54 protein-coding genes and 2 tRNA genes (2 of these 56 only partly in view) are annotated in these 56277 nt (G+C 71.8%); 26 read left to right on the top strand and 30 right to left on the bottom strand.

What is annotated here, in order from left to right; all coding sequences use genetic code 11:
• The 4 genes from ACOOHC_RS17130 to ACOOHC_RS17115 form a co-directional block, all read left to right on the top strand.
• Positions 1–94: the 3' end of an ArsA-related P-loop ATPase gene (locus tag ACOOHC_RS17130; RefSeq protein ID WP_420451607.1), read on the top strand. Its footprint begins 845 nt before the window's first position; the window shows 94 of its 939 coding nt (coding positions 846–939); its start codon lies beyond the left edge, outside the window; the stop codon is at positions 92–94.
• Positions 91–1293 carry an ArsA family ATPase gene (locus tag ACOOHC_RS17125; protein WP_420451606.1) on the top strand — a complete coding sequence of 401 codons (1203 nt, stop codon included), beginning with the start codon at positions 91–93 and terminating at the stop codon, positions 1291–1293. The genes ACOOHC_RS17130 and ACOOHC_RS17125 overlap by 4 nt, the downstream gene beginning before the upstream one ends.
• A 9-nt stretch (positions 1294–1302) precedes the next feature.
• Positions 1303–1791, top strand: coding sequence for a response regulator (locus ACOOHC_RS17120; RefSeq protein WP_420451605.1), 489 nt, complete (start codon positions 1303–1305; stop codon positions 1789–1791).
• 15 nt (positions 1792–1806) lie between these two features.
• A tRNA-Pro gene (locus ACOOHC_RS17115) sits at positions 1807–1880 on the top strand.
• A 76-nt stretch (positions 1881–1956) separates the two neighbouring features.
• On the opposite strand, the gene ACOOHC_RS17110 is transcribed toward ACOOHC_RS17115, so the two are convergent.
• Positions 1957–2880 carry a hypothetical protein gene (locus ACOOHC_RS17110; protein ID WP_420451604.1) on the bottom strand — a complete coding sequence of 308 codons (924 nt, stop codon included), beginning with the start codon at positions 2878–2880 and terminating at the stop codon, positions 1957–1959.
• 106 nt (positions 2881–2986) lie between these two features.
• On the opposite strand from ACOOHC_RS17110, the gene ACOOHC_RS17105 reads away from it, so the two are divergent.
• A complete protein-coding gene (locus ACOOHC_RS17105; protein ID WP_420451603.1) occupies positions 2987–3265 on the top strand; it encodes a MazG nucleotide pyrophosphohydrolase domain-containing protein in 279 nt (92 codons plus the stop codon).
• Between the two features lie 39 nt (positions 3266–3304).
• Here the strand turns inward: ACOOHC_RS17105 and ACOOHC_RS17100 are convergent, their stop codons facing one another.
• The gene (locus ACOOHC_RS17100) at positions 3305–4366 is read right to left on the bottom strand and encodes an aspartate-semialdehyde dehydrogenase (protein ID WP_420451602.1); all 1062 of its coding nucleotides are present in this window, start codon (positions 4364–4366) and stop codon (positions 3305–3307) included.
• 127 nt (positions 4367–4493) lie between these two features.
• Here ACOOHC_RS17100 and ACOOHC_RS17095 point away from each other — a divergent pair, with 127 nt between their 5' ends.
• A complete protein-coding gene (locus tag ACOOHC_RS17095; protein ID WP_420451601.1) occupies positions 4494–5315 on the top strand; it encodes a class I SAM-dependent methyltransferase in 822 nt (273 codons plus the stop codon).
• A gap of 15 nt (positions 5316–5330) precedes the next feature.
• Here the strand turns inward: ACOOHC_RS17095 and ACOOHC_RS17090 are convergent, their stop codons facing one another.
• On the bottom strand, positions 5331–6713 hold the full coding sequence (locus ACOOHC_RS17090; RefSeq protein ID WP_420451600.1) for a hypothetical protein: 1383 nt from the start codon (positions 6711–6713) through the stop codon (positions 5331–5333).
• A 227-nt stretch (positions 6714–6940) separates the two neighbouring features.
• On the opposite strand from ACOOHC_RS17090, the gene ACOOHC_RS17085 reads away from it, so the two are divergent.
• Both ACOOHC_RS17085 and ACOOHC_RS17080 read left to right on the top strand, forming a co-directional pair.
• On the top strand, positions 6941–7807 hold the full coding sequence (locus ACOOHC_RS17085) for a phosphatase PAP2 family protein (RefSeq protein WP_420451599.1): 867 nt from the start codon (positions 6941–6943) through the stop codon (positions 7805–7807).
• Positions 7804–8658: a PPK2 family polyphosphate kinase gene (locus ACOOHC_RS17080; protein ID WP_420451598.1), complete on the top strand. Its 855-nt coding sequence runs from the start codon at positions 7804–7806 to the stop codon at positions 8656–8658. The genes ACOOHC_RS17085 and ACOOHC_RS17080 overlap by 4 nt, the downstream gene beginning before the upstream one ends.
• Before the next feature lie 18 nt (positions 8659–8676).
• Here the strand turns inward: ACOOHC_RS17080 and ACOOHC_RS17075 are convergent, their stop codons facing one another.
• The 8 genes from ACOOHC_RS17075 to ACOOHC_RS17040 form a co-directional block, all read right to left on the bottom strand.
• On the bottom strand, positions 8677–9444 hold the full coding sequence (locus ACOOHC_RS17075) for a phosphatase PAP2 family protein (RefSeq protein WP_420451597.1): 768 nt from the start codon (positions 9442–9444) through the stop codon (positions 8677–8679).
• A gap of 95 nt (positions 9445–9539) precedes the next feature.
• Complete coding sequence (locus tag ACOOHC_RS17070; protein ID WP_420451596.1) at positions 9540–10754, bottom strand: cytochrome P450; 1215 nt, start codon at positions 10752–10754, stop codon at positions 9540–9542.
• Between the two features lie 102 nt (positions 10755–10856).
• Positions 10857–11777 carry a TRM11 family SAM-dependent methyltransferase gene (locus ACOOHC_RS17065; RefSeq protein WP_420451595.1) on the bottom strand — a complete coding sequence of 307 codons (921 nt, stop codon included), beginning with the start codon at positions 11775–11777 and terminating at the stop codon, positions 10857–10859.
• Positions 11778–11839: 62 nt separating this feature from the next.
• Positions 11840–13090, bottom strand: coding sequence for an aspartate kinase (locus tag ACOOHC_RS17060; RefSeq protein WP_420451594.1), 1251 nt, complete (start codon positions 13088–13090; stop codon positions 11840–11842).
• 56 nt (positions 13091–13146) lie between these two features.
• Positions 13147–13494, bottom strand: coding sequence for an antibiotic biosynthesis monooxygenase family protein (locus tag ACOOHC_RS17055; protein ID WP_420451593.1), 348 nt, complete (start codon positions 13492–13494; stop codon positions 13147–13149).
• A 160-nt stretch (positions 13495–13654) separates the two neighbouring features.
• Complete coding sequence (locus ACOOHC_RS17050) at positions 13655–14815, bottom strand: kynureninase (RefSeq protein ID WP_420451592.1); 1161 nt, start codon at positions 14813–14815, stop codon at positions 13655–13657.
• Between the two features lie 35 nt (positions 14816–14850).
• The gene (locus ACOOHC_RS17045; protein WP_420451591.1) at positions 14851–15843 is read right to left on the bottom strand and encodes a hypothetical protein; all 993 of its coding nucleotides are present in this window, start codon (positions 15841–15843) and stop codon (positions 14851–14853) included.
• A gap of 181 nt (positions 15844–16024) precedes the next feature.
• Positions 16025–17308, bottom strand: a complete 1284-nt coding sequence (locus tag ACOOHC_RS17040; RefSeq protein WP_420451590.1) for a CaiB/BaiF CoA transferase family protein — start codon at positions 17306–17308, stop codon at positions 16025–16027.
• A 145-nt stretch (positions 17309–17453) separates the two neighbouring features.
• Between ACOOHC_RS17040 and ACOOHC_RS17035 the strand changes: the two genes are divergently transcribed.
• The 3 genes from ACOOHC_RS17035 (at position 17454) to ACOOHC_RS17025 (ending at position 20449) form a co-directional block, all read left to right on the top strand.
• Positions 17454–18398, top strand: coding sequence for an SDR family NAD(P)-dependent oxidoreductase (locus ACOOHC_RS17035; protein ID WP_420451589.1), 945 nt, complete (start codon positions 17454–17456; stop codon positions 18396–18398).
• Between the two features lie 92 nt (positions 18399–18490).
• Positions 18491–20002 (top strand): DEAD/DEAH box helicase, encoded by a 1512-nt coding sequence (locus ACOOHC_RS17030; RefSeq protein ID WP_420451588.1) that lies wholly within the window; start codon positions 18491–18493, stop codon positions 20000–20002.
• A 189-nt stretch (positions 20003–20191) separates the two neighbouring features.
• Positions 20192–20449 (top strand): WXG100 family type VII secretion target, encoded by a 258-nt coding sequence (locus tag ACOOHC_RS17025; protein ID WP_420451587.1) that lies wholly within the window; start codon positions 20192–20194, stop codon positions 20447–20449.
• Between the two features lie 70 nt (positions 20450–20519).
• Here ACOOHC_RS17025 and coaA read toward each other — a convergent pair whose 3' ends face one another.
• Complete coding sequence (gene coaA / locus ACOOHC_RS17020) at positions 20520–21476, bottom strand: type I pantothenate kinase (RefSeq protein WP_420451586.1); 957 nt, start codon at positions 21474–21476, stop codon at positions 20520–20522.
• 46 nt (positions 21477–21522) lie between these two features.
• On the opposite strand from coaA, the gene ACOOHC_RS17015 reads away from it, so the two are divergent.
• Both ACOOHC_RS17015 and ACOOHC_RS17010 read left to right on the top strand, forming a co-directional pair.
• Entirely contained in the window at positions 21523–23082 is a 1560-nt protein-coding gene (locus ACOOHC_RS17015) for an N-6 DNA methylase (RefSeq protein WP_420451585.1), read from the top strand.
• Positions 23083–23175: 93 nt separating this feature from the next.
• Positions 23176–23604 carry a c-type cytochrome gene (locus tag ACOOHC_RS17010; protein ID WP_420451584.1) on the top strand — a complete coding sequence of 143 codons (429 nt, stop codon included), beginning with the start codon at positions 23176–23178 and terminating at the stop codon, positions 23602–23604.
• Positions 23605–23677: 73 nt separating this feature from the next.
• On the opposite strand, the gene map is transcribed toward ACOOHC_RS17010, so the two are convergent.
• A complete protein-coding gene (map, locus tag ACOOHC_RS17005; protein ID WP_420451583.1) occupies positions 23678–24661 on the bottom strand; it encodes a type I methionyl aminopeptidase in 984 nt (327 codons plus the stop codon).
• A gap of 233 nt (positions 24662–24894) precedes the next feature.
• Between map and ACOOHC_RS17000 the strand changes: the two genes are divergently transcribed.
• Complete coding sequence (locus ACOOHC_RS17000; RefSeq protein ID WP_420451582.1) at positions 24895–26505, top strand: S8 family serine peptidase; 1611 nt, start codon at positions 24895–24897, stop codon at positions 26503–26505.
• A gap of 3 nt (positions 26506–26508) precedes the next feature.
• On the top strand, positions 26509–28941 hold the full coding sequence (locus tag ACOOHC_RS16995) for a putative bifunctional diguanylate cyclase/phosphodiesterase (RefSeq protein WP_420451581.1): 2433 nt from the start codon (positions 26509–26511) through the stop codon (positions 28939–28941).
• Between the two features lie 48 nt (positions 28942–28989).
• Here the strand turns inward: ACOOHC_RS16995 and ACOOHC_RS16990 are convergent, their stop codons facing one another.
• From ACOOHC_RS16990 to topA, 5 genes are all read right to left on the bottom strand, one after another.
• Positions 28990–30051 carry an ATP-binding protein gene (locus tag ACOOHC_RS16990; RefSeq protein ID WP_420451580.1) on the bottom strand — a complete coding sequence of 354 codons (1062 nt, stop codon included), beginning with the start codon at positions 30049–30051 and terminating at the stop codon, positions 28990–28992.
• Positions 30052–30150: 99 nt separating this feature from the next.
• Entirely contained in the window at positions 30151–31152 is a 1002-nt protein-coding gene (locus ACOOHC_RS16985) for a hypothetical protein (RefSeq protein WP_420451579.1), read from the bottom strand.
• Positions 31149–31961, bottom strand: coding sequence for an SGNH/GDSL hydrolase family protein (locus ACOOHC_RS16980; protein WP_420451578.1), 813 nt, complete (start codon positions 31959–31961; stop codon positions 31149–31151). Before ACOOHC_RS16980 ends, ACOOHC_RS16985 begins: the two co-directional genes overlap by 4 nt.
• Positions 31958–32563 carry a dTMP kinase gene (gene tmk, locus ACOOHC_RS16975; protein WP_420451577.1) on the bottom strand — a complete coding sequence of 202 codons (606 nt, stop codon included), beginning with the start codon at positions 32561–32563 and terminating at the stop codon, positions 31958–31960. Before tmk ends, ACOOHC_RS16980 begins: the two co-directional genes overlap by 4 nt.
• A gap of 40 nt (positions 32564–32603) precedes the next feature.
• Complete coding sequence (gene topA / locus ACOOHC_RS16970) at positions 32604–35450, bottom strand: type I DNA topoisomerase (protein ID WP_420451576.1); 2847 nt, start codon at positions 35448–35450, stop codon at positions 32604–32606.
• A 589-nt stretch (positions 35451–36039) separates the two neighbouring features.
• On the opposite strand from topA, the gene ACOOHC_RS16965 reads away from it, so the two are divergent.
• Genes ACOOHC_RS16965 through ACOOHC_RS16955 form a run of 3 tightly spaced genes read left to right on the top strand, consistent with a single transcriptional unit; the run spans position 36040 to position 39045 of the window.
• Entirely contained in the window at positions 36040–37347 is a 1308-nt protein-coding gene (locus tag ACOOHC_RS16965; protein WP_420451575.1) for a hypothetical protein, read from the top strand.
• A 44-nt stretch (positions 37348–37391) separates the two neighbouring features.
• Positions 37392–38456 carry a ribosome small subunit-dependent GTPase A gene (gene rsgA, locus ACOOHC_RS16960; protein WP_420451574.1) on the top strand — a complete coding sequence of 355 codons (1065 nt, stop codon included), beginning with the start codon at positions 37392–37394 and terminating at the stop codon, positions 38454–38456.
• Between the two features lie 58 nt (positions 38457–38514).
• Positions 38515–39045 carry a DUF427 domain-containing protein gene (locus ACOOHC_RS16955; protein ID WP_420453818.1) on the top strand — a complete coding sequence of 177 codons (531 nt, stop codon included), beginning with the start codon at positions 38515–38517 and terminating at the stop codon, positions 39043–39045.
• 16 nt (positions 39046–39061) lie between these two features.
• On the opposite strand, the gene ACOOHC_RS16950 is transcribed toward ACOOHC_RS16955, so the two are convergent.
• From ACOOHC_RS16950 to ACOOHC_RS16920, 7 genes are all read right to left on the bottom strand, one after another.
• Positions 39062–39499, bottom strand: a complete 438-nt coding sequence (locus ACOOHC_RS16950) for a DUF952 domain-containing protein (RefSeq protein WP_420451573.1) — start codon at positions 39497–39499, stop codon at positions 39062–39064.
• A gap of 2 nt (positions 39500–39501) precedes the next feature.
• A complete protein-coding gene (locus ACOOHC_RS16945) occupies positions 39502–41004 on the bottom strand; it encodes a cryptochrome/photolyase family protein (RefSeq protein WP_420451572.1) in 1503 nt (500 codons plus the stop codon).
• 53 nt (positions 41005–41057) lie between these two features.
• A complete protein-coding gene (locus ACOOHC_RS16940; RefSeq protein ID WP_420451571.1) occupies positions 41058–41483 on the bottom strand; it encodes a TadE/TadG family type IV pilus assembly protein in 426 nt (141 codons plus the stop codon).
• Between the two features lie 3 nt (positions 41484–41486).
• Positions 41487–41750, bottom strand: a complete 264-nt coding sequence (locus ACOOHC_RS16935; RefSeq protein WP_420451570.1) for a hypothetical protein — start codon at positions 41748–41750, stop codon at positions 41487–41489.
• Between the two features lie 182 nt (positions 41751–41932).
• Complete coding sequence (locus tag ACOOHC_RS16930) at positions 41933–42688, bottom strand: type II secretion system F family protein (RefSeq protein ID WP_420451569.1); 756 nt, start codon at positions 42686–42688, stop codon at positions 41933–41935.
• Entirely contained in the window at positions 42685–43506 is an 822-nt protein-coding gene (locus ACOOHC_RS16925) for a type II secretion system F family protein (RefSeq protein WP_420451568.1), read from the bottom strand. The genes ACOOHC_RS16930 and ACOOHC_RS16925 overlap by 4 nt, the downstream gene beginning before the upstream one ends.
• The gene (locus ACOOHC_RS16920; protein ID WP_420451567.1) at positions 43503–44138 is read right to left on the bottom strand and encodes an ATPase, T2SS/T4P/T4SS family; all 636 of its coding nucleotides are present in this window, start codon (positions 44136–44138) and stop codon (positions 43503–43505) included. The genes ACOOHC_RS16925 and ACOOHC_RS16920 overlap by 4 nt, the downstream gene beginning before the upstream one ends.
• A gap of 175 nt (positions 44139–44313) precedes the next feature.
• On the opposite strand from ACOOHC_RS16920, the gene ACOOHC_RS16915 reads away from it, so the two are divergent.
• The 4 genes from ACOOHC_RS16915 to ACOOHC_RS16900 all read left to right on the top strand — a co-directional run bounded on the left by ACOOHC_RS16915 (position 44314) and on the right by ACOOHC_RS16900 (position 48538).
• The gene (locus ACOOHC_RS16915; RefSeq protein ID WP_420451566.1) at positions 44314–44520 is read left to right on the top strand and encodes a hypothetical protein; all 207 of its coding nucleotides are present in this window, start codon (positions 44314–44316) and stop codon (positions 44518–44520) included.
• Complete coding sequence (locus ACOOHC_RS16910; protein WP_420451565.1) at positions 44517–45011, top strand: YozE family protein; 495 nt, start codon at positions 44517–44519, stop codon at positions 45009–45011. Before ACOOHC_RS16915 ends, ACOOHC_RS16910 begins: the two co-directional genes overlap by 4 nt.
• Positions 45012–45175: 164 nt before the next feature.
• On the top strand, positions 45176–47347 hold the full coding sequence (locus tag ACOOHC_RS16905; RefSeq protein ID WP_420451564.1) for a hypothetical protein: 2172 nt from the start codon (positions 45176–45178) through the stop codon (positions 47345–47347).
• A 342-nt stretch (positions 47348–47689) separates the two neighbouring features.
• A complete protein-coding gene (locus tag ACOOHC_RS16900) occupies positions 47690–48538 on the top strand; it encodes a recombinase family protein (protein WP_420451563.1) in 849 nt (282 codons plus the stop codon).
• A gap of 58 nt (positions 48539–48596) precedes the next feature.
• On the opposite strand, the gene ACOOHC_RS16895 is transcribed toward ACOOHC_RS16900, so the two are convergent.
• A complete protein-coding gene (locus tag ACOOHC_RS16895; RefSeq protein ID WP_420451562.1) occupies positions 48597–49442 on the bottom strand; it encodes a hypothetical protein in 846 nt (281 codons plus the stop codon).
• Between the two features lie 114 nt (positions 49443–49556).
• On the opposite strand from ACOOHC_RS16895, the gene ACOOHC_RS16890 reads away from it, so the two are divergent.
• Positions 49557–49961 carry a hypothetical protein gene (locus tag ACOOHC_RS16890; protein WP_420451561.1) on the top strand — a complete coding sequence of 135 codons (405 nt, stop codon included), beginning with the start codon at positions 49557–49559 and terminating at the stop codon, positions 49959–49961.
• Positions 49961–50569, top strand: a complete 609-nt coding sequence (locus tag ACOOHC_RS16885) for a hypothetical protein (protein ID WP_420451560.1) — start codon at positions 49961–49963, stop codon at positions 50567–50569. The genes ACOOHC_RS16890 and ACOOHC_RS16885 overlap by 1 nt, the downstream gene beginning before the upstream one ends.
• 185 nt (positions 50570–50754) lie before the next feature.
• Here ACOOHC_RS16885 and ACOOHC_RS16880 read toward each other — a convergent pair whose 3' ends face one another.
• Genes ACOOHC_RS16880 through ACOOHC_RS16865 form a run of 4 tightly spaced genes read right to left on the bottom strand, consistent with a single transcriptional unit; the run spans position 50755 to position 54474 of the window.
• A complete protein-coding gene (locus tag ACOOHC_RS16880) occupies positions 50755–51648 on the bottom strand; it encodes a hypothetical protein (RefSeq protein ID WP_420451559.1) in 894 nt (297 codons plus the stop codon).
• 55 nt (positions 51649–51703) lie between these two features.
• Entirely contained in the window at positions 51704–53218 is a 1515-nt protein-coding gene (locus tag ACOOHC_RS16875; RefSeq protein WP_420451558.1) for a recombinase family protein, read from the bottom strand.
• Positions 53219–53242: 24 nt separating this feature from the next.
• The gene (locus tag ACOOHC_RS16870; RefSeq protein ID WP_420451557.1) at positions 53243–53812 is read right to left on the bottom strand and encodes an ATPase, T2SS/T4P/T4SS family; all 570 of its coding nucleotides are present in this window, start codon (positions 53810–53812) and stop codon (positions 53243–53245) included.
• On the bottom strand, positions 53809–54474 hold the full coding sequence (locus ACOOHC_RS16865) for a hypothetical protein (protein ID WP_420451556.1): 666 nt from the start codon (positions 54472–54474) through the stop codon (positions 53809–53811). Before ACOOHC_RS16865 ends, ACOOHC_RS16870 begins: the two co-directional genes overlap by 4 nt.
• A gap of 135 nt (positions 54475–54609) precedes the next feature.
• Between ACOOHC_RS16865 and ACOOHC_RS16860 the strand changes: the two genes are divergently transcribed.
• Together ACOOHC_RS16860 and ACOOHC_RS16855 are read left to right on the top strand one after the other, a co-directional pair.
• Positions 54610–54705 (top strand) — tRNA-Sec (locus ACOOHC_RS16860).
• Between the two features lie 234 nt (positions 54706–54939).
• Positions 54940–56277: the 5' portion of a sulfatase gene (locus tag ACOOHC_RS16855; RefSeq protein ID WP_420451555.1), read on the top strand. 192 nt of this gene lie beyond the right edge of the window; only the first 1338 of its 1530 coding nucleotides appear in the window; its start codon is at positions 54940–54942; its stop codon lies off the right edge, out of view.

Below are 56277 nucleotides of genomic sequence, written 5' to 3'. Positions count from 1 at the left end.
CGCCGGTCTGGGACCCGACGACATCGACGCGCTCGCCGATCAGCTCCTCGCCGATGACGAACCCGTCGTCCCGGCGGCCGGGTCGACCCGATGACGCCACCGTCGAGCGAGACGCTGCGCGGGGTCGTGGCGTCCGCCGACGTCGTCGTGTGCTGCGGATCGGGGGGCGTCGGCAAGACGACGACCGCGGCGGTCGTCGGCCTCGAGGCCGCCCGTGCGGGCCGCCGGGTCGTGGTGGTCACGATCGACCCGGCGCGTCGGCTCGCCGATGCGCTCGGCCTCGACGACGGGCTGACGAGCGAGCCGCGCCGCATCGACCTCCGTTCCGACGCCGACGCCGACGCCGACGCCGACGCCCAGGGTGCGGCGGGCGGTCGTGGCGCCGACCGAGGTGGCGAGCTCTCGGCGATGATGCTCGACACGGCCGCGACCTTCGACGGCCTGGTCACGCGGTACGCCGAGGACCCCGACCAGGTCGACCGCATCCTGAGCAATCCCTTCTACCGCAACATGGCCTCCGCGATGAGCGGGACGCAGGAGTACATGGCGGCCGAGACGCTGCACGCGCTGCACCTCGACCACCGCTTCGACCTGGTCGTCGTCGACACCCCGCCGAGCCGCAACGCGCTCGACTTCCTCGACGCCCCCGGCGTGCTGTCGCGCTTCTTGGACCATCGGGTGTTCAAGCTGGCGATGCTCCCGACGCGCTCGAGCCTGAAGATCTTCGGCGCCGCGGCCCAGCCGATCTTCCGGGCGATCGGCAAGGTCGTGGGCTCCGACGTGCTGGCCGACTCCCTCGCGTTCTTCCAGGCGTTCGCCGGGATGGAGACCGGGTTCCGCGAGCGGGCCGACGACGTCGTGGCCCTGCTGCGCGCGGACCGGACCAAGTTCGTCATCGTCGCCACCCCGCGCCACGACACGATCACCGAGGCCGTCTGGTTCGCACGCCAGCTCCGCGACCAGGGCGTCGGGATCGACGCCTCGGTGGTGAACCGGGTGCTCCCCGACTTCGGTCGGACTCCGGACGAGCCCGGTCCCGTCGACGGCGCGGGCGGATCCGAGCTCGACCTGCTGTGGCGCAACCTCGCCGAGCTGCGTGCGACGCGCGCCGCCGAGATCGAAGCGCTCGCGCCCCTCGTCGAGCTGACCGGGCGCGCGCCGGTGGCGATGGTCCCGCTGCTGTCGGCCGACGTCCACGACCTCGGCGGCCTCGACGAGATCGCGCTCCACCTGTTCGCCGACGACGGGCTCGATGGCGGAGCGGGACCTCGACCCCCGGCGACGACGCGGTAGCGTGACCGGGTGCACATCCTGCTCGCCACCGATGCCGACTGGATCGTCGACGAGGTCACCAACGCCCTCGGCGGACCCGAGGTCACCTTCACCGTCTGCCGCGACGGGCGCGTCGTGGCCGACCAGGTCGCCGAGCGGACGCCCGATCTCGCGATCTTCGACCTGCAGATCGGCTCGATGGGCGGGATGGCCGTCACGATGACGCTGCGCCTCGACGAGTCGGCCGACGCCCTCCCCCACGTCCCGGTGCTGATGCTGATCGACCGTCGTGCCGACCTGCACCTCGCACGCCGGTGCGGAGCCGAGGGGTGGTTGATCAAGCCGCTCGACTCGCTGCGCCTGCGGCGGGCGGCGAAGGCGGTGGCCGGCGGCGGCCGCCACACCGAGGGCCTGGCGCCCGACGCCCCTGCCGTCGACCCGATGATCGACACCGGCGGGTCCGGCGCCGCGGGCGACGAGGCCACCTCGTCCGAGGAAGACGCGGTCGGCGCCGGGTAGCATCGTCAGCCGCTACGGGGTGTAGCGCAGCTTGGTAGCGCGCCACGTTCGGGACGTGGAGGCCGGGAGTTCAAATCTCCCCACCCCGACTCCATCGCTCGTCGAGACCGTCGGCGACGCGCGACGACCGCTCGCCCGGGCGTGCCCGCCGCGAGCGCTCCGACGTCAGAAGTCGATCTCGGGCAGGTCGCCGGGGACCAGGTAGTCGTGCACGGCGAACCCGGCGGTCTCCGATCCCGAGCGGATCTTGACCACGGTCCCGCCGGCCGCCCCCGGGAACGCGTCGGTGAGGGTGTGGTCGACCGTGCCGGGGTACCCGCTGTCGCTCACCCGACCGTCGATCTGCAGGCGGTCGAAGGTGATCGCGGCGTCGATCTCGACGATCGCCTGCGGATCGTCGTCGACGACCGGGAAGCCCTCGCCCACGTCGAAGCGCACCTGCACGATGAGGCACACCGGCTCGTCGGTCCCCTCCCGGGCGTTCACCTCGACGCACGCCGGATCCGACCCGGGCGCGACGATCACCAGGTCGAGCTCCACCGTGACGCCGTTCGCCTCCCAGCGCGGGCGCTCGACGTCGGCGTTGACGCGCGACGGGTCGACAGCGCTCTCCCAGACGAGTCCTCGGCGACGGTCGAAGCGATCCGCGGCCGTCGACCCCGGACCCGTCGCACCGTCACCCACCTCCTCGTCGTCGTCGCTCTCGTCGTCGTCGCTCTCGTCGTCGTCGCCGGTCGTCGCGGCCGGCGCCGAGCCCGGCGGAGGCGCGCCGAGATCGTCGAGCGACGGGGTGGTCGCCGGCTCGATCCGGATCGTGGTGGTGGTCCCGGGCCCGGCGGCGGGGGCGGAGTCGACGGCGCCGCTCGGCGAGGCGTCGGTCGCGGCGGGCGTGGATCCCGGTGCCGTGGGGCTCGGCGAGGAGGCGTCGCCCGACGTCGCCGACGGCTCGCCGACGTCCGTGGGGTCCGTCGACGTCGCGTCGTCGTCCGCGTCGAGCGGCCCGCACGCGACCAACGCGCCGGAGAGTGCCACGGCAACCACGGCGAGAGCTCTCATGACCACCGAACGTATCTTCCGGAGCGGTGCCACGGACGTGATCGCACGGTGTGGACGGCGAGGATCGGCTGCCCCGTCGTCGCGCCGCCCGATCCGGGCGGGAGCCGGTGCGGTCGGGGTGGTGCGTACCCTTCCGGCGATGGACCTCTCCGAGCTGCAGGACGTCATCGACCGGACGTACGGCGATCGTGATCGCGATCGGGGCGTCGCCCCGACCGTCGCGTGGCTGTGCGAGGAGGTGGGGGAGCTGGCGCAGGCGGTGCGCAAGGGGACCCGTGACCAGCAGCTCCACGAGTTCGGCGACGTGGTCGCCTGGGTCGCGACCCTCGCGAACCAGAAGGGGATCGACCTCAACGAGGCGGTCGCACGCTACGCGCAGGGGTGCCCGGTGTGCGGGGAGCTGCCCTGCTCGTGCTGAGCGCGGTCACGCCCCGGCGCGGAGCGCGGCGAGGGCGGGTCAGCGCCGGGGCCGGACCAGCTCCGCGATCTGCAGCGCGTTGAGCGCCGCCCCCTTGCGGAGGTTGTCGTTGCTGACGAACAGCGCGAGCCCGCGACCGTCGGCGACCCCCTCGTCGCGGCGGATCCGCCCGACGTAGCTCGGATCCCGCCCGGCCGCCTGCAACGGGGTCGGGATCTCGCTCAGCTCGACGCCGGGGGCGTCGGCGAGCAGCTCGGTGGCCCGCTCCGGGGAGATCGGACGGGCGAACTCGGCGTTGATCGACAGCGAGTGCCCCGTGAACACGGGGACCCGCACGCACGTGCCCGACACCGCGAGGTCGGCGATGTCGAGGATCTTGCGGCTCTCGGCGCGCAGCTTGCGCTCCTCGTCGGTCTCCCACGATCCGTCGTCGAGGACCGAGCCGCACATCGGGACGACGTTGAACGCGATCGTGCGTGCGAACTTCGACGGCTCCCCGAGGTCGACGGACTCGCCGTCGTGGGTCAGCGAATCGGCCTGGTCGGCCCCCTTGCGGATCTGCTCGTGCAGCTCGTCCACCCCGGCGAGACCGGATCCGGAGGTCGCCTGGTAGGTCGACGTGACCAGGCGCACCAGCCCGGCCTCGTCGTGCAGCGGCTTGAGCACCGGCATCGCCGCCATCGTCGTGCAGTTGGGGTTGGCGATGATCCCCTTCGGCGCATCGGCGACGAGGTGGCCGTTCACCTCGGCGACGACGAGGGGGACGTCGGGATCCATGCGGAACGCGGAGGAGTTGTCGATCACGATCGCGCCCGCCTCGGCGAAGCGGGGGGCGAGCGAGCGCGACGAGGTGGCCCCGGCGGAGAACAGGGCGATGTCGAGACCCGACGGATCCGCGACCTCGGCGTCCTCGACGACGATCTCGCGGCCCTCCCACCCCAGGGTCGTGCCCGCGGATCGGGCGGAGGCGAAGAAGCGCAGCTGCCTCACCGGGAAGGAGCGCTCGGCGAGCAGTCGTCGCATGACCCCACCGACCTGGCCGGTGGCGCCGACGATCCCGACGCTCAGCGCGTCGGAGGGGGTGGAGACGTCGTTCGGCATGGGCCCAAGACTAGGCGCGGCCGCCGGGGCCCCATCGGGCCGTCTCGACCGCCCCCCGGACGGTCCCGGGGGGGCGTCGGGGCGCCCGTGTTGGGAACGCGCTCGGGCGAGCTGGCATGATCGAACGGTGCGCCACCGCAGCCAGTTCGTCCCGTGGAAGACGGCCGGTCGCATCACCGAGCAGCAGCACAGCGCCGACGAGGTGGTCCGCGCGACCGGCTGGGTCTTCAACAACGAGACCGGATCGTCGCTGACGCTCGAGGAGTTCGTCGCGACGGGCGACGACGAGGTCCCCGCCTACATCGAGATCTTCGGGCTCGCCGACGGCGGCGACGATCTGACCCTCGTCGAGATCGGGTGCGGGATCGGTCGCATGACGTGCGCCTTCACCCGTCGCTTCGCCTCGGTGGTCGCGTGCGACCTCGACGCCGGGTTCCTGGAGCGCTGCCACGAGACCGTCGCCCGCTTCGGCAACGTCGATCGCCTCGCGACCCTGCACGTCAAGGACGGCAAGTCGCTCGACCTCCCGCCGAACTCCGCCGACGTCGCGTTCAGCTACATCACCTTCCAGCACTGCGACGTCGACGACGCCCTCGACCTGACGGCCGAGGCGGTCCGGGTGGTGCGCCCAGGGGGGAAGGTGGCGTTGAACTACCGCAGCCGCAGCTCGATCGATCCGCTGGTGCTCCCGCTCGGGCGCGTCGTGCGCCAGCTGTTCCGGATCCCCGGGCTCGGTACGTGGCTGTCGCGCCGCCGGACGGCGGCGCGGATCGGGTGGCAGGCCAACCGGCTCCAGCCCGACGAGATCATCCGTCCGCTCGCCCCGCTGCTGCGCGACATCGAGGTGTGGCGCAACCCCTCGAGCCGCACCTCCGGTCGTCGGGCGACCGTGCGCGAGTTCGTCGGGATCAACGAGAACCACTACTGGATCGTCGCCACCGCCCGTTGACCGCCGACGCGGCGCTCAGCGCTCGGCGCGTCGCGCCGGATCGGGTGGTGGAGGCTGATCGGGGACCGGTGGCGGCGGCTGCCCGGGCGCCGGGGGCCGGTCGGGTCCGGGGTCGGGAGGCGGCAGCTCACGTGGGTCGAGGGGGAGATCGGCGCGGGCGCGACCGGGGCCGCGTCGACGGATCCGGCCCAGCGCCCAGCGGCCCCCGTCCACGGAACGGCGTGCGACGGTGCCCACGGCGTCGGACAGGCCGGGGAGCACCCCGTGGACCGGATCGGCGACCTCGAGGTCGCGCTGGCGCGCGAAGGTGACGGTCGCGGCGTGGATGGCCTGCACGTGGCGCAGCAGGCGGCGACGGTGGACGACCTCGATCCCCTCGAGCCCGGTGGGTTCCATCAGCTCGTCGATCAGGGCGGCGAGGTCGTCGACGAGGTGCTGGTCCTCGACGCGGTGGAGCTCCAGGCTCGCCTCGACGTCGGCGAGGACGGCGTCGAGGTGGTCGGGTTCGGTGCGGGCCACCCGATCGATCCGCAGGCTCTGCCAACCGGCCAGGTCGTGCTCGCAGGTCGCGAGCACCCCGAGCGCGTCGGCGAGGTTCGCCTCCACCAGCCGTTCGGCCACCTCGACCCGGCTGCGCACCATCCGTCCCGGTTCGCTCGCCGCCATGCGCGCCCGGACGAACACGCGGGTCCGCTCGAGCGAACCGACGATCTCGGGGTGGAGGTGCGCCACGGCCGCCCAGTCGGTCTCACCCAGGCCGGCCCCGTCGGGACCGTCGATCATCGCGAGACGCTCGGTGATCACACGGTGACGCCCGAGCACCTCGCCGACCTGACCCGATCGCACGAGGTCGCGCAGCTCGTCGACGCGGCGCTCGACGCGGTCGACGGCGTCGGTGAGGCTGCGGATCGAGGCGCGCAGCGCGAGGCCGACCGCCGCCGTCTGGAGCTGCAGCAGGTCGGCGCCCGCAGCGATCGGCAGCCAGTCGATCGGGCCGCCCACCTCGCTCCCGGTGGCGACCACGCCGCGCAGGTACCCGTCCTCGGCCGGCAGCACCTCGCCGTCTCGCAGGAGCTCCATCGCCCTCCGGGTGAAGCGGAAGGTCGTCGGCGCGTCGTCGCCGGCATCGGCGAGGACGTCGATCCCCGATGCGGTCGCCGTCGCGAGGTGGACCGCGTCGGTCGCACGGGGAGAGCCGAGGACGGTCTCGATGCGCCGGGTCAGGCGGTCCACCGCAGCGGTCGGACCCTGGACGGCGACCACTCCGTCGGGACGGGTGACGAGCACCACCTCGTCGTGCGACGTCGACTCGTCACCGGCGCGGCGCCCGGCGCTCCCGCCGGCACCGGTGCCCGTCCCGGCATCGGGTGGGGCGCCGGGCGCCGTGGTGTCGTCCACGCTCCCGACGGTACCGGAGCGCTCCGGGTCCGTCCGCGCCGATCCGCGCGGCCCTTCTGGTCGGGGCGTCGAGCCGTCGAGGGGTGGGTGAGCGGCTCGGGTCGGACGGCGACCATGATGGGGCCCGTGACGACGACGATCGCGCCCGACCGCCGAGCTTCGCAGCCGCCTGCGGGGGGAGCGGTCGACCCCGACCCCGCGGCGCGAGCGGCGCCGGGGATCGTCACGTGATCGTCGTCGCCATCGTGCTCGTCGCGATCGCGGTGATCGCGGCGCTCGTCGGAGCCCGCGCGGCCACCTCGGGACCGGGCGGGGACGACGCCTCCCCCGAGCCGTGGGTCGTCGCCCGCTCCCCCTCGTGGGCGCGGTCGTGGGCGCGGACCCTCGACCGACGGGTCGTGGGTGGGGTCGTCGTCGCTTCGACGTTCGTCGTGATCTTCGTCGCCGCGGTGGTGGTGGGGTGGATCTTCTCGTCGATCGACGCGGCGGGGGGCATCGCCCGCTGGGACGAGTCCGCGGCACGGTGGGGAGCCGACAGCGCCACCGAGACTTCCACCACCGTGCTCGATGCGCTGACCCGGCTCGGGGGGACGCCGTACCTGCTCCCGCTGATGATCGCGATCGGGCTCCACCGTCGGGTGCGCGACGGGCACTGGCGTGCCGGGATCTACCTCGCCGTCGTCGGCCTCGGGATCACCGTGCTGAACAACGGCCTGAAGCTGCTCGTCGACCGAGAGCGCCCGTCGGTCAGCCAGCTCACCGGGTACAGCGGGACGTCGTTCCCGTCCGGGCACTCGGCGGCCGCCGCGGCGTGCTGGGCGGCGATCGCGCTCGTGCTCGCCCGGCACCGGTCGTCCGGTCGGCGACGGGCGGTCGCGGCCGCCGCCGTCGTCGTCGCGGTCACCGTCGCCGCGACGCGCGTCCTGCTCGGTGTCCACTGGGTGAGCGACGTCGTCGCCGGTGTCGTCGTGGGCTGGGCGTGGTTCGCGGTCGCGACCCTCGCGTTCGGCGGCCGCCTGCTGCGCTTCGGCGAGGTCGGCCGGAGCGGGGCGTCCTCGACGCCGACCTCGTCCACCGAGGAGTTCGCCCGATGAGCGATCGACCCGACTCCTTCCTCGACCACCACCGCATCGACTCCGAGGGCGAACCGGTGGTCATCGACGGCTACGACACCCGGGCGTCGTTCCTCGACGAGGACGAGGCGGAGGACGAGCTGACCGACGTCCACCGCCCCCGCCTGTACGACCTGCTCGACGTGATGATGGCGAACGAGGAGCACGCGGTCCTGCTCGTCCTCCAGGGCAGCGACTGCTCCGGCAAGAGCGGGACGCTGAAGCACGTCGTCCAGGCGATGAACCCGGTCGGGGTGCGGGTCTCGACGTTCGCCGAGCCGACCGAGGAGGAGCGCGCCGAGCACCACCTCGACCGCATCCGTCGTGGCCTGCCACGGCCGGGCGAGTTCGCGGTGTTCGACCGGTCGTACTACGAGGACGTGATCGTGCCCCGGGTGGAGGGCGAGCTCGACGGGGAGGAGTTCACCGACGACATGTTCGAGGAGCGCCTCGCCGAGGTCCTCGCGTTCGAGGACGAGCTCGCCGAGCGCGGCATCACCGTCGTGAAGTGCTTCTTGAACATCTCCTACGACGAGCAGCGCGAACGGTTCCTGCGCCGCATCCGGCGGCCCGACAAGCACCGGAAGTTCGAGCTCTCCGACCTCGACAGCCGAGCTCGCTGGCCCGAGTACCGCGTGGCCTACGGAGAGGTGGTGGGGCGGACGTCGACCGAGGCCCATCCCTGGCACGTCGTCCCCGTCGATCACAAGTGGCACCGCAACTGGGTGATCGCGCAGATGCTGGTCGAGGTGTTCGAGTCGTTCGACGAGGAGTACCCGCCGCTGGAGTGGGACGCCGACGAGCTGCGCGCCGCGCTGGAGCCTCCGAACTGAGGCGTGCCGAAGGCGAGCTCAGGACGCCGAGCGCAGCGACCCCGGCGGTCCGATCTGCGCTGGCGGGCCCTCGTCGTCGCCCGCCTCGATCCGGGTCGCGGCGTCGGCGGGTTCACCCAGGACGCGCACGGCGACCGCGAGCGACACCAGCCCGAGGATGACCCCACCGACGGCGTCGGACGGGAAGTGCGCGGCCTCGTAGACCCGGCTGACGGCGACGACGGTCACCACCGCGACCGTCGCGACGACGGCGAGCGTGCGCGCCCGACGGGACCGGGTGTGCCAGAAGACGATGATCGCGAACGCCCCGTAGACCGTCGCGGCCGCGATGTGGCCCGACGGGAAGCTCGTTGCCACCGGCGACGTCTCGAGCGCGGGCAGGTCGGGCCGCGGGCGCTGGGCGATCGTGGTGATCGTGATGAACGACGCCGCCTCGAACACCAGGCTGATGCCGATGAGCAGGGCCTCGCGCCAACGTCGCCATGCGACCATCGAGGCGGCGGCGACCAGCAGCGAGACGACCGCCTTGGGGACGGTGTCGGACAGCCGCCCGCCCCACTCCAGGGACCCGTTGAGGTCCTGGTCACGGTTCTCGAGCAGCCAGGTGGCGATCCGCTCGTCGAGGTCGGTGAGCCCGTTCGGCGCGAACCAGTCGTAGAGCATCCGCCCGACCAGCGAACCGACCACCACCACGGTCACGAACGCGACGGCCAGGGTGGCTCCGTCGTCACGGTCGAGGGGCCAGTCCCTCCACCACGAGGTGTCCGATCGCTCTCGCCTGTGCACCCCGTGTCCTCGGTCGTCCGTCCGCTGCCGGGAGGAGCGTAGTCCGCGGCACGGGTCCGGTCGCAGACCCGCGAGAGGCGCCCGGGCGCCGCGCCTCAGCCGAGGTCGACCTCGAGGCGGTCGAGTCCTCGCAGGTTGATCCGACCGTTCCACACCGGCTCGGCGGCGACGCCGGCCGCCGGGAACCGGCGGAGGAACGAGCCGATCGCGATCCGCGCCTCGAGCTTCGCGAGGGAGGCTCCGAGGCAGTAGTGGCTCCCGCTCCCGAACGCCACGTGCTGCCCGGCGTCGCGACGTCGCACGTCGAGCTCCTCGGCATCGGGGCCCCATCGTGCCGGGTCGTGGTTCGCGGACGCGAGCGCCGCCATCACGAACATGCCCGCGTCGATCCGGTGCCCGTCGATCTCGATGTCGCGCAGGGTGATCCGCCGGGAGAACTGCACGGGCGACACGAACCTCAGCAGCTCGTCGACGGCGTTCGCGCCGAGAGCGGGATCGTCGCGCACGAGCGCCGCCTGGTCCGGGCGAGCGAGGAGCTCGTGGATGCCGGTGCCGATCAGGTTGACCGTCGTCTCGTGGCCGGCGACGAACAGCAGCTGGACCTGGTCGCGCAGCTCCCGGGGGCTGAGGTGGTCGCCGTCCTCGTGCGCCGAGATCAGGGCCGTGAGCAGGTCGTCGGCGGGGTTCGCACGCTTCCACTCGATGACCTCGGCGAGCAGCCCGCGCAGGTTCGCGGAGGCGTCGGCGGCCGCGCGCATCTCGTCCTCGGTGATGATCGGGTCGAGCGTCTTGACGATCGCGGACGACCACGCCGCCACCTGCTCCGCGTCGGACTCGGGCATCCCCAGCATCACCGAGATCACGTCGAAGGGGAGCGGGAAGGCCAGGTCACCGACGACCTCGCCGCTCCCCCGCTCGGTCATCTCGTCGAGCGCTCCGTCGACGAGATCGACGATCGCCGGCTCGAGGGCCGCGATGGAGGAGGGGGTGAACGCCTTCGACACGAGTCGCCGCAGCCGGGTGTGATCGGGGGCGTCGCGCCCGAGCATGGAGGTCGAGCGCTCGTCACCGTAGGCCTCCCGGGCCGCCTGGTACCGCTCCTCGTCGCGCACCAGCACGTTCGCGTCGTCGACGCTGAGGCTGGGGTCGCGGAGCAGGGCGAGGACGTCGGCGTGGCGGAAGAGGAACCAGTTGGTCATCACCGAGCGGTGGACCGGGTCGTGGTCGCGCAGCTCGGCGAAGTGGGGCCACGGATCCTCCGCGTAGCCCTCTTCGAGGGGGTTGAAGACGACCGGTCGAGCATCCGCCACGAGCTCCAGTCAACCACGGATTGGAACGTCGTTCCAGCGGATCGGCGAGACGATCGTCACCATCGCCCGTCGAGGTCACGTGGCGCGCAGCGGCCGCACGTGTCACGCGCCCGCCGCCCGAGACCCGGTCACGTGCACGTGGCGGGTGAACCCGCGCCGCTTCACCACGCGGTGCACGGACGCGACGTCGTGGCCGGCGTCCGCCAACCAGTCGGAGATGTCGTGCGGCGCGACGTAGACCCCGCGGGGTGCGAGGTGCGCGCAACGCTCGAGCACGGTCCGGATCGTCGCCTCGTCCCCGTCGATCGCGTGACCGTAGGGGAGGTCGGTGACGACGGCGTCGGCGCGGTGCTCCACGGTGCGCGAGTCGCTGCGGTCGACCGTCGCGGAGTACCCGAAGTGGTCGAGGTTCTCGCGGGTCATCCCGACCATCGCCGGCTTCCAGTCGACCCCGGTCGCCTCCAGTCCGAGCGAGGCCGCTTCGAGCACGATCGACCCGGCGCCGCAGAACGGGTCGAGGACCGAGGTCGCGCCCGGCACGAGGTTCACCAGGCCACGCGCGAAGCGAGCATCCAGCGACGACGACGTCGTCCAGGGCTTCGTGTCGTGGATCCGGTAGCCGGCGTCCGTCTCCGTCGCCACCTCGGCGAGGACGACACCGCCCGCTGCGGACACCACGACGAAGCGGTGACGCGGTCGGCGCAGGTCGGGGTCGGCGTCGATGACGTCGGCGAGGGCGATCGCGACCTCGCGTGACGAGCGATCCAGCCGAGCGGACGGGTCGTGGAGGTCGACGCGGAACCCATCGGCGTCCAGGTCGAGGCCCGCCACGACCTCGACGAGCGATCCGAGGTCCCGAGCCTCGGCGAGCACGTGCAACCCGAGGCGGACGTAGGCGGCCCGCGTGACGAGGTCGACCGACGCGCACCGGGCGACGCCGTCGCCGTCGGGGAGTCCGCCGGTGAGCAGCTCGCACTCGGCTGCGATCAGCCCGTGGCGGTCGATGCGCGCGCACAGGGCCACGGAGGCCGTCGGTGCCTCACCCGGGTCACCCGGCCTCTCGCGCACGGCGCCGGGCCCGGAGCTCAGCGGCGTTCGGGCAGCGGGGCGCTGTAGTCGGCGGCGGAGTCGAGCCCGAACGCGCTGTGCAGCGATCGGGCGGCGCGCTCCATGTCCGGTGCCGGGAGGATCACCGACACCCGGATCGTCGAGGTCGAGATCATCTGGATGTTGATGTCCGCGTCCGCGAGGACGCGGAACATCTTCGCCGCGATCCCGGGAGAGGACTTCATCCCCGCACCGACCAGGCTGACCTTGGCGATGCCGTCGTCGTGGGTCACGCTCGCCGCGCCGATGTCGTCGGCGACGCGCTGGACGATCGACTCGGACTCGCGCAGATCGGCCATCGGCATCGTGAAGCTGATGTCGGTGGTGCCGTCGGTGGAGGTGTTCTGCACGATCATGTCGACGTTCACGTTCGCCTCGGCGAGCGGTTCGAACAGGGCGGCCGAGATCCCCGGACGATCGGGGACGCCGAGGACGGTGACCTTCGCCTCGCTCATGTCGGTGACGACGCCGGAGATGATCGGATCTTCCACGGAGGGCTCCTCGTTGCTGACCCACGTCCCCGGCTCCCAGGTGAAGGCGGAGCGGACGTGGAGGGGGACGTCATGGTTGCGGGCGAACTCGACGGACCGCATCGCGAGCACCCGCGATCCGGCGCCGGCCATCTCGAGCATCTCGTCGAAGTGGACGCGCCGCAGCTTGCGCGCACGCGGGACGAGGCGGGGGTCGGCGGTGAACACGCCGGTCACGTCGGTGTAGATCTCGCACGCGTCGGCGTCCATCGCGCCGGCGAGCGCGGACGCGGTCAGATCGGACGCGCCGCGACCCATCGTCGTGATCTCCTTGGCCGTGCTGACCCCCTGGAACCCGGCGATCACCGCGACCTTCCCGTCGGCGATCGAGGCCCGCACGCGGTCCCCCTTCACCTCGACGATCTTCGCCTTGCGGTGCGCGGTGTCGGTGATGATCCCGACCTGGCTGCCGGTGAAGCTGATCGCGTCGACGCCGCGCTCGTGGAGCGCCATCGTCACCAGCGCGGCCGTCTGGCGCTCGCCGGTGGTCAGCAGCATGTCCATCTCGCGCCCCGACTGGATCGACGACACCCGGTCGGCGAGGGCGATCAGGTTGTCGGTGGCCTTGCCCATCGCGGACACGACCACGATCACGTCATCGCCCCGTCGACGGGTGATCGCGATGTTGTCCGCGACCTCGCGGATGCGGTCGGGATCCGCGACCGAGGTGCCGCCGTACTTCTGAACGATCAGGCCCACGGGGATCCGATGCTACCCCCGAGCCGGGTCGCGACCGGGGACGGATCGCCGCACGCTCAGCCGTCCTTCACCACGTGCTCGACCACGTCGAACGACATCAGCTCCGCGCCCTGCGCGACCGGCTGGCGCTTCTGCTCGCCGTCGTCACCGGTGTTGCCGTCGGCTTGGCCGGTCCCGTGGCCGCGCTCGAAGTCCTGGCTGCTCCTCCAGTTCTCGAACGCCTCCTCCGACGCCCAGCGCGTGTAGACGAAGTAGCGGTCCTCGCCCTCGGTGGGGCGCAGCAGCTGGAAGTCCTCAAAGCCGTCGAACCCCTCGACCATCTTCGCCCGTCCGGCGAATCGGCTCTCGAGCTGCGGGCCCATCCCCTCGGGGATCGAGATGGCATTGATCTTGACGACGCTCATCCCCCCATCATGCCCGTCGCGCCCCTCGCCCGGGCCCCGCCCGCGTGCTTCCGGCGTCAGACCCGATGAGCACTCGCGCCCTCCCACGTACCTTCGGCGTCAGGCGCGACGAGCACTCGGTGCCCGCCTGGCGGTCGACCGGGGGCGGACCCGGGTGGGGTCAGGACGGCGAGACCAGGTCGGCGAGGTGGTGGAGGGCGTCGTGGACGTCGACGAACCGGGTGGTGAGCGGCGAGAGGCCGAGCCGCAGCACGTCGGGGTCGCGCTCGTCGACGACGACCCCGCGCTCGGCGAGCTCGAGCTGGAGTCGCTTCGACTCGGGGTGGACGATCGAGACGTGGCCCCCGCTCGTGGCGGGCCACGGACGAGTCGGGCAGGGGAGCCCGAGCCGGCCGGCGAGCTCGATCGCGTAGCCGCTCAACGACCGCGCCTTCGCCGTGATCGCGTCGATCCCGACCTCGTTCGTCAGCGAGATGCCCGAGCGCGCCGCGGTCAGCCCGAGCACCTCCGGGGTGCCGTTGAGCATCCGGCCCGCGCCGGCTCGGGGATCGAACGACCGGTCCATCGCGAACTGCCGGTCCTGCCCGAACCACCCCCAGATCGGTTGGGTGGCCGCCTCGTGGATCTCTCGGCGGACGTAGGTGAACGCCGGAGAACCCGGCCCGCCGTTGAGGAACTTGTAGGTGCACCCCGCGGCGAGCACCGCGCCGTCACCGGTGAGATCCACCGCCACGACCCCGGCGGCGTGGGACAGGTCCCACACGATCGTCGCTCCCGCCTCGGCGGCGCGCTCCTCTTCATCGGCCATGGCGACCAGCTCGGCGGTGCGGTAGTCGACGAGCGACCGGACAGCGACGTCGACGCCGTCGAGATCGTCGAGCCCCCGTCGGACCTCGACGTCGCGCCGCAGCCGCGCGATGCCGTCGACGACGTGGCGATCGGTCGGGAACTCCGTGTCGGAGACGGCGACGACTCGGCGATCGCGGTCGGGGTCGGGGTCGGGGTCGGGGTGGAGGTCGAGCGCGACGTTGACGAGTTGGAACAGGCAGACGGTGGTCGAGTCGTGGACGGCGACCTCGCCGGGCCGGGCGCCGATCACGGGTGCGAGCTCGTCTCCGACGGTGAGCGGGAGCTCGAGCCACCCGTCGTCCCACCACGCGTCGATCAGGTCGTGCGCCCATTCGTGCTCGACGACGTGGCGCAGCGCGTCCACGGTGCGACGAGGCGTCATGCCGAGCGAGTTGCCGTCGAGGTAGATGCGCTCCGGGCGGGCGACGACGAAGTCACCTCGGCGTCCGGCGAGCGGATCGACCCGATCCATCTCCTCCGCCTCGTGGCGGGTGGCGGGCCGCTCGTTCACCGCGCGAGGTCGACGAAGCTGGCGTGGCGCACGAGGCCCTCGTTGGTGAACTCGGCGATGTCGACGACCGCGCGCAGCTCGGGACGGACCCACGTCGCGGCGCGCGAGACCGCGCGCGGCGGCGGGGGGTCGAACGGGCAGGCGTCGCTGCGCAGCCCGCGCAGCCGAGCGGTCAGCGCTTCGAGCGTGGACCCGTCGAAGCCGGTCCCGACCCCGCCGGCGAAGCGGAGCCCGGGCCCGCCGGGTCCGCCGGGCGCTGCTGCGTCGAGCGCTCGGACGAGGACGGGATCGTTCGCCGCCGCCTGCACGTCGATGCCGACCAGCAGCGACCCGAAGGTGGACGACCGACGCCCCGTGCCGGTGGTGAACCCGCCGATCGTCAGCGTGGTGCGGGTCCGGTTCTTGACCTTCAGCCACGACGTCGAGCGCGTGCCCGGGCGGTAGGTGGAGTCGAGGCGCTTCGCGATCACCCCCTCCAGGCGCTGCTCGGCCGTCGCGGCGAGGAGCGCCTCGCCGCCGCCGACGTGGTGCGCCGGCACCAGCCAGCGCGGCCCTGCCTCGAGCACCCCGACGAGCAGGCGCCGTCGGTCGAGGTACACCTGGGAGGTGGTGTCGACGCCGTCGACCTGGAGGACGTCGAAGACCTGGAACACGGCGCCGGCCGTGCGCTCGCCGCTGCGCCGCTGGACGAGGTCGAAGCTCGGCCGTCCGTCGGGGCCGAACACGACCATCTCCCCGTCGAGGATGGCGGCACCGGCGTGGACGCCCTCCGGGAGCGCTGCGACGTCCGCCCAGCGTCCGGTCACGTCGTGCCCGGCGGTCGACTGGAAGCGAACCCGGCCGTCACGCACGTGGGCGATCGTGCGGTGGCCGTCCCACTTGATCTCGTAGGCCCAGCGCGCCTCGCCCCCTGGCTCGGTCGCGCCGTCGTGCGCGGGGATCGACCCCATCGTCGCCTTCATCGGCTCCACCGGGAACGAGAGCGCCATCGCCGTGCAGTCTCGCAGCCGAGCGTGCGGGCGCCGCACGGTGCGCCCGGCCCGGACCCGGGTGCGCCCGATGGTCACGTCGTCGTCGCATCGGGGCGGGTCCGCGATCCGGGCACGACGACGACGAGATGGGGGAGGTGGGGGGCCACCCGCGGACGGCGATCCGACCGACCCCGCGGCCTCAGGACGGGAGGCGGGAGGAGATGACGCCGTCCCGCTCCAGTCGGTCGAGGCGTTCGTCGTCGTAGCCGAGGTGCTCGGCGAGCACGGCTCGGTTGTCCTCCCCCCGGTACTTCGGCACGCCGGACACGGCGACACCGGGCGCGTCGCCGAAGCGCCAGGGGACGTTCGGGAGCCGGATCGTCCCGCCGCTGCGATCGTCGACCTCGACCGTGGAGCCGCGCTCGCGCGCCCACTCGGTGTCGGCGATCTCACCGGGTCGACGCACCCGGCCCACGGCGAGGCGGTGGCGCGAGAAGATCTCCTCGAAGGTCTCGGCGTCGGGGACCGTCGCGGCGAAGTCGACGATGATCCGGCGCAGCTCCGCGTAGTTCGCCAGGCGCGACGCGACGTCGCCGAAGCGCTCGTCGTCGGCGAGCTCGGGTCGACCCATCGCCGCGATGAACAGGTCGAACGTCCCGCGCTCGGCGGGGTGGCCGCTGACGATCAGCGACTCCCCGTCGGCGGTGCTCATGACGACGTAGTCGCCCGGGCGGAAGCTGCGGATCCAGTCGGGCTCGTCGGCCTCGCCCCACAGGGCGTCGTGCATGTGCTCGTTGACGTACATCATCGTCTCGGCCATCGAGATGTCGACCGTCTGCCCGCGCCCCGTCCGCTCGCGCTGGTACAGCGCGGCGAGGATCGCGGACGACGCCTCGAGCGCCGTGTAGACGTCGGCGTGGCTGTGGGGGTCCTTCGCGTACTCGCCGCCGCGCGAGTCGCCCTGCGACGCGATGATGCCCGTCTCGGCTTCGACCACCGGGGCGTAGGCGCGACGGTGGACCCACGGTCCGTCCTGGCCGTAGCCGGACACGGAGGCGTAGACGAGCCGCGGGTTCTCCTCGAGGAGGCGCTCGGGTCCGAGACCGAGCTTGCCCATCACCCCGGGTCGGTAGTTCTCGATGAGCACGTCGGCGTGCGTGGCCAGCTCGCGCACGAGCGCGGCGCCCTCCTCGGTCGCCAGATCGACGCTCAGGTTCCGCTTGCCGGTGTTCTGCTGCGCGTAGTAGCTCGCGACGCCGTGGCGCCGGGGGGTCGAGAAGCGCGTCAGGTCACCCGACGGCGGCTCGATCTTGATCACCTCGGCACCGAGGTCGTGCAGCATGCGGGTGCAGTGGGGACCCGACAGGACGCGGGTGAGGTCGAGCACGACGACGCCGTCGAGCGGTCGCGACGCGGTGCCCGCCCCGTCGTCGCGACCGGCGGGGTCGGTGTCGGTCGTCGTCGTCTCGTCGGTGGTGCTCACCGGGCTCATCGTGGTCCGCCGGGGGGTCGGGGGCGAAGCCGGGGCGCGCCGCGGACGATCGTGCGAGCGCGGTCGAGATCGCTGGGCGCGATCGCGCGGCCCCTCGACATCGATGCCGGTCGGGGCGGCGTGTCACACTCCAGCGATGGAGGACGCAGCGCTCGACGGCCAGGTGGCGCTCGTCACCGGTGGCGGGTCGGGCATCGGCCTCGGGTGCGCCCGGGCCCTCGTCGACGACGGAGCCGCGGTCGTCCTCGCCGCGCGGCGCCTCGATCGACTCGAGGACGTGGCGGCGCAGCTCCGCGCGGACCACCCGGGATCCGCGATCGTGACGGTCGGGTGCGACGTGACCGACGAGGCGAGCGTCGCGGCGGCGTGCTCGACCGCGGCGGGCCTCGGCCGGTTCTCGATCGTGGTCGCGAACGCGGGCCACGGCGCCGCCAACCCGTTCCACCGCACCACCCTCGAGGAGTGGAACGGGGTCCTCTCGGTGAACCTGACCGGCGCCTTCCTCACCATGAAGCACGCGGTGGGGCACCTCGACAACGGAGGCGGGTCGATCGTCGCGGTGTCGTCGATCGCGGGGGTCGAGACCCACCGGTACATGACGCCGTACACGGTGTCGAAGGCGGGCCTCGAGATGCTGGTGCGCCAGGTCGCCGACGAGCTCGGTCCCCACGGCGTGCGCGCCAACGCGGTCCGCCCCGGCCTCGTGCCGACCGAGGCGACGACGGGGCTGATGAGCGTCCCGGCGATCCTCGAGGACTACCTCTCGCAGATGCCCCTCGGTCGCACGGGGACGGTGCGCGACGTCGCCGAGCTGGTGCGGTTCCTCGCCGGGCCGGAGAGCTCGTGGATCACCGGGACGTGCATCGGCGTCGACGGTGGGCACCACCTCCGACGCGGGCCGAACATCGACGCGGCGATGACGATGCTCTTCGGCGACGACGTCGCCCCGCCGCACCACGATCACGGCGACCGCGACGGTGACGGCGGCGACGCGCGCACCGGTGACGAGCGCACCGGCGACCGTGACGACCGCGGCGACGAGGAGCCGTCGTCCGGATCGCCCGCGCCCTCGGTACCCTGACGCCTTCGCCGGTCGTCCGATCGGTGGGCGCTGTTCGGGATCTCTGCTCCGGCCGTCGCGCTGCACGAAGCAGAAACCGAAGGAAGCCCCCCATGACCACCCTCCTCGCCGACGCCGTCGCGCCCGACACCGGAGTCTCGTTCGCCGAGCTCGGCCTCCCCCGCCCGATCGTCGACCAGCTCGACCGATCGGGCATCGAGTCACCGTTCCCGATCCAGGCAGCCGTGATCCCCGACGCCCTCGCCGGGCGTGACATCGCCGGGCGCGCCCCGACCGGTTCCGGCAAGACGCTGGGCTTCGGCCTCCCGGTCGTGGCCGGGTTGACGTCGGCGAAGCCCCGCCGACCGGTCGCCCTCGTGCTCGCTCCGACGCGCGAGCTGGCCGAGCAGATCATGTCCGAGCTCACCCCGTTCACGAAGGCGATGAAGACGAGCGCGACGTCGATCTACGGCGGCGTCGGCTACGGCAAGCAGAAGAGCGCCCTCGATCGTGGCACCGAGCTCGTGGTCGCCTGCCCCGGCCGCCTCGAGGACCTGATGCAGATGGGAGCCATCGACCTGCGAGACGTGACCACGGTCGTCGTCGACGAGGCCGACCAGATGGCCGACATGGGGTTCCTCCCCGCCGTGCGCCGGATCGTGTCCCAGACCGCGCGGGACCGCCAGGTGCTGCTGTTCTCGGCGACCCTGGACGGGCCGGTCGCGAAGCTGGTGTCCGACTTCCAGCGTGACCCGGCCCGTCACGAGGTCGGCCCGAAGGGTCCCGACATCCACGCCGCCCACCACGTGTTCTGGGAGATGGACCGGGCCGAGCGCAACGACGTGGCGGCCGGCGTGATCGAGCGCTGCGGCGCGACGATCGTGTTCACCCGCACCCGCCACGGCGCGGACCGACTGGCCAAGCGGCTCGGCAAGCTCGGCGTGAGCGCGCAGCCGATCCACGGCGGCCGGAGCCAGAACCAGCGCGACCGGGCCCTCGACGCGTTCAAGCGGGGCACGGCCTCGGCGCTGATCGCGACCGACGTCGCCGCCCGCGGCATCCACGTCGACGGGGTCTCGGCGGTCATCCACTACGACCCGCCGGCCGACGGAGCGACCTACCACCACCGCTCCGGCCGCACCGCCCGGGCGGGGGCGTCGGGCATCGTCGTCTCGCTGGTCGAGGTCGGGTCCGGCAAGGACGTGCGCAAGCTGCAGCGCGACGTCGGCATCGACGTCGACGTGACGGCGCCCGACCTCGACGACCTCGAGGCGACGATGCTGCTCGTCGACGCCGAGGCGGGGTCCGATGCGACCGTCGGCGACGCCCCGGCGACTCGCCCGCGCTCGGCGCCGACGGACGCACCGGTCTCCGACGACGACGCCGACGCCGCCGCCTCCCCCGGCCCGGTCCCGAGCGGGCACTCGATCGGCACCGTGAAGTTCTTCAACACCTCGCGCGGCTACGGGTTCATCGTCCCCGACGGGGGCGGCGACGACCTGTTCGTGCACTTCTCGAACATCGCGTCGGAGGGGTTCAAGACCCTCGACGAAGGTGCCCAGGTCTCGTACACGGTGGGCCAGGGCAAGAAGGGCGCCGAGGCGCACCACGTCACGGTGCGCTGAGGACCGATCCGGTCGAGACCGGATCGGTCGACCGCGGATCCGCTTCCCCTCCGTCGTCGCGGTCACCCACTGGGTGGGTGGCGCTCCGATCACGACCCTCGTCGTGGCGGGGCGCGCTCGACCACACCGGTCCCACCACGACGCGCCACCACGCGTCGCCCGCACCTCACGAAGCCACGGAGGCCCACCATGACCCACGCCGCGAACCCCGACGAGCTGGCCGCGCTCGGAGTCACGCTCCAGAACCAGATCACGGTCGTGGAGGACGTGATCCGCAACGTCGACGGCCCGCTCAACTCGATCGTGTGGACGGGTCCCGCGAAGGACGCGTTCAAGGCCGAGTGGGACACCTCGTTCAAGGGTGCGCTCGGGCGGCTGAACGCGGCGTTCGAGAACGCGGGGTCGGATTGCCGGAACCGAGCCGAGGCGGTGCGCCAGGTCCTGTGACGTGGCGGGCCGAACGGCCCGCCACCCGGTGTCGGAACGCGGTGCCGGGCCGGGGGTGCTCCCCGGCGGGTCAGAGTCGGCGGAGCTGGACGCGATCGACGCGGTGGTCCTTGCGCTTGCGCAGGATCAGCGAGGCGCGCTCGCGCGTCGGTGCGATGTTCTCGCGCAGGTTGCGGCCGTTGATCTCGGCCCAGATCGAGCGGGCCGTGTCGACGGCCTGGTCGTCGGTCAGCTCGGCGTAGTTGCGGAAGAAGCTGTCGGGATCCTGGAACACCGACTCCCGCAGCGCCAGGAACCGCTCGACGTACCAGCGCTCGATGTCGGACTCCGCGGCGTCGAGGTAGATGGAGAAGTCGAAGTAGTCGCTGACGAACTCGGTGCGCGACTCGCCGGTCTGCAGCACGTTCAGACCCTCGAGGATGACGATGTCGGGCTGCTCGAGCACGACCCGCTCGTCGTCGACGATGTCGTACACGACGTGGCTGTACACCGGCGCCTCGACGCGCTCGTAGCCGCTCTTGATCTGGCGCAGGACGCGCAGCAGGTTGCGCGTGTCGTAGCTCTCGGGGAAGCCCTTGCGGTCCATGATCCCGCGCTCGGCGAGGACGGCGTTGGGGTGCAGGAACCCGTCGGTGGTCACCAGGTCGACCTTCGGGTGATCGGGCCAGCGGCCGAGCAGGGTCTGCAGGATGCGCGCCAACGTGCTCTTGCCCACGGCCACCGACCCGGCGACCCCGATCACGTAGGGGACCTTCGGCGCCGACGCCCCGAGGAAGGTGGCCGACACCTTCTGCAGGTTCTGGGTCGCGATCACGTAGAGGTTGAGCAACCGGCTCAGCGGCAGGTAGATGGCCGCGACCTCCTCGAGGTCGATCCGCTCGTTGATGCCGCGCAACTGGTCGAGCTCGGGCTCGCGCAGGGTCAGCGGCGTGGCCGCGCGCAGGTCCGCCCAGTCTTCGCGGTCGAAGGTCAGCAGGCGGGACTCGCCGGCCAGGACGTGCGGAGACGGCGGGGGGCTCTCGGGCACGCTGCGCAGCGTAGACGCCGACCGGCCGGCAATAGCCTTCCGCGTCGTGGCCGCCCCCGACACCGAGCGCAGGCGTCGGGGCGCCTGGTACACCCCGCCGTCGATCGTCGAGCGCGTCGTGGACGCCGTGGTCGACGTGGACTTCGCACGGCGGTCGCGCGGCGGCCGTGCGGTGCGCGTCCTCGATCCCGCCTGCGGGGACGGCCGGTTCCTCCTCGCGGTGCGCGCGGCGCTGCGTCGCCACGGCGTCGACGCGTCGCTGCACGGCGTCGACGTCGACGCCGCGACGGTCACCTCGCTGGCCGCCGCCACCGACATCGAGGTGGTGCGCGCCGACGCTCTCGGCTCCGAGCACCTGTCCCGCCGGGCCGGGGAGTTCGACCTGGTGATCGGCAACCCCCCGTTCCTGTCCCAGATGTCGGCCGAGACGACGCGCGCTGGCTCGAGTCGCCACGGAGGCGGGCCGTACATGAACGCCGCCGCCGAGTTCCTCGCGCTCGGCGCCGAGCTCGTCGATCCCGACGGCGGCCGCCTCGCGCTCGTCCTGCCGCAGTCGCTGCTGTGCGCCCGCGACGCCGCGGGGATCCGGCGGCGGATCGACGAGCGGGCGACGATGCTGTGGTCGACGTGGACCGGGGAGCTCGACTTCGCCGACGCCCGCGTCGTCACGTGCGCGCTCGCCTTCGAGTTCGCGGGTGCGGGCGCGGCGCCCTCGGGCGCACGCTGCGAATCCACGGCCGACCGCAGCGTCGACCCGGCCGCCGACCCGCTCCTCGCGTCGTTCGACGACGGTGCGCGCGACGAGTCCCCCGGCGGCGGTCCGGTGTCGCGGACGGGAGCGGTCCGCCGTGGCGACTGGTCGCACGTCGTGACCGAGCGCGCCGGGATCCCTCCCGTCGCGTCGGTGCTCGACCGCGTCTCGCGTCGCGGACGACTCGGCGATCGAGCCCGGCTGAACTCGAACTTCCGCGATGAGTACTACGGCATGATCCCCGCCGTCGGCGACCACCTCGACGGACCGCGCCTGGTGACGAGCGGGACGATCGACCCCGGCCGCTCGCGGTGGGGTGAGCGGCCGGTGCGGTTCGCGAAGCGGCGGTTCGCCGCGCCGCGCCTCGACCTGGAGGCGCTCGATCCCGCGATGCGGGCGTGGGCCGAGCGCCGCCTGGTGCCGAAGGTCCTCGTCGCGAACCAGACCTCGGTCATCGAGGCGGTGCTCGACGAGGAGGGGAGGTGGCTGCCGGCCGTCCCGGTGATCGCGGCGTACCCCGACGACGTCGCGACGGGGTGGGAGGTCGCGGCCGTCCTGACGTCGCCCTCCGCCTCGGTGTGGGCGTGGCACCGCCGCGCCGGCACCGGGCTGTCGTCGACGACGATCCGCCTCGGTCCGACGCTGCTCGCGGACCTCCCGTGGCCGGAGGGACCGCTCGACGACGCCGTCGACGCGCTGCGCCGAGGCGATGTCGCAGCGTGCGGTGAGGCCGTCGAGCGCGCCTACGGCGTGGCGGTGTCGCAGAGCGCCGCGGCGACGGTGTGGTGGGCGCGCCACCTCGAGCGGATCGAGAGCCGGGCCCCGAGCTCGGACGGCACCGCCCCACCCGCCTGACGACGCCGGGCACGACCTGACCGTGGACCGCCGGCGTGACCTGGGCCTCGTCGCGGGGGAGAGCGGGCTCGTCGATGCGACACTGGCACCGCCATGGACCGCCGACCGCTCTCCTCGCTCCCCGCGACCCGCCGCTCGCGCCCCGGACCCCGGCGGGCGCTGGCGGCCGGGTTGCTCGCCGTCGCCGTCACGGCGTGCGGGGGGTCGTCGAGCGGGTTGTCCGAGCAGGCCGAGCGGGGGAGGCAGACGGCGCTCGACAACGCCTGCTCCTCGTGCCACGGGGTGAGCGGTCAGGGCGGCGTCGGGCCTCCGTGGGTCGATCTCGCAGGGAGCGAGGTGCAGCTGAGCGACGGGACGACGGTCACGGCGGATCGCGACTACCTGCTGCGGTCGATCCTCGAGCCGGGGGTCGAGGAGGTCGAGGGCTACACGATCCGGATGCCCGAGAACCAGCTGACCCCCGAGCAGGCGGCCGACGTCGTCACCTACATCGAGGAGCTGTCCGCACCGACGGACGAGTGAGCCGGCCGGGCGCGGCCCCACGGCGCCGTCGTGAGCCGGGCCTCGGGCGCCGGGTCGCCGGGGGATCGACCGATCAGCGCGTCCAGGGCGCGGTCGGGCTGACCGCGCCGTCGCCTCCGGTCAGCACCTCGGCCTCGCCGTCCGTGACGAGGATCGTGTGCTCGAACTGGGCCGTGCGCTTGCCGTCGGAGGTGACCGCCGTCCAGTCGTCGTCCCAGATCCGGTAGTTGATCGAGCCCAGCGTGATCATCGGCTCGACGGTGAAGGTCATCCCCTCGCGCATCACGATCCCGTCCTGGCGACGGTCGTAGTAGTGCAGGACCTGGACGTCGGTGTGGAACTGCTCGCCGATCCCGTGTCCGACGAACGCCTTGACGACCCCGTAGCGGTGCTGCTTCGCGTGGTCCTCGATCGCCCGCCCGATGTCGGACAACGGCCGGCCGGCGCGAGCGGCCGCGATCCCGAGCCACGTGCACTCCTCGGTGACCTCGACGAGGCGCCGGCTCTCCGGGTCGACGTCGCCGACGAGGAAGGTGGCGTTGGTGTCGCCGTGCACCCCGCCGATCCACCCGGTCACGTCGATGTTGCAGATGTCGCCGTCCTGGAGCGGGCGCGAGTCGGGGATCCCGTGGCAGATCACCTCGTTGACCGAGGTGCAGCACGCCTTGGGGTACCCGTGGTAGTTGATCGTGGAGGGGTACGCGCCGAGCTCGACGAACCGCTCGTGGACGTAGACGTCGATCTCCTCGGTGGTCACTCCGGGCGCGACCAGCTCACCGGCCTCGCGCAGGACGGTGGAGGCGACACGTCCGCTGCGGCGCATCGCGTCGATGATCTCGGGGCTCTTGACCCGCCCCTCGTCCCACGGCTCGTACTCACCGGTGTCGGCGTACGGCGGGCGTGCGATGTGGCCGGGGACCGCGCGCATCGGCGTGACCTCACCGGGCAGGACGCGACCCTCCGAGCGCTTGTGGCAGCGCTTGTACTTGCGCCCGCTCCCGCACCAGCACGGATCGTTCGCCTGGGGCAGGGTCGCGGGTGCGGTGGTCGTGCTCATGGCACCCAGGATACGGACCTCGACGACGACCGCGGGGGCCGGGCCGGGTCCGGAGGGGCGGGGGCGGGCGGCCTGGCCCGGGTCACGATCGCGTGGAGCCGGGCCGGGTACCCGATCGGGCCCGCCCGGATCGTCCAGGAGCGTCAAGTGTTCCTCAAGATGACCGTCGGGAGGTCTCGCTGCGCCCGGTTGCGAACGATGTCATCGGTGCGAACGACGAAAGGACCTCCCCGATGACACGACTGCCCGCCGCCACGAACCTGATCTCCCGCCTCGGTGGCGAGTCGCGTGCTCCCGGCACCCGACTCGGCGGCCGGCGCATCGCGGCCTGCGTCCTCGCGTCGACGGTCGGGGTCGGTGCCCTGGCGATGCCGGTGGACGCGAAGAAGGCGGACCCGGCCCACGTCGAGCAGGTCGTCGTCCCCGGCGCCGCCCCCGCTCCAGCGAAGGCCGTCGCCGCCCCGAAGAAGGCGGTCGCGCCCGAGGTCGCAGCGGGTTCGATGCGCCGCGTGGTCGACCAGATCGGCGCCCGTGCGCTGTGGGACCGGGGCATCACCGGCGCCGGGGTGAACGTCGCGGTGATCGACACCGGGATCGCTCCGGTCCCGGCCCTCGCCGCCGAGGACAAGGTCATCGCGGCGATCGACTTCTCCGACGAGTCCGGCGACCCCGAGCGGGCGCTGCTCGACACCCACGGGCACGGAACCCACATGGCGGGGATCATCGCCGGCCGGGCTCCGGGCGCACGGGCGTCCGCGTCCGGCGACCACCCCGAGTGGTTCCTCGGCGTGGCCCCCGACGCCGGGCTGGTCTCGGTCAAGGTCGGCGATCGCACCGGTGCGGTCGACATCGCCCAGGTCGTCGCCGGCGTCCACTGGGTCGTCGACAACGCCGACGCGCTCGACATCGGCGTCCTCAACCTCTCCTACGACAGCGGTTCGCCGCTCGACTACCGCGTCGACCCGTTGACCCACGCGCTCGAGGAGGCGTGGGCGGCCGGGATCGTGGTCATCGTGGCCGGCGGCAACGACGGCCGTGGGACGCACGGGCTGTCCAGCCCGGCGAACGACCCGTTCGTGATCGGGGTCGTGGCCGCCGAGCAGAAGCGGAACGGGACCTTCCACGCCCCGTCGTGGGGCACCGTCGGCGACGGCGTGCGCGACCCCGACGTCGCCGCCCCCGGCGTGAGCATCGAGAGCCTGCGGGTGCCGGGCTCGGAGGTCGACCTGGGCAACCCCGCCGGCTACGTCGACGACCAGAGGTTCAAGGGGACCGGGTCGTCGCAGGCGGCCGCGGTCGTGTCGGGTGCCGCGGCGCTGCTGCGCCAGGCTCGTCCCGAGCTCGGCCCGGACCAGATCAAGGCGCTGCTGGCCACCGACGCCACGGCGATGACCCCGAAGGACCGCTCGAAGACCGGCGCCGGGATGATCGCTCTCGACCGCGTCGTCGACCTCCCCGCCCCCGACGGCGCCCAGATGTGGGAGCCGGCTGCGGGGACCGCGACCTTCGACGAGGCCCGAGTCGGCCTCGAGCCCGGCGACGCCGCCGACTCCCGTCCCGATCCCACGACCGGCGTCCGGTGGTCGGACGCCCGGTGGGACGGCGTCCGCTGGTCGGGTGTGCGCTGGTCGGACGCGGAGTGGGCCGGTGTGCGCTGGTCCGGTGTGCGCTGGTCCGGTGTGCGCTGGTCGGGTGTGCGCTGGTCGGACGCCGACTGGGCGGGAGTGCGCTGGTCGGGCGTCCGTTGGTCCGACCAGGACTGGGGCGGCGTGCGCTGGTCCGACGAGGACTGGTCCGGTGTGCGCTGGTCGGGTGTACGGTGGTCGGGTGCTCACTGGGAGTGATTTGTGACCTCTGAGGAGACAACATCGGCCGACCTCGCCGGCCACGGTGTCTCACGCGTCGGCGCCCTCACGGTCGCGCTCGTCGCCCTCACCGTCGCTCTCGTCGTCTGGTCTCCGCACCGCGGTCCTCCGCTCGACGGCTCGTGGTGGATGGCCGTGCTCGTCGGCGGTGGCTACGCCGCCACCGAGCGCTACGTCTTCCACATCGAGCAGCGCGACAACGCGATGACCTTCTCGATCTCGGAGGTCCCGACCGCCTTCGCGCTCGCCTTCCTCGGGCCGATCGCCGCGATCGCGGCCCGCGTCGTCGCAAGCCTCGCCGTCATCGGCTGGACCGAGCGTCCGACCGCGTACAAGCAGGCCTTCAACGGCGCTCTGTTCGCGGCGGAGCTGGCCGTCGCCTACGCCCTGCTCGGGTGGATCGTCGACACCCGCGATGCCGACGAGATCCGTCTCGTCATCGGGATCCTGGTCGCGACGCTGGCGACCGTCGTGGTGGGGGCCGTCGTGGTGTCCGCCGCGATCGCCTGCTTCGGCCACGGGTTCGTCGAGACGCTCGCCGAGGAGTCGCGCACCACCCTCGTCAGCGGTCCGATCGTCACGATCGTCGCCGCCCTCTCGGTCACGCCCTCGATGCTCGACGTCCGGCTGCTGCCGCTCGGCATCGCGGCGGTGGCGGCCATCTGGATGCTGCTGATGCTCTACGGTCGGCTCTCCCAACGACACCGCGACCTGCGCGCGATCCACGACTTCACCCGTTCGATCGGACGGTCGCTGCTCGTCGACGAGATCGTCACGAACGCGCTCGCCTCCACGTCGAGCGAGCTGCGCGCGATGAGCGGTTCGCTCGTCGTCGTCGACGAGACGGGCGCGGTCATCGCCGAGGCCCACCACGGGCGCCGGGTGCGGGACGGTGACGACGACGGGATGCGCGCGATGCACATCCCGATCCGCGACGTCGTGGGCGAGCTGGGCGAGTTGCGCCTCCACGATCGTCGGCCGCCGTTGGACCGCTTCGACGCCGACGACCGCCATCGGGCCGAGCTGCTCGCCGATCGGCTGGCCACCACCCTGCGCAACGCCATGCTGCACGCCGACCTCGAGCACGCCGCGCTCCACGATCCCCTCACCGGGGAGCTGAACCGCCGCGGCTTCGACGCGCGCGTCGACGCCGACCTGGCCGACGAGGGACGTGCGGCGCGCGCCGTCGTGATCCTCGACCTCGACCGGTTCAAGGAGATCAACGACACCTTCGGCCACCACGTCGGCGACGAGGTGCTCGTCGAGTTCGCGCGGCGCGTGCGCCAGCTGCTGGGACCCGACGACGTCCTCGCGCGCTTCGGCGGCGACGAGTTCGCGATCTACGTCGGACGCGAGAGCGAGCGCGACGTGCGCGTCCTCGTCGAGGGGATCGTCTCGCGATCGCACCAGGCGCTGCACATCGAGCACTACGACGTCGTCGTCGCGGTGAGCGCCGGGGTGTCGTTCGCCTCGGCGCACGACCTACGCAGCGAGCAGCTCCTGCGTCGGGCCGACATCGCGATGTACGCCGCCAAGCGAACCCACGTCGGCTACGAGACCTACCGCTGGGAGATGGACCGTCGGACCCCCGAGCGACTCGAGCTGCTCGGCGAGCTCCGCGACGCCCTCGACAGCGAGGCCCTCGAGGTGCACTTCCAGCCCAAGGTCGACATCGCCAGCGGGATGGTGGTCGGCGCCGAGGCGCTCGTGCGGTGGGACCACCCGACCCGGGGGTGGATCAGCCCGCCCGACTTCATCCTCGTGGCCGAGGAGAGCGGCCTGATCCGCCAGCTCACCGACCAGGTCCTGCGCATGTCGCTGCGCACGGCGGCCGCCTGGCGGCGTGCGGGGCACGACCTCGGGGTGGCGGTGAACCTCTCGGCGCTCGACCTGGTCGACGACCGGCTCGCGTTGCGCGTGGCCGGTCACCTGGCCGACGCGGACCTCCCCGCCGATCGGCTCACGCTCGAGGTCACCGAGTCGTCGCTCCTCGTCGACACGCCACGCACGATGGCGACCGTCGAGCAGCTCGGCGAGCTCGGCGTGAAGCTGTCGCTCGACGACTTCGGCACCGGCTACTCATCGCTCAGCTACCTGCGGCGCCTCCCCGCGCACGAGCTCAAGGTCGACCGCAGCTTCGTCAGCACCCTGCTCGTCGACCATCAGGACGAGGTCATCGTGCGCTCGACCATCGACCTCGGGCACCACCTGGGGATGGAGGTCGTCGCCGAGGGGATCGAGGACGTCTCCACCGCCGAGCGGCTCCGTGAGCTGGGGTGCGACCTGGGCCAGGGGTACGGGATCGCGCGCCCGATGCACCCCGACGGCTTCGCGGCCTGGCTCGAGTCCACCCACCGGTCGATCCGCGCGACCGCGGTCGCCGACGCGCCCACGGCTCCCGTCAGCGGGGCCTGACCGCCGATCGACACGTCGAGATCTCACCCCGACCAGCGCTCGGAGACGTCAGGCCGTGACGCCGGTCGTGTCCGGCAGCGACCACATCAGCGATTCCATCAGCAGTCGCTCGTTGGGGTTGCGCTCGAGCGACTCCAGCGCGCCGTGGATCCGGTGCACGGCCCGCGCGCACCCGTCGACGTCGACGGCCGCCCCCGAGGTCATCGAGTCGCGGTAGGTCGCGGACATCGTCGCGAGACCGGCGCGCAGCTCGTCGGTCCGGTGCCGACGCAGCTCGCGCCGGTGCCGGTCCTCGAGCTGCTTCTTGCCGCTCCCACGTTCGCCGAGCTCCGCGATCCGGGCGTCGAGCTCGGCGACCTCGGAGGCGTGACGGGCGGACAGGGGCTCGGCCGCCCGGTCGATCGACTCGAGGAGCTCGGCCGCCACCGCCATCGCGACCGCCCCCGATCCGTCGAGGCGACGTGCCGCCTCCACGAAGCCGCGTCGGCGCTCGGCCAGCTCGGGGTCCGACGCGAGCAGGCGAGCTCGGTCGAGGTCCCCCATCGCGGCGCGCGCGGCGGCCTGCGCCTCGAGCGGACCGACGCCTTCGGTGAGCAGGCGCGCCGCGACGACGCCCTCGGCGATCGGGCGGAAGTCGATCCGTGCGCATCGCGACGAGATCGTCACCAGCTCGTGGGGCACGAAGTCGGCGCAGATCACGAACATCGTCGACTCCGGCGGTTCCTCGATCGTCTTGAGCAGCAGCGCTGCTCCCTCCGGTCGCAGGAGGTGGAACTCGTCGAGGACGAGGACCTTGCGCGGGCCCTCGGTCGGCGCCAGCGACGACACGCGGACGATCTCGCGCGCCTGCTCGGCGGAGATCGACGGACCGACGCGGCGGACCTCGCGCACGTCGGGGTGCTCGCCGCGCAGCGCGAGGCGAGCGTCGCGCTGGTCCGGGTCGTCGCCGCCCCCGAGCACGCGCGCGGCGAACGCGCGCGCCGCCTCCACCTTGGTGCACCCGGGCGGGCCGACGAACAGGTAGGCGTGGACGGGACCGCCCACCGCCGCCGCCTCGAGGCGCTCGACCGCCGGCTTCTGGCCCACGACGTCGTCCCAGACCGAGCTCACCGCACGACGCTCCGCCGGGGCACCCGCGAGGGGCGGCCCGTCACGCGTGCGGGGATCACCGGTCGCGCCACCCGTCGCCGCCGGCCGATCGGTCCGCGATCACTGGTAGGTCACCAGGATCGGCGACGGGTCGTCGGCGACCGTCTCGGCGGGGGTGGGGGTCGGCTGGTCCTCGTCGAAGAAGTTCTTCCATCCGGTCACCGCTCCCGGCGGGAGGTCGGCGACCATCACGTCGTACGAACGCCGCTTGAGCGAGAGCGAGCCGAAACCGTCCATGTGCATCACGACGCGCACGTTGGCCGTCTGGCGGATCGCGGCCTTGTTCGTCACCATCGACGCCCGGAACTGGTGCAGCACGAGCATCTTCGGCGGCAGGCCGCGCTCGGTGACGAGCGCGTCGAGGTAGGCGATCGTCTCGTTGACCTCGACCGCGTCGACCGTGCCGACCCGCCCTCCGCCGGGTGCGCCCGAGTCGACGCGCCACTCGGGGTCGAGCGCCAGGTGGGTGTGCGGGTGCAGCCACAGGTCCTCGTACCGGCGGGCCTGGTCGGGGAAGCGCGAGCGGCCGCTCTGCAGGTCGAAGATCACCGCCATGTCGTTCGCCGCCGCGGCGCGCACCCACGGGTCGAAGGTCGACGGGTCGAACTCGTTGGAGTAGTCGCCGTCGGCGCCGGCGTCGGCCGCAGCGACCGAGGCGAGGATCTCGAAGGTCGCCACGGCGGGCCGATCGAAGGCGTCGTAGGGAGCGGCCACGGCACGGGCGCGCTCGACGGCCAGCTCGACGGGCTGCTCCCCGAGCGCTCCGAGGACGGGAGTCCCCGGGAAGCCGTAGATGCCGACGTAGCGGACGTCGGGGTCGTACCCGCCCGGCGCCGGCGGCGGGCTCACCCGCGTCGCACGAGCGAGCGGCCGCACCGGGACCGGGTCGACGATCGGACCGGTCGGCGCGGCGACGACGGGGCCGGGCGACGCCCCTGCGGCGATCGCGGAGCCGGCGACGACTCCCCCCGCGACGAGCAGGCGCCGCCTCGTCCACCGTCCGGGCTCGCCGGGCAGGGCGTCACCGTCGGCTCGTCCGGTGCTGGTGGTGTCGGGTGTCATCGGATCTCCTGGTCGTCGCGCAGGCAGTCGAGCATGACGTCGCGCCGGTGACGGTAGCCCTCGCCGGTCAGGTGGATCCCATCGCTCGCGAACGTCGCCGGTCGTGCGAGCGCCCCCTCGCTCCACCGGCACACCTCGAAGCGGTCGTCGAGCGCCGCGGTCGTCGCCAGCGCTCGGTTGAACGTGGCGGCCCGGCCGGGGACCGGCATCGCGGCGACGTCGACCCAGACGACGACCGTCGTGGGATCGACGGCCCGCACGGCGTCACGCAGTTCCGCGATCGCGGCCGCGGCGCGCTCGTCGCTGCTGGCCACGGAACCCCAGAGGTCGTTCGTCCCGAGCGCGACCAGCACCACGTCGGCCGCCCCCACCTCGGCCCGACGGGCCTCGACGACCTCGATCCCCTCGCGCAGCGGGCGACCGACCCGGGCGCTCACCAGGGTGACGGGTCGGCCCTGCGCGAGCAGCCGGGACTGCAGCGTCTCGGCGACGAACGCCGGTGAGGTGACGCCGACGGTCAGGCTGTCGCCGATGATCGCGACGGCGTCGAGCGAGCGCTCGCCCGACGAGGTGCGCACCGCGACGGCGCAGCACGTCGCGGGATCGTCGATCAGGTGGTGGTGGTCGGCGGCCACCGTGGGCCCGCCGCCGGTGGTCGCCGCCGCGAGGACGACGAGCGCGACGAGCGGGGCGACCGCACGGCGTCGGACGGCGCGCGCTCGGCCGCCGAGGCGTGGACGCCCGGGTCCGGATCCGCCGACCTGCGCGGGCGGGCGCCGACGTCGCCCGCGGCGGTGCTGCACGGTCACGGTCGGGTGCGTCCGTCCAGCGCGGCGCGCACCTTCTCGGCGACGTCGTCGACGGGGCCGACGGCGGCGATGGTGATCCACCGGTCGGGGTCGGCGGCGGCCATCGACCGGAACCCGTCGATCACCCGTTCGTGGAACGCGGGGCCGGCCGACTCGAACCGGTCGAGGTCGCGTCGCGACATCCGGTCGGCGATGACGTCGTCGGGGGTGTCGAGGAACACGACCACGTCGGGCCACAGGCCGCCGGTCGCCCACTCGTTGAGGTCGTGGATCTCGCGCAGGTCGAGCCCACGTCCGTGTCCCTGGTAGGCGAGCGTCGAGTAGACCGAGCGGTCGCTGACCACCGAGCGCCCGCTGTCGAGCGCGGGGCGCACCACCCGCTCCACGTGCTGGGCGCGATCGGCCGCGGCCATCAACGCCTCGGTGCGCGGCGTCATGTCGCGCATCGTCGTGTCGTGGAGGATGGCGCGCAGCCGCTCGCCGACCGGCGTCCCCCCGGTCTCGCGGGTCAGCAGCGCCCCGGTGGCGTCCGCGCAGCGCGCCGCCTGGGTCGACTTCCCGCACCCTTCGGCGCCTTCGAACGCGACGTAGCGACCGACCACAGCGGCCGACGGTACCAACGGCCGATCGCCGGCGGGGCGATCAGTCGGCGTTCAGATCGGTGATCACGACCTCGGCGCGCTCGCTCGCCGCCGTCTTCGCCGCGGACTTCTTCGCGGCGGACCTCTTCGACGTCGTCGTCGGGGTCGTCGTGCGCTTCGCCGCCGTCTTCTTCGCGGACGCCTTCTTCGCGGACGCCTTCTTCTTCGAGGCGGACTTCTTGGTCGCCTTCTTGCGGGCGGCCGCCTTCTTCTTCGTGGCGGCGGCCTTCTTCCCGGGGGTGCCGCCCTTGGCGATGATCGCCTCGCGCCGGATCGCGAGCAGCTCGAAGGCCCGCTCGGGGCTGATCTCCTCGAGCCGGTCGCCCTTGCCCAACGAGGCGTTCGTCTCGCCGTCGGTGACGTACACGCCGAAGCGGCCGTCCTTCGCCTTGACCTCGCGCTCGCTGACGGGGTCCGCACCGAACTCCTTCAGCGCCTTGGCCGGTTGACGTCCGCCCCGCTTGTACACCTTGGGCTCGGAGAAGATCTTCAGCGCCTCGTCGAGGGTGATCTCGAAGATGCGGTCCTCGGAGTCGATGTTGCGGTAGTCCTTCGCCTTCTGCACGTACGGTCCGTAGCGCCCGTTGTTCGTGTAGATCGGCTCGCCGTCGGCGGGGTCGTCACCCAGGTGGCGGGGCAGCGAGAGCAACTTCTCGGCCTCGTCCATCGTGATCTTCTCCAGCACCATGGTCTGGAACAGGCTCGACATCTTCGGCTTGTCGAGCCCCGGCGGGGGGTCGTCGTGGTCCCCCCACTGGACGTAGGGGCCGTAGCGCCCGTTCTTCGCGAACACGGGGAGGCCGTCGAGCTCACCGATCGGCTCGTCGCCCTTCGGTGCGGCGAGCAGCTCGACCGCCACGGCGATGTCGAGCTCGTCGGGGGCGAGATCGTCGGGCAGGCCCGCGGTCTCCTCGCCGCGCTTCACGTAGGGACCGTAGCGACCGGGCTTGACGACGATCATCCGCCCCTCGTCGTCCTCGCCGAGGGGGAAGGTGTTGATCTCGGCGGCGTCGATGTGGTCGAGGTTCTCCTCGACGAGGCGCTTCAACCCGAGCAGGGCGTCCTCCTCGCCGCCGGCCTCGGCCGTGATCGAGGGGACGTCGTGGTCGTCGGTCTCGCCGAAGTAGAAGCGGGTGAGCCACTGGTCCTTCTTGCGCTCGCCGCGCTCGATCGCGTCGAGGTCCTCCTCGGTGGCGGCCGTGAAGTCGTAGTCGACGAGGGCGTCGAAGTGCTCCTCGAGGAGGCGGATGACCGCGAACGCGGTCCACGTCGGCACGAGCGCCTGGCCCTTCTTCCACACGTACCCGCGGTCCTGGACCGTCTGGATGATCGACGCCCACGTGGACGGGCGGCCGATCTCGAGCTCCTCGAGCTTCTTCACCAGCGACGCCTCGGAGTAGCGCGCGGGAGGAGAGGTCGTGTGCCCGTTCGGCTCGATCGAGGTGATCGGAACCTGGTCGCCGACCGTGAGCGGGGGCAGCAGCGCCTCGGCGTCGGCCGCGTCGTCGCCGCGCTCCTCCTTGGAGGCGACGTAGACGGCGCGGTAGCCGGGGAACGTGATCGTGGTCCCCGACGCGGCGAACTCGCAGTCGACGATCTCGCCGGCGCGCGGCGAGGTCGCGGCGCGATCGGTGGCCGGAGCGACGAGGCGCACGCTGACGGTGACACCGGTCGCGTCGGCCATCTGCGAGGCGAGGGTCCGCTGCCAGATCAGGCGGTACAGCGACAGCTCCTGGCTGTTGAGCTCCGCGGACACCTGGTTCGGCGAGCGGTACGGCGTGGTCGGGCGGATCGCCTCGTGGGCCTCCTGGGCGGTCTTCGACTTGCCCTTGTACTGCTTGGGGGCGGCGTTGAGGTACTTCGACCCGTACTCGCCGGTCACCGCCGAGCGCGTCGCGCGCATCGCCTCGTCGGAGAGCACGACGTTGTCGGTGCGCATGTAGGTGATGAAGCCCCGCTCGTAGAGGCCCTGCGCGACGCGCATCACCTGCGACGACGACAGGCGCAGCTTGCGCCCGCCCTCCTGCTGCAGCGTCGAGGTCATGAACGGCGCCTTCGGCGACGACCGGTACGGCTTCTCGTCGACGCTCGCGACGGAGAACGTCGACTCGCCGAGGCTCTCCGCGAGGCCGCGGGCGCGCACCTCGTCGAGGGCGACCGCCGAGCTCGACACCTGGCCGCGGTCGTCGAAGTCGCGACCGGTCGCCACCTTGTCGCCGCCGACCGAGACGAGCTTCGCGTCGAACGACGGTTCGCTGCCGGTGACCACGTCGATGTCCCAGTAGTCGGCGGTGACGAACGCGATGCGCTCGCGCTCGCGCTGCACGATCAGGCGCACCGTGGGCGACTGCACGCGCCCGGCCGACAAGCCGCGGTTGACGCGCCGCCACAGCACCGGCGACACCTCGTAGCCGTAGAGGCGGTCGAGGATGCGGCGGGTCTCGGCCGCGTCGACCATCCCGTAGTCGATGTCGCGCGGGTTCGCCACGGCGTGATCGATCGCCGACTTGGTGATCTCGTGGAACACCATCCGCTTCACCGGGACCTTCGGCTTCAGGTACTCGAGCAGGTGCCACGAGATGGCCTCGCCCTCGCGGTCCTCGTCCGTCGCGAGGTACAGCTCGGAGGCGTCCTTGAGCGCGGAGCGCAGCTCCTTGACGACCGTCTTGCCGCGCTCGGTGAGCTCGTAGGTCGGCTTGAACCCGTTCTCGGTGTCGATGTTCAAGCCCTTGGAGGGGAGGTCCGACACGTGGCCGACGGAGGCGCGCACGTCGTAGTCGCTGCCGAGGAGCTTCGAGAGCGTCTTCGCCTTCGCGGGCGATTCGACGACGACGAGTGGTTTGGCCATCAGTGCCTTTCGCTACGGGATCCCACGACCGTTGTCAAGCCACCGTCGACGTGTCGCGGGACGGGGCCGGTCGATGTGAGTGTGCCGTGAGTCCGACGCTTCGGCCACCTCGGCGCGATTCGGGCGCCACGCACCGTGGGCGTGCGGGCGCCGGCACCGTCGGGACGCGGGCACCGCCGGCGCGTAGGGTCGCGACGTGGCCCAGGATCGAGCGGGGGTGCACCCTGCGCCGGCCGACGGCGTCGTCGACGACGCGATCTGGCGCCCGGGGTACGACGGGCCGCCGCCGATCGCCGCGCCGATCCGCATCCCGCGACCGCACCCCTCGCGATCCGGCCGACGCCCGCCGTCCGGAGCTCGCGGGCAGTCGGGGTGGCGCGGCGATCGCCGGCGCGCCGGGCCCGCCGATCGGGAGGACGACGTCGCGGTCCGCGACGTGCCAGAGCGGACGTCGTCGCTGGGACCGCCCGGGTCGATCGACCCCGTCGGGCCACGCGACGCGACCGGCGCGTCGCTCCGGCGGGGTGCCCGCTCGTCCCGGCTCGTCCCGGCCCGCCGTGGCCCGCCCGGTCGTGGTCCGGCCACGACCGTGCTCGCGGTCGCGGCAGCGGTGACGCTCGCGTGGGCGGCTGCGGCCGGGGTGGCGGCCGTGGCCGACGCCCGCCCCGACGGGACGATGGCGGGAGCGGGCGCAGCGTCGTCGGGGTCGGCGACGCCCGGGGCCGGGGGCGGCCTCGTGGGCCGCGGGTTCGCCGGCGCCGACCCTCGCCGACTGCCGGCCGACGTCGAGCAGCGGTGGGAACGGGACCTGGGGCCGTCCGGACCGGCGGCGTTCGTCGAGGTCGTCGGTGACCGGGTGGTGATCGCCCGCGGCGCGGCGGACGACGCGGAGTCCACCGTCGTCACCGCCGTGGGGTTGGGGACGGGGGCGGTGCTCTGGGAGTGGACGGCCGCCGCGCCGGCGCGGCAGGTCGATGCCCTCGCGGGAGGCCGAGGTGTGCTCGTCGTCGCCGTGGCGGGCCAGCTGATCGGACTCGACGCCGCCACCGGTCGATCGAGGTGGACCCTCCTGCCCGACTCCGGGGTCGTCACGAGCGACGTGAGGTTGCTCGCCGGGACGGACTTCGTCGCCATCCCCACCCCCGGTGGCCGCGCTGCTGTCGCCCCGATCGACACCGGGCTCATCGCCGGTGCGTTCGACGGCCCGACGATCGGGACCGACCACGCCGGGTCGTGGTTCGTGCGGCGCGGATCCGAGATCGTGCGCTACGACCTGACCGGCGGGTGGAGCCCGGCAGAGGTGGTCGCCGCCGACGTCGACGGCGACGCGGTCGCCGCCGTCACCGGCGGGGTCGTCTCCTCCGGGCCCGACGGGTGGGCGTCGACGATCGACTCGCTGATGCGCCCGGCGCGACCCGTCGCCGCGACGACCGTCGGCGACGTCCCCACCGCCAACGCTCTCGTCTCGACGGCCGACCGCTCGTTCGTCGCGGCCGGGCCGGGCGTCGTGGTGGGAGCGTCGATCGAGGGCGCCGTGGTCACGGCGGGGTGGTCGCGCGTCGGCGTGCTGATGTCCACGCACCCGACGGTGCGCGGCTCGCTGGTGATGGTGTCGAGCCGCGGCGGGCGGGCGCTGACGCTCCACGACGGGCGCACCGGCGACACCGTCGCTGCGCTGACCCTCACCCCGGGCGCGCTCGACTCGCTGCAGATCGTCGGGAACGGGCTGCTGACCAAGCGCACCTCCTCCACCGGAGCCCGGCTCGCAGCGGTCGATCTCGACGGGGCCGAGGTGTGGTCGCTCGTCGACGTCGACGCCGTCGCCGTGGGGGACGGCGTCGTCGTGGCGGTCCGCCGGTCGTCGGACGGGTCGCTCACGGTGCACGCACTCGGGTGAAGCCCCGCGTGCGACGCGTCCGAGAGGAGTACCGTCGACCGCCGATGCCCGACCACGCCGCCCCCGAGGAGCGACTCGGCTGGTCCCGCGCCTTCGACGAGACGTGGGCCGCGCTCGGCCGCCCGGGAGCGCCGGCGCGCGTGACGCGCCTCGACCGGGGGTGGAGCACCGCCGCGCGCAGCTTCGCCCAGACGGTCGGCGAGGCCGATCCCGTGCGCGTGCGCAACATCGGGGCCGACGTGGCGGTCGGGGACTGGATCGTGGCGAGCGCGGACGGCGAGCGCGTCGAGCACGTGCTCGCCCGCACCTCGGCGTTCACCCGTCGCGCCTCGTTCGACGGCATGCGTGCCGTGGCGCACACGCTGGCCGCGAACATCGACGTCGTCTTCCTGATCCACGCGCTCGGATCGCCGCCCAGCCCGCGGCGCCTCGAGCGCGAGCTCGTGCTCGCCTTCGACTCCGGTGCGGATCCGGTCGTCGTGCTCACCAAGACCGATCTCGTCGACGACCCCGAACCGAGCCGCCGTGCGCTGGAGGCCGTCGCGCTCGGGGTCCCGGTGCTGCTCGCGAGCGGTGTCACGGGAGAGGGGATCGACGCGATCGCGGACCACGCCTCGGGCAACCGCACGCTCGCGTTCCTCGGCTCCAGCGGCGTCGGCAAGTCGACCCTCGTCAACGCCCTCGTCGGCGACGCGCTCCAGGCCACCTCCGCGGTGCGCGACGGCGACCAGCGTGGTCGCCACACGACGGTGGCGGCCGAGCTCGTCGCGATGCCCGACGAGGGGTGGCTCGTCGACACGCCGGGGGTGCGCGCCGTGAGCCTGTGGCTGTCGGGCGACGGCATCGAGCGGGCGTTCGCCGACGTGTTCGAGCTCATGGACCACTGCCGCTTCCGCGACTGCAAGCACGACCGCGAGCCAGGGTGCGCCGTGCGCGGTGCGATCGCGGAGGGGGAGCTCGACCCGGTGCGACTGAGCGCGCTCGAGGCGTTGATCGAGGAGGAGGCGGCGTTGGAGGAGGAGCAGCGCGCCCGGGAGAAGGCGGCCGATCGGCGGCGCAAGGACGACCGCCGCCCCGAGGCCGCCGAGTACGACGGGATGCGCGACTGATCCGTCGCGGCGGGGGTCGACGACGACGCGGGCGCGGCGCTGCGACACTGGAGGGGTGATGCGACGAGGTGAGCAGGAGCTGGCGGACGCCGGCGGCGCCGGTGCGCCCGCCGCGAACGGCAAGCCGGTCGAGTCGGTGTGGGCCTTCCCCCGGCCGCCGCGCGTCGAGGAGGTCGCCTGGAGGATCCGGGTCGTCCACGCGGGCGCGACGGTCGTGGACGCCCCGCGCGTCGTGCGCGTCCTCGAGACGAGCCAGGCACCGGCGTACTACGTCGCCGACGAGTTCGTCGACCGCTCGCTGCTCGTGGGGAGCGATCGTCGGTCGATGTGCGAGTGGAAGGGGATCGCGCGCTACGCCGACGTCGTCGTCGCCGATCGACGGGAGCCCGACGTGTGCTGGACCTACCCCGATCCCACGCCGGAGTTCGAGGCGGTGCGCGACCACTGGGCGTTCTACGCGCAGTCGCTCGACGAGTGCTGGGTCGACGACGAGCGCGTGGCCCCGAACCAGGGGAGCTTCTACGGCGGGTGGATCACGCGGAACGTGACCGGTCCGTTCAAGGGCGCCGCCGGCACCACCGGCTGGTGACGACGCCGTCCGCGGCTCAGGGCCCGGGGAGGGTCCAGCGGGAGCCGGGTGACCGCATCCAGAAGCGGGCGTCGACCACGGCGGCCACCGGGATCGGACCGTAGACGTGGGGGAAGAGCTCGTCGACGCCGGGCGCCGGGGGCTCCCAGCGGATCTCCGAGGGCACCTTCACGGGGTCGATCATCAACAGCACGAGCTGGTCGACGTCGGCGTAGAAGCGGTTCGCGACACCCTCCACCTGCGAGCGCGTGGACGCGTGGACGAACCCCTCCTCGGCGAGGGTCCGACCGCGCGTCGACATCGCGTACTCACCGGTCTCGAAGGCGGCCACCCAGTCGTCGGGCAGGGCCGCGTGGAACACGGGGAGGTCGGCGTCGCCCGACTCGACCGCGTCGTGCGCCGATCGATCGCCGCAGGGCGCGACCCCGTCGTCGGGGAGCGCGGCGTCGGACATCGTCACAGCGTGCCGTCGTCGAGCATCGAGCGCACCTCGACAGCGCGCTCGCGGACCGCCGGCAGGTCGCTCAGTCGCTCCGATGCGCGCACCTGGCGCGCCACGCGCGGGTTCTTCACGAGCCGCTCGTGGTGGCGGGCGAGGAAGTCCCAGTACAACGTGGTGAACGGGCACGCGTCCTCACCGGTCCGCTGCTTGCGGTCGAAGCGGCACGACCCGCAGTAGTCGCTCATCGTGTCGATGTAGTTGCCGCCCGCCGCGTACGGCTTGGTGGCCATCTTGCCGCCGTCGGCCCACTGGCTCATCCCGATCACGTTCGGCAGCATCACCCACTCGGCGCCGTCGACGAAGTTCGACCACATCCAGTCGGTCATCGCCCACGGGTCGACGCCGTGCAGCATCGCCAGGTTGCCCAGCACCATCAGCCGCTGGATGTGGTGGTTGTACGCCCGGTCGTGCAGGCCCTCGATGCAGGTGCCGACGCAGTTCATGTCGGTCTCGGCCGCTCCGGTGAACGCGGGCGGGACGGGTCGGTCGGCACCGAGGGCGTTGCGCGAGCGGTAGTCGGGCATCCACAGCCAGTAGACGCCCCACACGTACTCGCGCCAGCCGATGACCTGGCGGATGAACCCCTCGGCGGAGTTGATCGGCACGCCGCCGTCGTCGAAGGCCTGCTGGGCCGCGTCGCACACCTCGCCGGGGAGCAGCAGACCGACGTTCATGTACGGCGACAGCACGGAGTGCGCGAGGTGCCACGACCGCTCCACCATCGCGTCCTCGTGGGGTCCGAAGCTCGGCAGGACCTCGCGGGTGAAGTGGCGCAGCCGGCTGAGCGCAGCGCGCCGCGAGGTGGCCCACGTCCCGTCGGGATCGGCGCCCCACGTTCCCACCCCCCACTCGTCGAGGTCGGCGAGCACCCGGCGATCGACCTCGTCGAGCTGCGACGCCTGGGGGTCGGGCCACGGGTCGTCGCCGCCCTTCGGCGGGGGTTCGCGGTTCTCGTCGTCGAAGTTCCAGCGCCCGCCGACCGGCTCGCCGTCGTGGTCGATCAGGTACCCGAGGCGCTGTCGCTGCCACCGGTAGAAGTCCTCCATCTTGAAACTCGACCGGCCGTCGGCCCATCCGGCGAACTCCTCGTAGTGGCACAGAAACTGGTTCGATCGCACGACCGTGACGCCGAGGTCGCGCAGCATCTCGAGGCCGTCCCAGCTCGCCGGCTCGGTCGCCACGACCTCGTCGGGGGAGAGCTCCGCGACGTGCGCGTCGTGGCCGGCGCGCAGCGAGTCGGCTCGCCGGAGGTCGACCTCGTAGCCGAGCTCGTCGAGCTCCGCCGCGAACCGCCGCATCGCCGTCAGCACGAAGTGGGCTCGCTGGCGGTGCCACCGCTTGGAGCGCAGCTTGCCGAGGCTCTCGACCATCAGGATGCGATCGGAGGCGGGGTCGGCGTCGGCCATCGCTCCGATCGAGCGGTTCAGTTGGTCGCCGAGCACCCAGATCGTCCTCACGGCCAGATCGTGATCCAACGACGGCGCCGCGGACCACTCGTGCTCCGGCCGGTTCACGGCGGCTCGATCGCCATCGTGGCCGAGGCGGTGTGCGTCACCGGGCCGATCGCCGCGCCGATGATCGCGACGTCGGTCGGATCGACGTGGGTGACCGTGACCGTCACCGAGTCGCCCGAGGTGCGGACCGACACCTCGATCGGCAGGTCGATCGCACCGCTCGCCGCACGGGTCGCGGAGACGGCGCCGTGGGCCGACGCGGCCGCGGCGCGCGCTCCCGCGCGCGCTGCGGCCTCGACGGCGAGTTGGTTGCGGACCGAGACGCCGACCTGCACGACGGCGAGCACGACGACGACCACGAGGGGCAGGGCGATCGCGAACTCGACCGCCGCCTGACCTCGCTCGTCGTCGACCGCGCGACGACGGCGCGCCCGGAGCGGGCGGTGCGGCATCGAGCAGGAGCACGCGGTCCGCGACCCCATCGCTCAGACCCGGTCGATGACCGTGTCGATCACCCGGTTGAACAGCCGGTTGATCCGGGTGGCTCCACCGCCGGCGGTCGCCCAGGCGACGACCAGCAGCGCGACGAGGGCGGCGGCGAGCAGGACCAGGGCGTACTCGGTGGTCGCCTGTCCGCGGTCGTCGCGCCGGTCGTCGACGAGGTGGGCGGCCGCGGCGGTGAGGTGCCGTTCGGCGGTCATGGCGCTGGTCTGCAGCGCCACGGCGAGCATCAGGGTGAGGTGGGACATCGGGTGGCTCCGTTCCGTGAGCGCGCACCGCTGCGGTGCGCGTCGTCGTGCGTGCACGTGTGCGTGCGGGGCGTGGTCGGGGGACGAGCGGGTCGCGGGGACCGAGGGTGGCGGGGAGGCGGTGGCGGGGAGGCGGTGGCGGTGCGCCGTCGCGGATCGCCCGACCGTGGCGGGCGGTCTCGTCACGGGCGCAACCCCGTGTCGGAGAGCGACGAGAGCGCGCCGAGCACGGCCGGCACGATGGCGACCAGCACGAACGAGGGCAGGATGCAGGCGACGAGGGGGAACGAGAGCCGCACCGGCAGGCTGCGGGCCGCGGCCTCGGCACGCCGCCGTCGACGCTCGCGGACCTCGACGGCGAGCAGCTCGAGGGCGCGTGCGATGCCGGTCCCGTGGCGCTCCGCCATCGCCAGCGTGTCGGCGACGACGCCCGCCTCGGGTCCCAGCTCGTCGGGCAGCGCCCGCAGGGCGTCCGGCAGGCTCGCCCCTCGCTCGATGCGCCGCACGACCTCGGTGAAGCCCGGTCGGGTCGCGGGCGGGGCGCGCTGCGCCAGCAGGCGGATCGCCTGGTGGGGCGTCATCCCGGCGTGGACGACCAGCACGAGCATCTCGATCGAGTCGGGCAGCTCGCGGTCGATCGCACGTCGACGCCGGCGCGCTCGCAGGAGTCGCACGACGCGGGCGCGGGAGAGGACGACCACGGCGACGAGCGCGCCGGCGATCGGCCCGGCGATGACGGCAGCGGCGAGGACGGCCGCCACGACGGCCGCTCCCCGTCGCGACGGGCCGGTGCGTCGAGCACCACCCGCTGTCGGGGCGACCGGTTCGCCCGACGCGCCGTCGCCCGCGCGGGCGGGTCGGGGGACGCGCGCCGTCGTGGTCGGGATCCACGGCGCGACGACGAGGGCGCACAGCAGCCCTGCGGCGACCGCCGTCACGTCGCAGCCCCCGCCCCGCCGTGACGGCGGACGATGCGTCGCATCCACCACGCCCCGGTCGCGTCGAGCGCGAGGCCGAGCGCGACGACGCCGAACCCGGTCGCGGACGTGAGGACACGTCGGACGTCGTGGTCGGCGGCGACCAGGATCGCGAGGACGCCGACGGGGACGACGGTGAGCACCCGCGCCGAGAGCCGCGCCTGGGCGCTCTGGGCGGACCGCTCGAGATCGTCGGAGGCGTGCTGTCGCATCGCCGCGGCCACCCGTTCGAGTGGAGCCGTCGACGAACCCCCGACGGCGGCCACCGATCCGAGCACGATCGCGGTCGTCGACAGCAGGTCGAGGCGTGGGGCGCGCGACGCGGCGAGCTCCTCCATCCACCGGTCGCAGGCCTCGACGACCGTGCTGCCCCGCGCGACCGCGTGGCGGAGCGGAGCGGAAGCCGCTCGCACCGCGGGGTGGGCCGGCACGATCGTCGCCACGGTGTCGCGCAGGCTCGCCCCGTGTCGCAGGTGCCGTGCGAGCTCGTCGACCCACGTGGCGACCGCCGTCGGCGTGAGCCCGCGATCACGACGGGCCCGCCGACGGCGCACGACCGCCTCGAGGATCGGCGGCGCGGCCGGCGCGACCTCGCGGTGGACGCCTCCGTCCCGCCCGGCTGCGGAGACCCCCGGACCGCCCGCCGTCGCCCGCTCGTGGGGTGCGTCGACGGAACCGGACGGAGACCGCCCGGCGAGTCGGCGCGCGGCGGCTCGATCGCGCGTGACGTGCAGCACGGCGATCGCGACCGCGGCGGTGACGAGCAGCGCCTCGATCACCGACGTCCTCGTCGGAGTTCGTCGTGACGGATCGTGCGCCCGGCTCCGTCGAGCGACATCAGGCGGCGCACCGCGGGTGCGCGCAGCGTGGAGTCGCCGACCGACTCGACGACCTCGGAGACGTCGACGACTCGTCGGATGGCGGCCGTCCGGGCGACGTGGACCACGACGTCGATCGAGCGGGCGAGCTGCTGGCGGACCGCGACCAGCGGCCAGCGCGGCGCCGCCTGGAGCACGAGCGACTCGATCCGCAGCAGGGCGTCGAGCGCCCCGTTCGCGTGGAGGGTGGAGAAGGAGCCGTCGTGGCCGGTGTTCATCGCCTGCACGAGACCGAGTACCTCGTCACCGCGGACCTCGCCGACGACGAGGCGGTCGGGTCGCAGCCGCAGCGCCGTGCGCACGAGGTCGCCCACCTCGATCGGTGGGGGTCCGTCGGGGTTGGCCGGTCGCGCCTCGAGGCGCACCTGGTGGTCGGCGTCGCAGGCCAGCTCGGCGGTGTCCTCGACCACGACGATCCGCTCGGCGTCGTCGACGAGGGTGAGCGTCGACGCCAGCAGCGAGGTCTTGCCCGACGAGGTACCGCCTCCAATAGAACCACTACGTTGTGACGGGCTGTTCTCGGAAACGCCCAACTGGGGACCGGCTAGACTGGCGCTAGCTGTCAAAGCGTGTCAGCCACTGCGGTGGCGGTGTCGGTGATGTGAAAGATCGTCCCCGGTTGGCGTGAGGCTTGGGGACATCTCGTCCGACGTAGACCACCAGTGAGCAGGCGGACCGCCTCCTGCGTGGCTCCTACAGGAGCGTCCCATGAGTAGCAAGTCACCCCTCCAGACGGCAGGCATGCGCCTCGCCGGTCTGAAGAGAACAGGCTCACGCGAGCAGATCCGAGAGGCGGAGCACGTCCTAGCGACGCTCTGGCTCGAGCGGTACATCGAGGAGGCGATCGCCGTCGACCTCAATCGTGCCTCACGTCGTCGTCTGGCCAAGTACCTGATGTCGGGTGAGCCCACGTGAGCCCGCATCCGTTCAAGACGTGGCTCATCGACGGCCATGCCGGCGAGAACTCACCCCTCGGCGACCTCGCGGCCGACGTGGGGCGCGACGACAACTTCCCTATCAGTGGCGGCCGCCGAGCGCTGCTCGACTACTTCGCCACCGTGAGCGACAGCAGCATCCAGTTCCTCGATTGCTTCGAGGCGGCATGGGCTCTGTACGAGCCCGCCACGGTGCATCCCTTCGTGGCGTGGCTGCGACGCAACCCCGCGCGGAACCCGGTGTTCCGTGACTTCGCCGACGAGTACGGCGGCCTGCTCCCAGCGACGGGTGACCGGGAGACCATGCGGGCCGTCGTGGAGAACCGCGAGGACGGGGACACGTGGAACCTGACGTGCTTCGACGTCGCATGGCAGAGGTTCCGTCCGACGTGCGAGTGGCCCAACTGCGTCGAGGCCGCCGACATGCAGATGTCGGTGTGCGCCGTGCACGCCCTCAAGGAACTGCTGTGAGCGCAGCGAGCGGGCGAGCCCCGCAGGACTCGCCCGTCACCCATCTGCCAGCTGCCAGGCACGACAAGACTCGTTCGAACCGTACCCGACCGCTCCAGCTAGCGACCGCATCGGGGAAGGACAGCACCCGCTGGAAGCGGCAGCCTCCAATGACGTGGGGCCAGATGCTGGACTGGCTCGCCCTCGACGAGCCCGCCAAGGAACGCGAATGCGGTGGGTACGTGCCTGCCCAACTGCGCGACGAGGTCGGGCGGAAACGTCGGGCCGACGTCGTGTCGCGTTCGGTGCTGGTGCTCGACGCCGACGAGGCACAGCCGGACTTCCTGATCGACATCGCACGGGTGCTGCCGGGGGTCGCCGCCGCCGCCCACACGACTTGGTCTAACGGTGCCAAGGGCAGCCGCTACCGGCTCCTCGTTCCCCTCTCCCGGGACATCGACGGCGAACGCTACCGGCGGCTGGCGGAGGGCGTCCGGGACGCTCTCGGGGACCACTGGGGTGGCGACAAGGGATGCCCCGAACCGGAGCGGTTCTCGTGGCGACCGTCCACGCAGAACGAGGAGTACCACTTCAAGGTCTGGGAGGGCGACCTGCTCGACGTCGACGCATGGCCGGAGTTGCATCCGTACGCACGAAAGGCCATCAACACGGAGCTTCGGAAGCTGGACGACTGCGAACTGCTGGGGTTGCCGTGTTGGGACAACACCACGTTCGGCGTCGCATGCAACCTGATCGAGTTCGCCAACAGCCCGTGGTCGGGCTACACGCTCGACCGTGCGGAGCAGGACCTAATGGCTCACGGTCCCGCGGACGACGACTTCGGGCCGGACCTGCACGCCGTGAAGTGGGAGAGCGCATTGCAGAAGGTCGGCGACAAGGCTCGCCCCCATCCCGATGCCAACTCCGACCCCGACCCCGACCCCGACCCCGACGCCGACCCCGACAAGCGGACGCCGCTGTCCGTCAAGCTGCGGGAGTACGTCGAGGAGAACTACGACGCGTTCCCGGCCGGTGCCGACGGTCGCATCTTCGTGCAGCCCAACGCAGGAGGCCGCGCCGAGCTCCTGACGAGAAGCTTCATGATCCGGGCGGCGGGCCACCTGGGCAACCGGGCCGCCACCCTGAGCAACTCCGCCAACGAGGCCGCCACGGTCCTCACCGCCAGGGCGTCGTCGAACGCACCACGGCAGTTGTCGTTGCGGGCGCACTACCGGCCCGACCGGATCGTCCTCGACCTGGCACAAACCAACTCCACCCGGTGCGTCGTCGTGACGCCGACCGGGTGGACCGTGGAGGACGTGCCACCGCGCGACGTCGTCTTCCAGACGGCCGGTGCCCCCCTCCCCACCCCCGAGCGGGGTGGTTCGGTGGACGAGTTGCGCCAGGTGCTGCGGTGGCACGAGGACGACCCGCGCTGGTCGCTCGTGAAGGGGTGGCTGCCGTGTTCGCTGATGGCAGAACGTGCCCGACCTGTCTTGTGCTTCTTCGGCCCGCAGGGCTCTGCGAAGTCGACGACGGGACGGTTCGTGACGAGCGTGCTCGACCCGAAGCCGAACGGCGTGTTGGGGGGAGGGTTCGGCAAGGACCGTGCCGACGACGAGACGAAGGCACTCGGGCACTACGTACCAGCATGGGACAACGTGTCGACGCTGTCGTCGGAGGGCGCGGATTTCCTGTCGCGCATGGTGACGGGCGATCTCATCGAGAAGAGGCAGTTGTACTCCGACGCTGACTTGGTCTCAATTGCGTACCGGCGAACCGGTGTCGTCACCGGAATCAACATGCCCCGAGGCGTCAAGCCCGACACGCTTGACCGACTGATCCTCGTCCTTCTGCAGCCCATTGAGGGCGGCGGACGGCTGACCGAGGGCCAACTCGAAGCCGACTGGGCCAAGGCCCAACCACGTGTGCTGGCGGGGGTGCTCGACCTTGCCTCGCGCATGCTCGCCAGGGTCCAAAGCAACCCGGACGAACTGCGAATGGCCGATTATGCGTCGGCGCTGTGGGCTATCGATCCGGCGCTGTACGAGGCGTACCGAGCGAACGTGTCCGAAGCTCGCGGCGACATGGCCCACAACGACGGCTTCATCCAGGTGCTGGTGGCGTGGCTCAGGTCGTGCGAGGGCCAGGAGTGGGAAGGCACCGCAGCCGAAGCCCATCGGGCTGGTTCTGATTTCGAGCAGTACTTCGAGGGCGAAGTGTGGTGGCCAAAGAACGCTCGTGGACTTTCGGAGCAACTGAACTTGTGCAGCGAGCTATTGCGAGAAATCGGACTGTCGGTTACCGAGCGTCGCTCCAACGGGCGAAACCTGAAGAAACTGATTCTGGTCGAGTAGGGATGGCGAACAGGGTAGCAGCCAGGGTAGCAGCATTCGGGACTGCTACCCTGGCTGCCACCCTGTACCTCTCGTTCGTTACCCCAGGTCAGGGGGTGTAAGGGCTCTAACAGGGTAGCAAGGGTGGCAGTAGGCGGTACCACTTCTGTTCGCCTATCAGTAGAGAATGAGGGTAGAAGGAGAAAGAGGAAGTAGAACGTAGAGAATAGGGGATGTAGAGAGGTAGCCGGATACTGCTACCCTTGCCACCCTCGCTGCGGCTACCGCTGGTGGTCGGGGTTCAAGCGGGCGCAGTTGGAACCACCCCGTTACACACAGCCCGAGGGCAGGGTCGTCGAGCCCATGCATGGAGGGTTGGATCGATATGGGTGTGACTCCATACCCTATGTACGGACATTAGGGGGGTATCGTTGCATGTGCAACGATCGTCTTTCTTCAGACCGACAAGGACTCCCAATGACCCCTATCCCAGCTCGGCCGCGCCGTACCACCGCCAAGCAGAAGGCTCAGCAGCAGGCCTCTACGTGCGTCGTGGGGTACCTGCGATGCTCGACGGCCGAGCAGGCCGACAGCGGCCTCGGCCTAGATGCGCAACGAGCCACCATCCAGTCCGCTTGCGACGCGAGAGGGTGGACCGTGGCCGAGTGGGCCGTCGACGAAGGCGTGTCAGGTTCGGTGCCGCCGACCGATCGCCCCGCCATGGCTCGTGCTCTACGGCTGCTCGACGCCTGCGAGGCAGGTGCCCTCGTAGCGTCGAAGGTGGACCGCATCGCACGCGACCTGCACGACCTGACGGGCCTCCTGCGCCGGGCGGACGACGACGGCTGGGGATGCGTCGCACTCGATATCGGCGTGGACACGACGACACCCGTGGGTCGCATGCTGGTCGGCATCCTGGGCAGCGTCGCCGAGTGGGAGCGTGCCACCATCCGCCAACGCACCCGCGATGCCCTCGCCGCCAAGAAGGCCACCGGCGCTCGACTCGGTCGGCCTGTGTCCGTTGAGTCTGAGCCGGCAAGGGCTCGGCTGCGGGAGTTGCTGCACGAACGCAAGACGTTCGCCGCCATCGCCACCACCCTCAACGACGAGGGGTTCACGACGCCGACCGGCCTGGCGTGGTCGTGGCGCGCCGTGCAGCGGACCCGGGACTCTTTGGCCCTCGACGACCTGGCTCTCGCGTCGGGGTCGTAGTCCCAGCCCACACCCGGCACGCCCCGGAGAAGGGACGAGAGCGGGGTCTCCCGCCCTTTTAGGACCGGCGGATGGCGCCGGTTCGGAACAGGTGCACGAGCGCCACTGCGTAGTGGACCGCCGCCTGCGCCTCCTCCTCCGACACGTTCGCAGGCACGGACTCGTCGTCGGTGCCGTGGCGGTCGTGCTGCGAAGTCCACACCGCCTTCATCATTAGCCGGACGGTCTCGACGTCGCCGATCTCCGTGACCCACTTGTCAGGCTTGTGCTCGAGTGCGGAGATCATCTTGCCGAGGGTGGCCCAGTGGTCGGTTTCGCTGACGACGGGACGAGCACTGGCCTCGACCGCCCTAGCTGCGTCTCGGTGTGCGGAGCTTGGGTCGGGGTTCCGCCCGTACAGCGAATGCCACGCCTTGCTCAAGTAGGTCGCTGCCCTGGTGCGCTCCTCCATCTCGGCGCGGGCGGCGGCCTCCACCGTGGCGTCGACCCTTCGCTCCAAACAGGCAAGGTCGTCGGCGTCAGCGCCGACCGTCCACGCCGATGCCGAACGATCGAGGATGTCTTGCATGGCAACTGCGCGATCGCTGTGTCGGTAGCACGTCGACAAGCAGTAGTCGATGAGGTCCAACGCCCCTACATCGTCATAGAGGAGCGTGAGAAGACGCTCACCTGCACTGATGGCCTGCTCCCATTGGTCCCCACCGGTCCGCCGCAGATTGAGTCGAAGGTACTGCTCCGCTCTTTCAATCTGCTGGGTGTCAACCGCTCCAAACGAGGGGAAGAAGAACTGACGCGTCCACGACGTGACGCCTGCCTTCATCCATTCGGGCACGCCCTCGCGCAGCGCCGTGTACTCGGTTGTCTGGTCCGGATCGTTGCGAGCCGACAGCGGCACCCTTGGCATCGGGACGAAGGTACATGCTGGCGGGGTGGCCGCCACGCAGTCTCGGGAACGTGTGTTCGGTTCCCCACTACCGTTGGTTGGGTCGACCCACCCCCCACCACGAAGGACCCACCCATGCCCCTGTTCCGCCCCCACGGCAGCACGATCCCGATCAAGCTCCCACCCGGCACCAAAATCGAGATGGCTCGCAAGGTCAGCAGCCGCAACGGCACCACCACGAGGGATCTCGCCATCCTGGCCAGCAACGTCGGTCTCGTCCAGGACACCGACGCTGGCAGGCAGGCGTTCGAGAAGTGGTTCGCCGAGGACCCGGCCGTTGCTCGCCAGGCCCTGTTCAGCCAGGTTCGCGCTCGGCGGGTCGCGGCGTCATCGCCGACCCCCTCCAACGATTACCCCAGCAACTGGCGGCCGGGCGTGCGAGCCACCGAGCCCTCCGCCACGACCCAGTACCCCAGCAGCTGGCGGCGAGCAGCCGGTATCGGTGGTCGGCGTAAGCGCATCACGACGGCGCGCGACTGATGATCGCCCAACCGGCACACCGCCGCTTCCTCAACGACCTGCGCGACCCGCGTTGCATCCCCGCCGTCGACGCCGCCGAGATCGTCGCCCTCGAGGCGGAACGCGTCCGACTGGTCGAGGCGCTCGAGGAGGCCGAGCGTGGCCCCAGCGGGAACGATCTGAACGAGGCCGACTACATACAGCAGCGTGCCCACGCACTCCGCCACGGCACCGAGCTTCCGTCCCCACCCCGCACCGCCGCCGAGCGGCAGGCCGACGCCGACGAGCGTCGCCGCAACGTGGCTGCTGCGTCGACGGCCTTGCTGGAGTTCGGTGAGGTCGTCTGCCGGACGGTGGAGGCCCACCCCGAGTGGCGCGTCGAGGCTCGCGACAGGATCGCCACAGCCGCAGCCGAAGCCGAAGCGGCCTCGGCTGCGGCGAGGGCTGCCGCCCAACGGGCCGAAGAGGCACGGTGGCAGCTGCAACACCTGGAGCGCACCGCCCGGAACGAGTTGTACCCGGCCACCTATCCGTCCCCCCTGCAAAACCAAGACGACCTCATCTGGGACATCAACGACCCCCAGGTGCGCGACCTGATGGCCCGCAGTCGCACCGACGCCGCCATCTAGATCGCAGCGCTGCCCACTCCGTGGACGAGCTGGCCAGCCTCCGGGCCAGCTTGGGCGGCGCTGCCGACGGTGTTGCATCGTGGAGGACGGTTCATCCCCCACGGTGCTGCACCGTCACCTCGAGCCGCTTCGTGGTGGAGGCGGCTCGAGGACTAATTACTCTCCCGACGTACGAAATGAGCCACTCAGCCGACCGAGTCAGTCGGCGGGTCACCCGGTGGCAGTTCGCCGACTGCACCTGGCCCGAGTTCATTCGATGTTGGTAGCGCATCGACGATCTCGACCGCCGGTTCGACGTTGCTCCACGGCGCATCTGGATGACTACCGATGTCTGTAGCACTGCTTGTAACGTCGAGCGCAAGCTTCACTCCCGCCAGCACGCCAAGCACCTTCTTCCAGAAATTGTTCTTCTTCTCCAGTTCCGCCAGATCAGATCCCTGGCGCCGCACAACTTCCGAACGGCGCCATTGGCCGTCCAGGCGGTCAAGTAAGCGCGTCAGCCCCGACGACCCCCTCAGGCTGTACGTCACTACGGCGTGATGAACCTCTAGGAGCGCATCTACGATAAAGCTGCGTAGCTCTGCTGGCATGTCGTCGAAGCTGTCGAGCTCCGTTAGTAGACCGTCAACCAGTTCCAGTATCTCGCTAAGCGCACGTTTGGGAATGACGTGTTCGATCAATGGGGATTTGTATTGGAAGGAGTTGGCGACGGTGTTGAGTAGCGTCAGATTCGTGTCATTGAGCCAAAGGTTCTTGTTCAGATTTGAGACCAGCAGCTGATTGGAGAATCCCGTGGCAATATCGTGAAGGCCGTCTAACGTGAATTGAAGCTCGGGTAGATTAGACTGCTCTACGAGATCGATCACATCATCCGGCAAGGTTAGGCAGGAGCTCAACCACCTAGTGAAGGACGAATGTGTCGTTTCAGTATTGTGGTGTTCGCGAATGTTTTCGTCCCAGTAGGATTGCATCACCTTAAGACCAGGTTTGGATGGGCTGCTTCCCTGCCGCCACTCGCGATTAAGATCGTCCAGAAACTCGTGCAGACGTTTCGCTGGGTTGGACACCGCCCCACTCATGGTGGGCGAGTATAGAGACACCCTGCCGCAGTCTCCGGAGAAGCCGCGACGCCGCTTAATCCATATCCTCGGGAATCTTCCAGTCGAACGTCAACCGGGCGAGGATCTGCGCCTCGGTACGGCGGCCGGTGCCGCCACGCCGGACCCAGATGCGCTCTACGGCGTCGTCCAGCACTCTTCGTTGCGCCTCTACGTCCCCGACGGCTGCGTCCCAGTCGTCCTGGAACCACCCGGCATCCTCAACGTGGACAGACACGGTCGAGGGTTCCGCCCGCTTGGCGTCGCGCAGGTCGAGGAGGCTGTTCTGCTGCTCCTGTAGTTCGGTCCGCTGCTCTCGGTTGGTCGCCAGCCGGATGAGTTGATCGAGTTCGTCGAGCCTGTGCTCGATCTCGGGCAGCAGCGCCGCCCCGCCTTCGACCACGCGGTGCACCGGGGTCCACCGGACACGTCCGCCCTTCCGTCGTAGGAACTCCGCGACCACGACGTTCTCGAAGCTTGTGATGGTCTGGCCGCACTGGGGGCACGTGTAGCCGTGGCGCTTCGGCCCGGAGGCGCAGCGATGCATGCGGACGCCGTCCGTGCCGTGCTCTCCGCACCACATCAGTCCCGACAGCAGAGGGGACGTCTTCGTGCGCAAGGCGCGAGGCTTCGAGCGTCCAGTGTCCTTCGCATCCAGCCCAGCCACCATGGCTCGCCAGTCCGCAACGGACATGATGGCAAGGGACTCGTCCACGACGGGCAGGCCGTCGGCACCACGCAGAACGTCGTCGCCGCGCTTCTTGTAGGGCTCGTGCGTGCGCAGCCCGCCGTTCCGGTTGAAGGGGGTTAGCCCTGCGAGAATCGGGTGTCGCACGATGCCCTCGACGGTGTTGTAGGACCAGGTGCCTGGCGAGGGTTCCGGCGTGGACCTGCGGTGCGCCCGAACGACTCCGGCGGTTGGCGCGCCGACCTCGTTCAACCACTGCATGACGCTGTAGATGGAGTTGCCCCGCTGAATCCTCTCGACGGCACCCCGCACGTAGCCGATGTGGTCGGGGTCCTGCGCCAGAACCATCCCGGGGCCGTTCGGGTTCTCGACGCTGCGCCAGCCGTAGGGGACGGTGCCGCCGACGGTTCGGCCGGACCGCAGCAGCTTCATCTGAGCATCCTGCACTCGTGCGCTGATGCTGTCGGCTTCGAGCTCGGCGAACACGGCGAGCATGGTTGCGAACGCTCGGCCCTGCGCCGTCGTCATGTCGACCGGGTCCTCGACGGCGACGATTCCTGTATTGCGAGCGCGGAGCGCCTCGTCGGCGTGAAGGAAGTCCAAGGTGCGCCGGGCGAGCCGGTCCACCTTCCAGATGATGACGGCGTCGTACTTCTGGGGTGCTGCGAGTAGCTCGCTCCAGCCCGGCCGGTCTTCGGGCTTGTTCTTCGATGCGGACACGCCGTCGTCGACGAAGGTGCCGACCACGTCCCACCGTCGAGACTCTGCGTACTTGGCGCAGGCCTCCACCTGCCGCTCGATGCTGACGGACTCGTCCGACGAGACGGACAGACGGGCGTAGATGACGGCACGGCGTGTGGGCATGCGGTCATAACCTACGCCACAACGTTACTGTTTAGCTAGCGGCGGCGTCGCTCCGCTCACGACGACGTTGCACCGCCGATCGACGATCTCGCGCAGGAGCTCGGCACCGTCGGGATCGACGAAGTCGCCGACGGGCCGCACCGTCGCGGCGAAGCGTCGGATCGACAGCGAGGAGCCGCCCACGGCCACCGGCTCGACGACGGCGCAGACGCGGGACCCGTTCGCCAGGCGGGCGTCGACGACCGGGCTGGTGCGATCGACGCGACGACCGAGCGGCGCCAGGATGCGCTCGACGATCTGCTCGACCGACGTGGTCGTCAGCTCGCCCGCCTCCGCCACGCGCCCGCCGCGGTCGACCCAGACCCGTCGCCCGGTGACGAGGATCTCGTCCACGGACGGATCGTCCATGAGCTCGTCGAGCTCACCGAGACCGGTCATCCGGGCGACCGCCGCGCTGCGGATCGAGCGCCGCTCGTCGCCGGTCGCCAGCGGAGCGATCCGTCGCACCGCGGCGTCGACGAGGTCGTCGACGTCGCCGCGCTGGTCGCGCACCACGCTGCAGACGCGCTCGAGCACGACGTCGCGATCGGTCACGAGAGCGGTCCGACGAGGGAGCGGTGGAGCGGGGCTCGGCGTCGGGAGCACAGCAGCAGACCGGCGTCGACGCAGCGGGCGACGCGAGGATCCCAGTCGATCTCGGCGACCACCGGTGCGCCGATCGCCGTCTCGACGTCACGACGACGCAGCGCGCGGCCGGGCTCGACGACGAGCACCACGCCGGTCGGGCGGACGTCGAGCCGGGTGGCGCGCCGCAGCGACAGGTAGCAGGCGCGCGTGACGAGCCAGCGCTGGGCGCAGCGCTCGGCGACCGCGGGCACCGGCGCGGTGCCCGCGTCGATGGTGACCGCCCCACCGGTGTCGTGAGCCCACCGCACGAGCCAGTCCACGAGCAGCTCCCAACGCCGTCCGTCGGCCTCGGTGCGGTGCGGGCGGGGCGCCACGGGCGACGACGTGGCCGGCAGCACCGTGCAGGTCGCCGTGACGTCGACGAGCAGGTCGTCGAGGTGCTCGACGGGCGCCTCGCTCGAGAGCCAGTCGACGACGCCGGGCCGATCCGGGTCGGGGACGCCGAGCATCGCGGGGACGTCGCCGACGAGGTCGACGAGCAGGGTCGGCGCCGGGGAGTCGAGCGAGCGCGTCGTCGCGACGAGGGTGGTGCCGCTCCCGCCGGTCGCGGCGTGGCAGAGGGTGATCATCGTCCTCCTCGGGGTGCGCCCGGTCGGGCGCGGTCATCGGGCCGGGAGGGAGTCGGTGCGGCGACCGTACCGGCGCCCGCCACGACGACAACATCCGCGCGGGGGCGATCCGCTATCGTCCGCCCTGCATCACCGGGAGGTGTCTGGGTACCTGGTGGGCTCCGCCGCCTTCAAAGCGGTCGGGACGGGCGATCCCCGTCCGGCGGGTTCGATTCCCGTCCACCTCCGCCATGCGCCCACCGGCGCTCGTCCACCGGCGTTCGTGGATGCCGGCGTGCCGGAGCTGGTCGCCGTCGAGGTGGCGCAGCGACCCCGACCAGATCACCGAGGTCGCTCGAGCCCGGACGCCGGTGGCGCTCGCTCGCGACGTTCTGGGAGACTCGTCGCACGTCGCACGTCGCACGTCGCGGCTCGCCGCCCACGGTCGCGACCGCCGTCACGCCGTCCCGCTCCGAGGAGATGACCATGTCCACCCGTCGCCCGAACATCGCGTTCGTCCTCACCGACGACCACGCCGCCCACTCGATCGGCGCCTACGGATCGGTGCTCAACGAGACCCCGCGGATCGACGAGATCGCACGGGACGGCGTCGTGTTCGACAACTGCTTCGTCACCAACTCGCTGTGCACGCCGTCGCGGGCGTCGATCCTCACCGGGACGTACAGCCACGTCAACGGCGTGTTCTCCCTGTTCACCCCGATCGACGCGAGCCAGCCGACGTTCGTGTCGCAGCTGCGCGACGCCGGCTACCGCACGGCGATGTTCGGCAAGTGGCACATGGGCCACGGACCGGGCCACGACCCCGAGGGGTTCGACCACTGGGACGTCGTTCCGGGCCAGGGCGACTACTGGGATCCGACGTTCATCTCCGCCGACGGGCCGCGGACCGTCGAGGGCTACGCGACCGACATCATCACCGACCTCGCGATCGACTGGGTCGAGTCGCTCGACGGTGACGAGCCCTGGTGCGTGCTGGTGTGGCACAAGGCGCCGCACCGCCCGTGGGAGCCCAAGCCGGAGCACCGCGAGCTGTACGAGTCACCGCGCCCGCTGCCGTCGACCTTCTGGGACGACCACTCGACGCGCTCGGTGTCCGTGCGGCGCACGGCGATGCGCGTCGCGGATCACCTGACCACGGAGGACCTGAAGGAGGATCCGCCCGCCGGGTCGAGCTACGAGCAGCAGGCGATGTGGAAGTACCAGCGCTACATGCGCGACTACCTCGCCTGCGTCCACTCGGTCGACGAGAACGTCGGGCGGCTGACGGACTGGTTGCGCGCGCGCGACGAGCTCGACGACACCATGGTGCTGTACTCGTCGGACCAGGGGTTCTTCCTCGGCGACCACGGGTGGTTCGACAAGCGGCTGATGTTCGAGGAGTCGCTGCGGATGCCGCTGCTCGTCAGCTACCCGCGCCGCGTCGCGCCCGGCCGCACCGTCGAGGGGATCGTCACGAACGTCGACCTCGCGCAGACGATCCTCGACGCGGCGGGCGTCGATCCGCACGAGCGGATGCAGGGGCGCAGCTCGTGGCCCGAGCTCGTCGGCGACGACGGGCGGGACCCGGTGCCCGGCTTCTACTACCGCTACTGGGAGAACGACGACGTCATCCACAAGGCGCCGGCCCACTACGGCTACCGGACGGAGCGGTACAAGCTGATCTACTACTACAACGACGGGCACGGTCTGCCGTTCACCGGCTTCTTCACCTACCCGCCCGAGTGGGAGCTCTACGACCTCGAGGTGGATCCCGACGAGCTCCGCAACGTCGTCGACGACCCCGCCTACGCCGAGATCCGCGAC

The organism is Ilumatobacter sp., from assembly GCF_965215205.1.
In the GTDB taxonomy this organism is placed as follows: domain Bacteria; phylum Actinomycetota; class Acidimicrobiia; order Acidimicrobiales; family Ilumatobacteraceae; genus Ilumatobacter_A.
This window is presented reverse-complemented; position numbering and strand designations above follow the sequence as displayed.

What these genes read in the sequence shown, in the direction of transcription:
- ACOOHC_RS17125 (WP_420451606.1), top strand. Translation starts at nt 91, where the DNA reads ATGACGCCACCGTCGAGCGAGACGCTGCGCGGGGTCGTGGCGTCCGCC.
- ACOOHC_RS17105 (WP_420451603.1), top strand. Translation starts at nt 2,987, where the DNA reads ATGGACCTCTCCGAGCTGCAGGACGTCATCGACCGGACGTACGGCGAT.
- ACOOHC_RS17100 (WP_420451602.1), bottom strand. Translation starts at nt 4,366, where the DNA reads ATGCCGAACGACGTCTCCACCCCCTCCGACGCGCTGAGCGTCGGGATC.
- ACOOHC_RS17080 (WP_420451598.1), top strand. Translation starts at nt 7,804, where the DNA reads ATGAGCGATCGACCCGACTCCTTCCTCGACCACCACCGCATCGACTCC.
- ACOOHC_RS17055 (WP_420451593.1), bottom strand. Translation starts at nt 13,494, where the DNA reads ATGAGCGTCGTCAAGATCAATGCCATCTCGATCCCCGAGGGGATGGGC.
- ACOOHC_RS17050 (WP_420451592.1), bottom strand. Translation starts at nt 14,815, where the DNA reads ATGGATCGGGTCGATCCGCTCGCCGGACGCCGAGGTGACTTCGTCGTC.
- ACOOHC_RS17045 (WP_420451591.1), bottom strand. Translation starts at nt 15,843, where the DNA reads ATGGCGCTCTCGTTCCCGGTGGAGCCGATGAAGGCGACGATGGGGTCG.
- ACOOHC_RS17035 (WP_420451589.1), top strand. Translation starts at nt 17,454, where the DNA reads ATGGAGGACGCAGCGCTCGACGGCCAGGTGGCGCTCGTCACCGGTGGC.
- ACOOHC_RS17030 (WP_420451588.1), top strand. Translation starts at nt 18,491, where the DNA reads ATGACCACCCTCCTCGCCGACGCCGTCGCGCCCGACACCGGAGTCTCG.
- ACOOHC_RS17025 (WP_420451587.1), top strand. Translation starts at nt 20,192, where the DNA reads ATGACCCACGCCGCGAACCCCGACGAGCTGGCCGCGCTCGGAGTCACG.
- ACOOHC_RS17010 (WP_420451584.1), top strand. Translation starts at nt 23,176, where the DNA reads ATGGACCGCCGACCGCTCTCCTCGCTCCCCGCGACCCGCCGCTCGCGC.
- map (WP_420451583.1), bottom strand. Translation starts at nt 24,661, where the DNA reads ATGAGCACGACCACCGCACCCGCGACCCTGCCCCAGGCGAACGATCCG.
- ACOOHC_RS17000 (WP_420451582.1), top strand. Translation starts at nt 24,895, where the DNA reads ATGACACGACTGCCCGCCGCCACGAACCTGATCTCCCGCCTCGGTGGC.
- ACOOHC_RS16985 (WP_420451579.1), bottom strand. Translation starts at nt 31,152, where the DNA reads ATGACACCCGACACCACCAGCACCGGACGAGCCGACGGTGACGCCCTG.
- topA (WP_420451576.1), bottom strand. Translation starts at nt 35,450, where the DNA reads ATGGCCAAACCACTCGTCGTCGTCGAATCGCCCGCGAAGGCGAAGACG.
- rsgA (WP_420451574.1), top strand. Translation starts at nt 37,392, where the DNA reads ATGCCCGACCACGCCGCCCCCGAGGAGCGACTCGGCTGGTCCCGCGCC.
- ACOOHC_RS16955 (WP_420453818.1), top strand. Translation starts at nt 38,515, where the DNA reads ATGCGACGAGGTGAGCAGGAGCTGGCGGACGCCGGCGGCGCCGGTGCG.
- ACOOHC_RS16950 (WP_420451573.1), bottom strand. Translation starts at nt 39,499, where the DNA reads ATGTCCGACGCCGCGCTCCCCGACGACGGGGTCGCGCCCTGCGGCGAT.
- ACOOHC_RS16940 (WP_420451571.1), bottom strand. Translation starts at nt 41,483, where the DNA reads ATGGGGTCGCGGACCGCGTGCTCCTGCTCGATGCCGCACCGCCCGCTC.
- ACOOHC_RS16935 (WP_420451570.1), bottom strand. Translation starts at nt 41,750, where the DNA reads ATGTCCCACCTCACCCTGATGCTCGCCGTGGCGCTGCAGACCAGCGCC.
- ACOOHC_RS16915 (WP_420451566.1), top strand. Translation starts at nt 44,314, where the DNA reads ATGAGTAGCAAGTCACCCCTCCAGACGGCAGGCATGCGCCTCGCCGGT.
- ACOOHC_RS16905 (WP_420451564.1), top strand. Translation starts at nt 45,176, where the DNA reads ATGCTGGACTGGCTCGCCCTCGACGAGCCCGCCAAGGAACGCGAATGC.
- ACOOHC_RS16900 (WP_420451563.1), top strand. Translation starts at nt 47,690, where the DNA reads ATGCATGGAGGGTTGGATCGATATGGGTGTGACTCCATACCCTATGTA.
- ACOOHC_RS16895 (WP_420451562.1), bottom strand. Translation starts at nt 49,442, where the DNA reads ATGCCAAGGGTGCCGCTGTCGGCTCGCAACGATCCGGACCAGACAACC.
- ACOOHC_RS16890 (WP_420451561.1), top strand. Translation starts at nt 49,557, where the DNA reads ATGCCCCTGTTCCGCCCCCACGGCAGCACGATCCCGATCAAGCTCCCA.
- ACOOHC_RS16885 (WP_420451560.1), top strand. Translation starts at nt 49,961, where the DNA reads ATGATCGCCCAACCGGCACACCGCCGCTTCCTCAACGACCTGCGCGAC.
- ACOOHC_RS16880 (WP_420451559.1), bottom strand. Translation starts at nt 51,648, where the DNA reads ATGAGTGGGGCGGTGTCCAACCCAGCGAAACGTCTGCACGAGTTTCTG.
- ACOOHC_RS16875 (WP_420451558.1), bottom strand. Translation starts at nt 53,218, where the DNA reads ATGCCCACACGCCGTGCCGTCATCTACGCCCGTCTGTCCGTCTCGTCG.
- ACOOHC_RS16865 (WP_420451556.1), bottom strand. Translation starts at nt 54,474, where the DNA reads ATGATCACCCTCTGCCACGCCGCGACCGGCGGGAGCGGCACCACCCTC.